General features: G+C 61.7%; 47 protein-coding genes, 1 tRNA gene and 1 pseudogene (1 of these 49 only partly in view). 26 read left to right on the forward strand and 23 right to left on the reverse strand.

Features of this window, described 5'->3' with window-relative positions; genetic code table 11:
• The first annotated feature begins 82 nt into the window (after positions 1 to 82).
• From AB8B31_RS17210 to AB8B31_RS17265, 12 genes are all read left to right on the forward strand, one after another.
• Positions 83 to 289 carry a hypothetical protein gene (locus AB8B31_RS17210; RefSeq protein ID WP_018445865.1) on the forward strand — a complete coding sequence of 69 codons (207 nt, stop codon included), beginning with the start codon at positions 83 to 85 and terminating at the stop codon, positions 287 to 289.
• Between the two features lie 158 nt (positions 290 to 447).
• Entirely contained in the window at positions 448 to 1,254 is an 807-nt protein-coding gene (locus AB8B31_RS17215) for a pseudouridine synthase (RefSeq protein ID WP_018445866.1), read from the forward strand.
• A 14-nt stretch (positions 1,255 to 1,268) separates the two neighbouring features.
• Positions 1,269 to 1,955, forward strand: a complete 687-nt coding sequence (locus AB8B31_RS17220) for a phosphoribosyltransferase (protein ID WP_028733459.1) — start codon at positions 1,269 to 1,271, stop codon at positions 1,953 to 1,955.
• A 102-nt stretch (positions 1,956 to 2,057) separates the two neighbouring features.
• Positions 2,058 to 3,797: an SLC13 family permease gene (locus tag AB8B31_RS17225; RefSeq protein WP_028733460.1), complete on the forward strand. Its 1,740-nt coding sequence runs from the start codon at positions 2,058 to 2,060 to the stop codon at positions 3,795 to 3,797.
• Positions 3,798 to 3,880: 83 nt separating this feature from the next.
• The gene (locus AB8B31_RS17230; protein WP_018445869.1) at positions 3,881 to 4,825 is read left to right on the forward strand and encodes a phosphoribosylaminoimidazolesuccinocarboxamide synthase; all 945 of its coding nucleotides are present in this window, start codon (positions 3,881 to 3,883) and stop codon (positions 4,823 to 4,825) included.
• A gap of 211 nt (positions 4,826 to 5,036) precedes the next feature.
• The gene (locus AB8B31_RS17235) at positions 5,037 to 5,639 is read left to right on the forward strand and encodes a TetR family transcriptional regulator (protein ID WP_028733461.1); all 603 of its coding nucleotides are present in this window, start codon (positions 5,037 to 5,039) and stop codon (positions 5,637 to 5,639) included.
• Between the two features lie 169 nt (positions 5,640 to 5,808).
• The gene (locus tag AB8B31_RS17240) at positions 5,809 to 7,020 is read left to right on the forward strand and encodes an efflux RND transporter periplasmic adaptor subunit (RefSeq protein WP_018445871.1); all 1,212 of its coding nucleotides are present in this window, start codon (positions 5,809 to 5,811) and stop codon (positions 7,018 to 7,020) included.
• A 47-nt stretch (positions 7,021 to 7,067) separates the two neighbouring features.
• Positions 7,068 to 10,178, forward strand: a complete 3,111-nt coding sequence (locus AB8B31_RS17245) for an efflux RND transporter permease subunit (protein WP_028733462.1) — start codon at positions 7,068 to 7,070, stop codon at positions 10,176 to 10,178.
• A 150-nt stretch (positions 10,179 to 10,328) separates the two neighbouring features.
• Positions 10,329 to 11,753, forward strand: a complete 1,425-nt coding sequence (locus AB8B31_RS17250; RefSeq protein ID WP_018517646.1) for an efflux transporter outer membrane subunit — start codon at positions 10,329 to 10,331, stop codon at positions 11,751 to 11,753.
• A 171-nt stretch (positions 11,754 to 11,924) separates the two neighbouring features.
• Positions 11,925 to 12,968: a LacI family DNA-binding transcriptional regulator gene (locus AB8B31_RS17255; RefSeq protein ID WP_028733463.1), complete on the forward strand. Its 1,044-nt coding sequence runs from the start codon at positions 11,925 to 11,927 to the stop codon at positions 12,966 to 12,968.
• A gap of 107 nt (positions 12,969 to 13,075) precedes the next feature.
• Positions 13,076 to 13,996 (forward strand): nucleoside hydrolase, encoded by a 921-nt coding sequence (locus tag AB8B31_RS17260; protein WP_026188514.1) that lies wholly within the window; start codon positions 13,076 to 13,078, stop codon positions 13,994 to 13,996.
• Entirely contained in the window at positions 13,993 to 15,780 is a 1,788-nt protein-coding gene (locus AB8B31_RS17265) for an adenine deaminase (RefSeq protein WP_018243403.1), read from the forward strand. The genes AB8B31_RS17260 and AB8B31_RS17265 overlap by 4 nt, the downstream gene beginning before the upstream one ends.
• Positions 15,781 to 15,837: 57 nt before the next feature.
• Here the strand turns inward: AB8B31_RS17265 and AB8B31_RS17270 are convergent, their stop codons facing one another.
• The 6 genes from AB8B31_RS17270 to AB8B31_RS17295 form a co-directional block, all read right to left on the reverse strand.
• The gene (locus tag AB8B31_RS17270; protein WP_018243404.1) at positions 15,838 to 17,007 is read right to left on the reverse strand and encodes a M20 aminoacylase family protein; all 1,170 of its coding nucleotides are present in this window, start codon (positions 17,005 to 17,007) and stop codon (positions 15,838 to 15,840) included.
• Between the two features lie 215 nt (positions 17,008 to 17,222).
• Positions 17,223 to 18,728, reverse strand: a complete 1,506-nt coding sequence (locus AB8B31_RS17275; protein WP_018243405.1) for a tripartite tricarboxylate transporter permease — start codon at positions 18,726 to 18,728, stop codon at positions 17,223 to 17,225.
• A 9-nt stretch (positions 18,729 to 18,737) separates the two neighbouring features.
• Positions 18,738 to 19,199: a tripartite tricarboxylate transporter TctB family protein gene (locus AB8B31_RS17280; protein WP_439007471.1), complete on the reverse strand. Its 462-nt coding sequence runs from the start codon at positions 19,197 to 19,199 to the stop codon at positions 18,738 to 18,740.
• A gap of 214 nt (positions 19,200 to 19,413) precedes the next feature.
• Positions 19,414 to 20,397, reverse strand: a complete 984-nt coding sequence (locus AB8B31_RS17285; protein ID WP_028733468.1) for a tripartite tricarboxylate transporter substrate-binding protein — start codon at positions 20,395 to 20,397, stop codon at positions 19,414 to 19,416.
• Between the two features lie 328 nt (positions 20,398 to 20,725).
• Positions 20,726 to 22,060: a sigma-54-dependent transcriptional regulator gene (locus AB8B31_RS17290; RefSeq protein WP_011653327.1), complete on the reverse strand. Its 1,335-nt coding sequence runs from the start codon at positions 22,058 to 22,060 to the stop codon at positions 20,726 to 20,728.
• On the reverse strand, positions 22,057 to 23,853 hold the full coding sequence (locus AB8B31_RS17295; protein ID WP_315859558.1) for a sensor histidine kinase: 1,797 nt from the start codon (positions 23,851 to 23,853) through the stop codon (positions 22,057 to 22,059). Before AB8B31_RS17295 ends, AB8B31_RS17290 begins: the two co-directional genes overlap by 4 nt.
• Positions 23,854 to 24,145: 292 nt before the next feature.
• Here AB8B31_RS17295 and AB8B31_RS17300 point away from each other — a divergent pair, with 292 nt between their 5' ends.
• A complete protein-coding gene (locus tag AB8B31_RS17300; RefSeq protein ID WP_028733470.1) occupies positions 24,146 to 24,808 on the forward strand; it encodes a sulfite oxidase-like oxidoreductase in 663 nt (220 codons plus the stop codon).
• Here AB8B31_RS17300 and AB8B31_RS17305 read toward each other — a convergent pair.
• From AB8B31_RS17305 to AB8B31_RS17315, 3 genes are all read right to left on the reverse strand, one after another.
• Positions 24,793 to 25,425, reverse strand: a complete 633-nt coding sequence (locus tag AB8B31_RS17305) for a hypothetical protein (protein ID WP_028733471.1) — start codon at positions 25,423 to 25,425, stop codon at positions 24,793 to 24,795. The genes AB8B31_RS17300 and AB8B31_RS17305 overlap by 16 nt on opposite strands.
• A gap of 69 nt (positions 25,426 to 25,494) precedes the next feature.
• Complete coding sequence (locus AB8B31_RS17310; RefSeq protein WP_028733472.1) at positions 25,495 to 26,241, reverse strand: CbtA family protein; 747 nt, start codon at positions 26,239 to 26,241, stop codon at positions 25,495 to 25,497.
• Positions 26,242 to 26,358: 117 nt separating this feature from the next.
• Positions 26,359 to 26,568, reverse strand: a complete 210-nt coding sequence (locus tag AB8B31_RS17315) for a CbtB domain-containing protein (RefSeq protein WP_003542661.1) — start codon at positions 26,566 to 26,568, stop codon at positions 26,359 to 26,361.
• A 337-nt stretch (positions 26,569 to 26,905) separates the two neighbouring features.
• On the opposite strand from AB8B31_RS17315, the gene AB8B31_RS17320 reads away from it, so the two are divergent.
• The 5 genes and pseudogenes from AB8B31_RS17320 to AB8B31_RS17340 all read left to right on the forward strand — a co-directional run bounded on the left by AB8B31_RS17320 (position 26,906) and on the right by AB8B31_RS17340 (position 31,725).
• Complete coding sequence (locus tag AB8B31_RS17320; protein WP_028733473.1) at positions 26,906 to 27,460, forward strand: histidine phosphatase family protein; 555 nt, start codon at positions 26,906 to 26,908, stop codon at positions 27,458 to 27,460.
• 447 nt (positions 27,461 to 27,907) lie between these two features.
• The gene (locus AB8B31_RS17325; RefSeq protein ID WP_018243414.1) at positions 27,908 to 29,479 is read left to right on the forward strand and encodes a putative bifunctional diguanylate cyclase/phosphodiesterase; all 1,572 of its coding nucleotides are present in this window, start codon (positions 27,908 to 27,910) and stop codon (positions 29,477 to 29,479) included.
• A gap of 284 nt (positions 29,480 to 29,763) precedes the next feature.
• Complete coding sequence (locus AB8B31_RS17330; protein ID WP_028733474.1) at positions 29,764 to 30,942, forward strand: acetate/propionate family kinase; 1,179 nt, start codon at positions 29,764 to 29,766, stop codon at positions 30,940 to 30,942.
• Positions 30,943 to 31,013: 71 nt separating this feature from the next.
• A pseudogene (locus tag AB8B31_RS17335) lies at positions 31,014 to 31,337 on the forward strand (phosphoketolase); the annotation flags it as partial.
• 202 nt (positions 31,338 to 31,539) lie between these two features.
• Entirely contained in the window at positions 31,540 to 31,725 is a 186-nt protein-coding gene (locus tag AB8B31_RS17340) for a hypothetical protein (RefSeq protein ID WP_028733477.1), read from the forward strand.
• Positions 31,726 to 31,781: 56 nt separating this feature from the next.
• Here the strand turns inward: AB8B31_RS17340 and AB8B31_RS17345 are convergent, their stop codons facing one another.
• Positions 31,782 to 32,672, reverse strand: coding sequence for a helix-turn-helix domain-containing protein (locus AB8B31_RS17345; protein ID WP_028733478.1), 891 nt, complete (start codon positions 32,670 to 32,672; stop codon positions 31,782 to 31,784).
• Between the two features lie 117 nt (positions 32,673 to 32,789).
• Between AB8B31_RS17345 and pobA the strand changes: the two genes are divergently transcribed.
• The 7 genes from pobA to AB8B31_RS17380 all read left to right on the forward strand — a co-directional run bounded on the left by pobA (position 32,790) and on the right by AB8B31_RS17380 (position 39,976).
• Entirely contained in the window at positions 32,790 to 33,962 is a 1,173-nt protein-coding gene (gene pobA, locus AB8B31_RS17350; RefSeq protein WP_439007472.1) for a 4-hydroxybenzoate 3-monooxygenase, read from the forward strand.
• 162 nt (positions 33,963 to 34,124) lie between these two features.
• Positions 34,125 to 35,297: an ABC transporter substrate-binding protein gene (locus AB8B31_RS17355; RefSeq protein ID WP_028733480.1), complete on the forward strand. Its 1,173-nt coding sequence runs from the start codon at positions 34,125 to 34,127 to the stop codon at positions 35,295 to 35,297.
• Positions 35,298 to 35,407: 110 nt separating this feature from the next.
• Positions 35,408 to 36,271: a branched-chain amino acid ABC transporter permease gene (locus tag AB8B31_RS17360; RefSeq protein ID WP_026230593.1), complete on the forward strand. Its 864-nt coding sequence runs from the start codon at positions 35,408 to 35,410 to the stop codon at positions 36,269 to 36,271.
• Between the two features lies 1 nt (position 36,272).
• Positions 36,273 to 37,277 carry a branched-chain amino acid ABC transporter permease gene (locus tag AB8B31_RS17365; RefSeq protein WP_028733481.1) on the forward strand — a complete coding sequence of 335 codons (1,005 nt, stop codon included), beginning with the start codon at positions 36,273 to 36,275 and terminating at the stop codon, positions 37,275 to 37,277.
• Positions 37,274 to 38,038: an ABC transporter ATP-binding protein gene (locus AB8B31_RS17370; protein ID WP_018445894.1), complete on the forward strand. Its 765-nt coding sequence runs from the start codon at positions 37,274 to 37,276 to the stop codon at positions 38,036 to 38,038. Before AB8B31_RS17365 ends, AB8B31_RS17370 begins: the two co-directional genes overlap by 4 nt.
• Entirely contained in the window at positions 38,019 to 38,735 is a 717-nt protein-coding gene (locus tag AB8B31_RS17375) for an ABC transporter ATP-binding protein (RefSeq protein ID WP_028733482.1), read from the forward strand. The genes AB8B31_RS17370 and AB8B31_RS17375 overlap by 20 nt, the downstream gene beginning before the upstream one ends.
• 407 nt (positions 38,736 to 39,142) lie before the next feature.
• Positions 39,143 to 39,976 (forward strand): VCBS domain-containing protein, encoded by an 834-nt coding sequence (locus AB8B31_RS17380; RefSeq protein ID WP_028733483.1) that lies wholly within the window; start codon positions 39,143 to 39,145, stop codon positions 39,974 to 39,976.
• A gap of 445 nt (positions 39,977 to 40,421) precedes the next feature.
• Here the strand turns inward: AB8B31_RS17380 and AB8B31_RS17385 are convergent.
• From AB8B31_RS17385 to AB8B31_RS17395, 3 genes are all read right to left on the reverse strand, one after another.
• A tRNA-Met gene (locus tag AB8B31_RS17385) sits at positions 40,422 to 40,498 on the reverse strand.
• Positions 40,499 to 40,633: 135 nt separating this feature from the next.
• Positions 40,634 to 41,833: a tRNA 2-thiouridine(34) synthase MnmA gene (mnmA, locus tag AB8B31_RS17390; RefSeq protein WP_018243427.1), complete on the reverse strand. Its 1,200-nt coding sequence runs from the start codon at positions 41,831 to 41,833 to the stop codon at positions 40,634 to 40,636.
• Positions 41,834 to 42,282: 449 nt separating this feature from the next.
• The gene (locus AB8B31_RS17395) at positions 42,283 to 44,436 is read right to left on the reverse strand and encodes a putative bifunctional diguanylate cyclase/phosphodiesterase (RefSeq protein WP_028733485.1); all 2,154 of its coding nucleotides are present in this window, start codon (positions 44,434 to 44,436) and stop codon (positions 42,283 to 42,285) included.
• Between the two features lie 163 nt (positions 44,437 to 44,599).
• Here AB8B31_RS17395 and AB8B31_RS17400 point away from each other — a divergent pair, with 163 nt between their 5' ends.
• Complete coding sequence (locus AB8B31_RS17400) at positions 44,600 to 44,863, forward strand: hypothetical protein (protein WP_018068984.1); 264 nt, start codon at positions 44,600 to 44,602, stop codon at positions 44,861 to 44,863.
• 157 nt (positions 44,864 to 45,020) lie between these two features.
• Here the strand turns inward: AB8B31_RS17400 and serA are convergent, their stop codons facing one another.
• The 10 genes from serA to tolB all read right to left on the reverse strand — a co-directional run.
• Positions 45,021 to 46,616, reverse strand: a complete 1,596-nt coding sequence (gene serA / locus AB8B31_RS17405) for a phosphoglycerate dehydrogenase (RefSeq protein WP_003542699.1) — start codon at positions 46,614 to 46,616, stop codon at positions 45,021 to 45,023.
• Positions 46,617 to 46,699: 83 nt separating this feature from the next.
• Complete coding sequence (locus AB8B31_RS17410; RefSeq protein ID WP_018445905.1) at positions 46,700 to 47,878, reverse strand: phosphoserine transaminase; 1,179 nt, start codon at positions 47,876 to 47,878, stop codon at positions 46,700 to 46,702.
• Positions 47,879 to 48,068: 190 nt separating this feature from the next.
• A complete protein-coding gene (locus AB8B31_RS17415) occupies positions 48,069 to 48,905 on the reverse strand; it encodes an outer membrane protein (protein ID WP_032980655.1) in 837 nt (278 codons plus the stop codon).
• A 300-nt stretch (positions 48,906 to 49,205) separates the two neighbouring features.
• The gene (locus AB8B31_RS17420) at positions 49,206 to 49,445 is read right to left on the reverse strand and encodes a hypothetical protein (RefSeq protein ID WP_018243432.1); all 240 of its coding nucleotides are present in this window, start codon (positions 49,443 to 49,445) and stop codon (positions 49,206 to 49,208) included.
• Positions 49,446 to 49,752: 307 nt separating this feature from the next.
• A complete protein-coding gene (glmM, locus tag AB8B31_RS17425) occupies positions 49,753 to 51,105 on the reverse strand; it encodes a phosphoglucosamine mutase (protein ID WP_018068990.1) in 1,353 nt (450 codons plus the stop codon).
• 241 nt (positions 51,106 to 51,346) lie between these two features.
• Positions 51,347 to 53,278 (reverse strand): ATP-dependent zinc metalloprotease FtsH, encoded by a 1,932-nt coding sequence (gene ftsH / locus AB8B31_RS17430; protein ID WP_017989342.1) that lies wholly within the window; start codon positions 53,276 to 53,278, stop codon positions 51,347 to 51,349.
• A 96-nt stretch (positions 53,279 to 53,374) separates the two neighbouring features.
• Entirely contained in the window at positions 53,375 to 54,778 is a 1,404-nt protein-coding gene (gene tilS / locus AB8B31_RS17435) for a tRNA lysidine(34) synthetase TilS (protein WP_439007474.1), read from the reverse strand.
• A gap of 11 nt (positions 54,779 to 54,789) precedes the next feature.
• Positions 54,790 to 55,779: a tol-pal system protein YbgF gene (ybgF, locus tag AB8B31_RS17440; RefSeq protein WP_018243434.1), complete on the reverse strand. Its 990-nt coding sequence runs from the start codon at positions 55,777 to 55,779 to the stop codon at positions 54,790 to 54,792.
• Between the two features lie 163 nt (positions 55,780 to 55,942).
• Entirely contained in the window at positions 55,943 to 56,476 is a 534-nt protein-coding gene (gene pal / locus AB8B31_RS17445) for a peptidoglycan-associated lipoprotein Pal (RefSeq protein ID WP_018243435.1), read from the reverse strand.
• A gap of 153 nt (positions 56,477 to 56,629) precedes the next feature.
• Positions 56,630 to 57,671, reverse strand: the 3' portion of a protein-coding gene (gene tolB / locus AB8B31_RS17450) for a Tol-Pal system beta propeller repeat protein TolB (RefSeq protein WP_026188517.1). 269 nt of this gene lie beyond the right edge of the window; the window shows 1,042 of its 1,311 coding nt (coding positions 270-1,311); the start codon falls outside the window, past its right edge — the gene reads right to left on this strand; its stop codon occupies positions 56,630 to 56,632.

The following is a 57,671-nucleotide window of genomic DNA, read 5'->3' on the forward strand; positions in this document are numbered from 1 at the left end:
AGGGTGCGTAAATGCTTATGTCTTACAAAAACCAATTTTTAATGTGAGCTATGGGAACATAAAAAACGAAGGGAGGACTACCATGGAAAACAAGCGAGCCAACTGCATTATCGAAGTCAGCGTCGACAGCGACAATGGCCGCTATGCGGTCGGCATCATGAATATGCGCCAGGCACTCGATTTGCCGGAAATGCCTAGTCTGTCCTATACACATCCAGACCCGGTCAAGGCCGCCGCCGGTATCGTCGTCAGCCGTAAGGAACTGGCCGGCTTCATGGCCTGCCGCTGAGGCAGCGCCACCCTATCAAGCCGTGACGGCGCTTTTCCCCAAAGCGCTGAGCCTCTTTTGCGGCGCCTGTTATTCCCCTCGTTTCTAAATTGCCTTGCTGGCATCCTTGCGCCGTTCATGCCAAGAAAGCGGCACCAAAAGCAGGACAAGGATGGCAGATGAGGGAGCGGCGCCCACCGCACAAGACGCGTGAGCGGACAAAGCCCGCCGATAACGCCGCGGCTAAGCGGGTTACCCTTCCCCGCGCCCTGTCCAAGCTCGGTTATTGCTCCCGCACGCAGGCCGAACGTCTGATTGCCGAAAATCGCGTTGCGGTCGACGGCCGCACCGTCAGCGATACCTCCGCATGGGTCGATCTTGCCACGGCAAGGATCAGTATCGATGGCCTCGCCATCGCTGCCGAAGCGAAAATCTATCTGATGCTCAACAAGCCCCGCGGTCTCGTCACCACCCGCCACGATCCAGAAGGCAGGCCGACGGTCTATGATTGCCTCAGGGATTTCGACATCCCGCATCTCTCTCCCGTCGGCCGGCTCGACAAAGCGAGCGAGGGCCTGCTGCTTTTCACCAACGACACCGAATTCGCCCAGATCCTGCTCGATCCGGTCACGCATGTGACGAAGACCTATCATGTCCAGATCGACCGCATCATGGACGACGAGGACATTGCCGCCATGACATCGGGCATCCGCCACGACGGCGAGTTGCTGACGGCGACCGCCGCGCGGCGCCTGCGCCAGGGCGACAGGAATTCATGGATCGAGGTCGAGCTCGACGAAGGCCGCAACCGCCAGATCCGCCGCATGCTTGAGGCGCTGGGAACCGAATGCCTGCGCCTCGTGCGCGTCGCAATTGGCGGGCTTGAACTCGGCGAACTGCCGAAAGGCGCCGTGCGTGCGCTGACCGAACCGGAATTGCAGGCGCTGCGCCGGAGAACCGGCTTGGAAAGGACGAGACGCAATTGACTGCTGTGACGGAGATGGCGCCGCACGATTTCTGGCAGGAGATCCACCCGCCCGGCACCTTTGCCGGCGATGGCGAATTCACCTCTTTCTATGTCGCCGCGCTCGAAGATGGCCGTCAGCTTCGCCTGCCGATCCGTGAGCTGGCGGATGGCAATCACGCCCTCGCCTCGCTGATCGTCAACCAGGCGAGCTTCCTCGTCCTCGATACGCTCGCCGAAAGCCTCGCCGAAAAGATCAGGTCCATGCGCATCGATGTCGTCGCCGGCCTGCCGACGCTCGGCCTGACGCTGGCCGCCGCCGTGGCGCAGAAGCTCGGCCATGACCGCTATGTTCCGCTCGGCACCTCACGCAAATTCTGGTATCGCGACGAACTCTCCGTTGCCCTGTCTTCGATCACCACGCCGACACAGCAGAAACGCCTTTATATCGATCCACGCATGCTGCCGCTGCTTCAGGGACGGCGCGTCGCACTCATCGATGACGTCATTTCCAGCGGTGCCTCGATCGTTGCCGGCCTGCATCTGCTGATGGCCTGTGGTATCGAACCCGTCGCCATCGGTGCGGCCATGCTGCAATCGGAGCGGTGGCGCGACAGCCTCGCAGCCGTCGGGCCACAATGGATCGCGCGTACCGTCAGCGTCTTCGCAACGCCCATTCTGGAGCGGACTGCCGCCGGCCGGTGGCAGGCACCACCAGCCTGACGCGAGATGTGAGGATTGTTCAATCCTGACCTGAAGGCGCCTCTGTACAGCGCATGAGGAACGATTACAGTCCGCCTGATCGATGAAACAACGGACCCGCCCATGTTCGAGCAAGCATCCCTGCTGATCCTTCTGCTGGCGATGCTCACTCTCTTCTCGCTCGATCGCATCCGCATCGAGGTGGTCTCGATCGCCGGCCTGCTTGCCGGCTATGCGCTCGGCCTTTATCCCGCCGACCAGATCTTCACGGGCTTCGCCAGTCCCGTCGTCATCACCGTCGTCGAGATCCTGCTGATCGTCCAGGTGCTGGCGCGCGCCAGGCTCTTCGACAGTCTCGCCGCCCGTTTCGCGGCCGCAAGACCCTCCGACTTCACCGTCATCGCTGGCACTTCTACGCTCGCCGGCTTCATGTCCATCTTCATGAACAATATCGGCGCCTTTGCGATCACCTTGCCGGTGGCGCTACGCCTCGGCGCGGCCCTGAAAATCCCCCGCCGTCAGCTCGCCATGCCGGTCTCGTTCGCAGCCCTGCTCGGCGGTCTCGTTTCGCTGATCGGCACCCCGGCCAACCTGCTCGTCAGCGATGGGCTCGCCAAGGCGACCGGAACCGGCTTTCGCTTCTTCGATTTCGCCTATGACGGCCTGCCGGTCGCCATCGCCGGAATTCTGCTCATCGCCTTTCGCGTGCAGCGCCTGTTTCCGGAACCCGACGAAACACCGGTGACGACCTCCCCGGCCGCGCGCCGCGTCGTCGTCGAGCGTTACATCCCTGATATCTCGCCACTGATCGGCGTGCGGCTTTCCGATTGCCCGGTGCGTTTCGGCATCAAGCCGCACGCGCTGATCCGCGGCGATAATTTCGTCTTCGGTCCGCTCGACCAGTCGGTGATCGAACCGGGCGACGTGCTGCTTGCCGAGGGCGCCGATGCGGTCTTTGCCGACCTTGCCGCCACGCAGGCGCTGATGGCCGATGCCCATCCGCATGGCCTGCAGCCGGATTTCACCCATGTCGAAGCCGTCGTCATGCCGGAAAGCACGTTGGTCGGTTCGCGCGTCCGCTCGCTCGAAATCTTCCACCGTCGCGGCATCGCGGTCACCGCCCTTTCCATGCGCGCGCCACGCATCGAGGGCCGCTTCCTCGACCTGCAATTGTCGATCGGCGATATATTGACACTGGAGGGGCCGCGCCCGGCGATTTCAGAAGCGTTGGAGGAAAGCGAGTGCCTGCCGCTCGCCTCGACAGCACCGGCCGAACCGGCGCTCCTTTCCTGGCGGCCCTTCGCGCTCTTTGCCTGTGGCGTCGCCGCCTCCGCGGCCGGCCTGCGTCCCGACGTCGCTTTTGCCGGCGTCGTACTCGTGCTCGCTCTGCTCAATCATCTGAACATCCGTCGGGCGATGGCCGATCTCAATTGGCCGATCATCATCATGCTCGCGGCGATGATCCCGATCGGCCAGGCGGTGGCGAGCACCGGAGCGGCCGAAACCATCGCCAGCTGGCTCAGCCTCGTCGTGCCGATCACCCATCCGCTCATCGGCATCGCCCTCATCCTCTTCCTCGCCATGGCATTGACGCCTTTTGTCAACAACGCGACGGTCGCGATCGTCCTGACCCCGATCGCTCTGGAATTCGCAAGAGCCGGCCGGCATGCGCCGGACGCCTATCTGATCGCGGTCGCCGCCGGCGCCTCCCTCGATTTCCTGACGCCCTTCGGCCATCACAACAACACACTGGCAATGGGCATCGGCGGCTACCGCTTCGGCGATTTCCTGCGCGCCGGCTGGCCGCTTGCCGTCACAAGTTACGGCCTCGCCCTGCTTCTTACCGCTCTGTTCTGGCTGTGATGCATTACCCGATCGGCTTGACTTCCCCAGCAATGAAACTAGAGCAGAAGTCTTCACCCAATAATTAAGGACAGTCGAGCGCCGTGCGAATTCTCTCCGAAGCCCATTTCCCGGAATTGCCGAACTATTATCGCGGCAAGGTGCGCGAGAATTACGATCTTCCGGACGGACGCCGCATCATTATCAGCACCGACCGGCTGAGCGCTTTCGACCGCATTCTCACCTGCATCCCCTATAAAGGCGAGGTACTGACGCAGACGGCGCGCTACTGGTTCGAGGCGACGAAGGACATCTGCCCGAACCACGTTCTCGACTATCCCGATCCGAATGTGGTCATCGGCAAGCGGCTCGACATCCTGCCGGTCGAGATCGTCGTGCGCGGTTATCTCGCCGGCACCACCGGCACCTCGATCCTGACGCTTTATAAAAAGGGCGAGCGCGAGATGTACGGCATGCGTCTGCCCGATGGCATGCGCGACAACCAGATCCTGCCCGAACCTGTCATCACGCCGACCAGCAAGGAATTCGACGGCGGCCACGATGAACCGCTGACGCCGGCCGAAATCGTCACGCGTGGCCTTCTGACGAAAGAGCAATGGCAGACGCTGTCGACATATGCGCTCGCCCTCTTTGCTCGGGGCCAGGAGATGGCGGCGAAAAACGGGCTGATCCTGGTCGATACCAAATACGAGTTCGGCACCGACGGTGACGGCAACATTATCCTCGCCGACGAGATCCATACGCCGGACAGCAGTCGCTACTGGCTTGCCGAAAGCTATCCGGCAAGCTTTGCCGCTGGAAAACGCCCGGAAAGTTTCGACAAGGATTTCGTCCGCGCCTGGGTGGCGGAGCGTTGCGATCCCTATAAGGACGAGATCCCGGAAATCCCCGCCGAACTGATCGAGCAGACCTCGGCCGTCTACATCAAAGCCTACGAGGCGATAACCGGTGAGCGCTTCGTTCCCGACAATAGCGGCGAGACGCCGCTTGCCCGTGTCCGAACCAACCTCGCCCGCTATTTCCCTTGAAATCGCGGCACACGAAAGCCGCCGGGCCGATCATCGGCTTGCAGCATTTCGTCCAATAGCGCTAGAGCGCCGCGCGCCCGAAAGGACGCGCTAAGGACGCTCTATCACTTTGAATCGGCGCATAATCCTTTCCGAAAATCGATTCCGATTTTCGGGCTTATGCGCTAGCATTGGCAAAAAGGGGTATCGGGCTCGGCCCGGCGGGGAACAGATGACAAGAAGGCCAAGACGCAAGGCCGAGGAAACGCGAGAGGACATTCTCTCCATGGCGGAGATGCTGTTTCGCGAGCGCGGCTTCGTTGCTGTGTCGATCGCCGATATCGCCGGCGCGCTCCACATGTCGCCCGCCAATGTCTTCAAGCATTTCCGTTCCAAGGTCGCGCTCGTCGATGCGATCGCCGGACGCCATCTCGACGATGCTGCCGAGCGCTTCGCAGCCTTTGATGGGAACCTGCCGCCGAGGGAACAACTGCTCCGCTTCATCCTGCGCCTGCTGGAGAGCCACCTGCAGGACATCCAGAAGAACCCTTATATCTTCGAAATGGTACTCTCGACGATTGAAGCCAAACTCGAGGCCGGTAATCGCTATCGCGCCCGCATCGAAGCGAAGCTCGGCGAGATCATCCACGAAGGCATGGCGGAGGGACGTTATCATTGCCGCGATGCCGGGAGTGCGGCACATACCGTCGCAGACGTCCTGGCCGGCGTGCTGCACCCTGTCCTGATCGCCCGCGACGACAAGGAGACGCTCGTGCGCCGCGCCGAAAAAATCGTGTGTTTCGTCGATGCCGCACTGCAAAATAGCGCTTGCTAAGTGATGATTGCTGAATTACGTCACTTCGTAAAGCTTTTCTTAAATTCGGATAACGGCATTTGGAGCGAACTCAATCCTGACGCTTATATAAGCCTGCGCTTGGTCAAGCCGAGCCCGCAGGCCCGAGCTCGTAGATTGAACGGCGATTGCCACCGCACAGGAATTCAGCATGATACGGCGTGCCCTCCTCATCTCCTCGGCCCTGGCATTCGCAGCCCTTCTCGCCGCCTGCAGCGACAATGGCTCCAAGCCGGCCGGCAATGCGGGCGCAGGCGCGGCACAGCAGGCTGCCCCCGTCGGCGTGATTGCGCTGACGAAGGGCACGTTCCCAATCACCACGATCCTGCCAGGCCGCGCCGAGACATTTCAGACAGCCGATATCCGGCCGCAGGTCAGCGGCCTCATCCGTGAGATCGCCTTTAAGGAAGGCGGCGAAATCAAGAAGGGCGACCTTCTCTACCAGATCGAGGATGCACCCTATATCGCCATCGTCGAGCAGGCCAAGGCGGCTATCTCCAAGGCGCAAGCCAGCGTGCCGAGCGCTGAAAGCAATCTCGACCGTTATCAGCGCCTCGTCGGCAGCGGCGCCACCCAGATCGAATTCGAAACAGCCAAGACGACGCTGCTCCAGGCCAAGGCCGAAGTCGAGTCGGCGAAGGCCGCGCTTTCCGCGGCACAGATCGACCTCGACCACACCAGGATCGTCGCCCCTTTCGATGGCATCATCGACCAGACGGCCGTTAACGTCGGCAACGTCGTCTCTGCCAACCAGACGACGGCGCTGACGACGATCCGCCAGCTCGATCCGATCTACATCTCGCTGACGGAATCGAGCACCAACCTGCTGAAGCTGCGTGATGCGATGACCGCCGGGGACATCAAGGGCGAAGCCAATGTCGTCTTCCACCTGATCCTGGAAAACGGCAAGGAATACAACCAGCAGGGCAAGCTGGACATGTCGAAGCAGGTGGTCAGCGAGACCACAGGTACCTTCATCATCCGCGTGCTCTTTCCCAATCCCGACCGTATTGTCCTGCCCGGCATGTATGTCCGCGCAACCGTCGAGCTTGGCGCCGAGGCCGGTTATGCGCTCCCGCAGCTGGCGACAAGCCGTGACGCCAACGGCCGGCTGACGGCACAGTTCGTTTCCGCCGACGGCAAGGTCGAAACCCGCGCCTTCGAGAACAGCTCGCCCTCCAACAATTCCTGGCTCGTGACCGAAGGCATCAAGGACGGCGATCAGTTGATCGTCAGCGGCCTGCAATCGATCACCTCCGGCATGCCGGTGAAGCCGGTCCCGATGAAGATCAATGACAACGGCGTGGTCGTGCCTGCCGAGCAGCCCGCGGCCGGTGACGCACAGAAGCCTGCAGCGAAGTAATCGCTGAAGCCCCGCATCGTCACCGTCTCGTCGCACAGGAACAACCGATGGCCAAGTTTTTCATCCGACGTCCGATTTTCGCCTGGGTCATTGCGATCACCATCATGCTCGCCGGCCTGCTGGCGATCTTCACGCTGTCGATCTCGCAATATCCCGACATCGCCCCGACGACGGTTCGCATCAACGCCACCTATCGCGGCGCCAGCGCCGAGACTGTCGAGAAATCGGTGACGACGATCATCGAGGATGGCATGACCGGCCTCGACGATCTCACTTATATGACCTCGACCTCATCGACGGGTTCGGCCAGCATCCAGCTCACCTTCGGGACGAGCGCCGACCCCGATATCGCCCAGGTGCAGGTGCAGAACAAGCTGCAGCTGGTTCAGTCGCAGCTCCCAAGCGACGTCATCGATGCCGGCATCAGCGTCACCCGCTCGACCTCGAGCATCCTTCTCGTCGGCTCGCTTGTTTCGACCGACGGCAAACGCAACTCCGTCGACCTCGGCAACATCATGTCGACCTCGATCGAGGATCAGATCCAACGCCTGGAAGGCGTCGGCAGCATCAATGTCTTCGGTTCGGGATACGCCATGCGCGTCTGGCTCGATCCGTTCAAGCTGCTGAAATACCAATTGACGCCGAGCGACGTGACGTCAGCCATCCAGGCGCAGAACACCCAGGTCTCCGTTGGCTCGCTCGGTGCCCAGCCGACGATCCCCGGCCAGCAGATCAACGTCACCATCACCGCTCAAAGCCAGCTGACCACCGTCGCCGATTTCGAGCACATCATCCTGAAGGTCGAAAAGGACGGCGCGACGGTGCGCCTGAGCGACGTCTCGCGCATCGAGATCGGTCAGGAAAGCTACGGCGGTAGTTCGCGGTACAACGGCCAGCCATCGACCGGTTTTGCCGTCAACCTTGCGATCGGCGCCAACGCAATCGATACCGCTGCCCGTGTGCGCTCCGCCCTGGAGGTCATCGGCCGCGGCCTGCCGGCAGGTGTGGAGATCACCTATCCCTACGACACCACGCCCTTCGTGGAACTGTCGATCGAGAAGGTCGTGCACACGCTGATCGAGGCGATCGTGCTCGTCTTCGTGGTGCTGCTCGTCTTCCTGCAGAATCTCCGTGCGACGCTGATCCCGACGATTGCCGTTCCCGTGGTGCTGCTCGGCACCTTCGGGGTGCTGGCGGTCACCGGTTACTCGATCAATACCTTGACGATGTTCGCCATGGTGCTGGCGATCGGTCTTCTCGTCGACGACGCCATCGTCGTCGTCGAAAACGTCGAACGCATCATGTCCGAAGAAAAGCTCTCGCCGCTCGAGGCAACGGAAAAATCGATGGGCGAGATCACCGGCGCCATTGTCGGCATTGCGCTCGTCCTGACTGCCGTCTTCATTCCGATGGCCTTCTTCGGTGGTTCGACCGGCATCATCTATCGCCAGTTCTCGATCACCATCGTCTCGGCCATGCTGCTGTCGGCGCTCGTCGCCCTCGTGCTGACGCCCGCACTTTGCGCCACGATGCTGAAGCCGGTCGGCGAACACAGGAAGCACCGTGTCGGCGACTGGTTCAACCGCAACTTCACGCGCTCGACCAACGGCTATATCAGCGCCATCGGCTATCTGCTGAAGCGGCCGATCCGTGTCATGCTGGTCTTCCTTCTGGTCGGCGCCGGCTGCGCTTATCTCTTCACCCGCCTGCCGAGCTCCTTCCTGCCGCAGGAAGACCAGGGCGTGCTGCTGACCATCGTCACCACGCCGCCGGGTTCGACCACGCAGCAGACCCAGGCGGTCGTCGAGAAGGTCGAGAAATATTATCGTGAAAACGAGAAGGACGCCGTCGATTCCGTCTTCGGTGCGCTCGGCTTCGGCTTCAGCGGTTCCGGCCAGAACAGCGCCATCGTCTTCACCAAACTGAAGGATTTCGCACAGCGCACCGATCCGACGCTGAGCGCCCAATCGGTCGTCAACCGTGCGCTGCGCAGCTTCTTTGCGATCCGCGAGGCGCAGGTCTTCGCGCTGCTCCCGCCGGCGATCCAGGGGCTTGGCGTGTCGAGCGGCTTCTCGATGTATCTCGTCGATACCGGCGGCCACGGCAACGACGCCCTGACGGCAGCCTCCAAGCGGCTGATCCAGATGGGCAACACGTCGGGCAAGATCGTGGCGCTGCGCAGCAGCAACAAGGAAGTCGAGCCGCAGATGCGCATCGTGCTGGATCAGGAGAAGATCGGCGCCATGGGCGTCGACATCGCCTCGGTCAACTCGATGTTGTCGATCATCTTCACCGGCCGCGACGTCAACGACTTCACGCTGAATGGCGAGATCAAGCCGGTCTACGTCGAGGGCGATGCGCCCTTCCGCATGCAGCCGAGCGACCTCAACCACTGGTACGCCCGCAACAATGACGGCGAAATGGTGCCCTTCTCCGCCTTTACCCGCTCGGAGTGGGTGAAGGGCGCGCCCTCGCTTGCCCGCTTCAATGCCGTCAGCGCCATTCCGCTCGACGGCGCGTCCGCTCCCGGAGTTTCCTCCGGCGATGCGATGAATGAAATGGAAGCCCTGACCAATGAGCTCGGCGGCGGTTATACGGTCGCCTGGCAGGGCATATCCTATCAGGAGCGCCTTTCCGGTTCGCAGGCACCGATGCTCTATGCGATCTCGGTTCTCGTCGTTTTCCTCTGCCTGGCGGCGCTTTACGAAAGCTGGTCGATCCCCTTCTCGGTGATCATGGCGGTGCCCGTCGGTATTCTCGGGGCGCTGACGGCGGCAACCCTCTTCGGCCAGGCGAACGACGTCTATTTCAAGGTCGGCCTGCTCACCACTATCGGGCTGGCGGCGAAGAACGCGATCCTGATCGTCGAATTCGCCAAGGATCGTATGGAAAGCGGCATGGGGCTCTACGAGGCGACATTGGAAGCCGCGAGATTACGCCTGCGGCCGATCATCATGACCTCGCTTGCCTTTATTCTGGGCGTCGTGCCGCTGGCGATCGCGACAGGCGCGGGCTCGGCGGCGCAAAACGCCATCGGCATTGGCGTTCTCGGCGGCATGCTGGCGGCGACGATGCTCGGAATTTTCTTCGTGCCGTCGTTTTTCGTCGTCATTCGACGCATCTTTGCCACACGCGGCAAAAATGCGGCAGGACTGTGATATAAATGCACTGTGATAATGCAGTTGCCGTTGCTACATTGCGCCCGACTGCTTCGGAATGGTGTTTTTGGTAGAACGAGGCGCGGCGGCCGATAGTGAAGCATGAAGCTTTGGACAAGAATTGACTTGCTCGAGTACAGGATGAAATGAATGGTATCTCTTCGTTTTGCCACACCGGCATTATTGTTATTATTGTCGGGCTGCGTTGTGGGCCCGGATCATGTTCCTCCTGAGATGCCGCTGCCCGCCAAATTCGGAGAGGGTGGGACCAAGAGTGATGGCGATGTTGCTACTGCAGCATGGTGGACCGCCTTCAAGGATTCAAGACTGAACGGCTACGTCAAGGCCGGCCTCGATCAGAACCTGACAGTTCAGCAGGCGATCGAAAGAATCAATGCAGCTTCCGCAAACGTCACCACCGCCGGCGCCGGCGGCCTGCCGAGCCTGACGGTCGGCGCCTCGCAAACGGTCAGCGGCCAGAAGGGCGAGCTGCGCACGCAGCTCGACACGCGCAACACCAGTGCCGGCGACGTCCAGCTGAGCTGGCTGCTCGATCTATTCGGGCTTTACAAGCGCAATACGGAGAGCGCGCTTGCCTCGCTCGATTCCGCTTACGCATCGGCTGACGTTGCCAGGCTGACCCTCATTCAGGACCTTGTCTCGAGCTATATCGACGTTCGCTTCTATCAGCAGCGCCTGGCGCTTTCTAAGGCCAACTTGAAGTCTCGCCAGGAAACCTACGAACTTACCAAGTTCCAGCTTGAAGCCGGCGCCGCGTCGCGTCTTGATGTCGTTCAGGCCGAAGGTCTCGTCCAGTCGACGCTCGCCGAAATTCCGGGCCTTGAAACCAACATCCGCATATCAGCCCATCACATCGCCACGCTGCTCGGCCTGCCGGCTTCGGCTCTTGTCGATGAATTGCTGAAGGGCTCCGGTCAGCCGGTATTCCGCGGCGGCATCACCTCCGGCATCCCGGCCGACCTGATCCGCAATCGCCCGGACATCCGCGTCGCGGAACGTGATCTTGCCGCCGCAACAGCCAATATCGGCGTTGCCCAGGCGCAGCTTTATCCGAGCATCTCGCTTAGCGGCTCGATCTCGCCGTCCTACATCAATCAGCGTGGCATCCATGGCGGCCTGACGCCCTGGTCCTTCGGCCCGACGCTCAACCTGCCGATCTTCGATGGTGGCCGCCTTCGCGCCAACGTCAAGTCGGCACAGTCCGATGCCGCGACCGCCTATCTCAACTGGAAGTCGACGGTGTTGACCGCGGTCGAGCAGGTCGAAAACGCACTTTCGGCCGTCCGGCGTGACGCTCAAACGGTCGCGGCACTTCAGGCCCAGGTGAAGACCACGCAGGAAACGCTCGAACTTTCCACAGCGTCCTACAAGGACGGCGCCTCCTCGCTGCTCGACGTTCTTGACGCGCAGCGCCAGGTTTCGCTCGCCCAGGCAAGCCTTGCCGCATCCGTCCAGCAGATGGCCAAAGACTATGTCTCGCTGAACATCGCGATCGGCGGCGGTTTCGCCCCCGGCGGCAAAACCACCGCGCCAGTGAAGCCCGCCAAGAGCTGACCGGCGTTTGACCTTTCTGGAAATACTGAGCCCCGCGATCGTCTCGCGGGGCTTTTTCGTAGCCGCTGAATTCCGCCGCCAGATAATTGCGCAGAGGATGAATTTAGAATCGACAAGCAGAAAGAGCTGATGTATGGCCTTGATTAATCGTTTAATCAGAACGCCCCAAATATGCCTCCATCGCGCCCGGGACCGAACCTCAGCAGGATTGCGACGTCGCTCGGCGTCTCCGTCGCGACGGTCTCCAACGCGCTTTCCGGCAAGGGCCGGGTCTCCGGCCAACTGGTCGAACGAATCCGCGAGCACGCAGCCGAATTGGGTTACGTCCCGAGCCAGGCCGGCCGGGCGTTGCGGACCGGCCGCAGCGGCGTTCTCGGCCTGGTGCTGCCCGATATCGCTAACCCGCTATTCCCGAAGATCGCGCAGGCGATCGAATTCGCCGCCTCCGCCGCGGGATACGGCGTGCTGATCGCCGACTCCCGCGGCGATGTCGCCACCCAGACCGAGGCGATCAACCGGCTGGTCGAGCGCGGCGTCGACGGCATGGTCATCATTCCCCGTCGCGCCACCCGCATTTCAGCCGCTGCCTGTCCGGTCGCCATCATTGACACTCCCTCGACACCTGGAAACACCGTTGCTGCCGACCACTGGCAGGGCGGGCTCGAAATCGCCGGCCATCTCGCGGGCCTCGGCCATCGCCGTGTCCTCATCATCGGCAACAATCAGGAATCCAACGTCCAGAATGACCGCACCGGCGGCATCCGCTCCGGCATGCGCCCGGGCATGCATTCGGAAACCCTGTGGATCGACCGACTGGAGCAGGAGAACGGCAGTGGCTGCCCGCTCGGCCTCGCCGAAAAAGTCAGGCGGGGTTTCACCGCCTTTGCCGCCCTCTCCGACCTGCAGGCGTTGCGGGCACTGACGGAGTTGCAGCAGGCTGGCATCAACATTCCCGCCGATGTCAGTGTCACCGGCTTCGATGACCTCATCTGGTCGCCTGTTGTTACGCCGTCGCTGACGACGGTCCGGATGGACATGGATAGGATTGCCGAAATTGCCGTGTCGGCGCTGGTGGATACGATAAAAACAAGCGGCATCCGGGAGGGCGTGCTCGTTACCGCGAAGATTGAACGCGTCGCCATGCAGCTGATCGTCCGCCAATCATCCGGGCCTGCGAAACCGGCACAAAAGACTTCAGAGATGGAGAATATGTAAGATGAAAAAAGCTTTCATTGCCTCGGCAGCACTCCTCCTCGATACCGCGCTCGCCTTCGATCTGCCGGTTGCCGGCGCGGCAACCCTCAAACGGTCCGGGTGAAATCATGGGCGTCTGGATCGACACAGACATGGGTTTCGACGATATCGCCGCCATTCTGGTGGTCGTGCAGTCTGAATTCGAGATCGACGGCGTATCACTGGTCTTCGGCAATACGCCGTTGCCGCAGGTGAGAATGAATGCCGCAGGTGCAGCCAGTGCCTTCGGCTGGAAATTCCCCATCCACACGGGTCGCGCCATGCCTGTTCTCGGCAAGCTCGAAACCGCTCAGGCGATCCTTGGCGAAACCGGCATCCCGACATCAGGCAAGAGCCTGCCGCAGGCGGCTGCCCTTGCCGAAAGCGATGCCTTCGCAGCACTCTGCCGCTGGCTGGAGCGCAAAGGCCAGCACCGCATCCTGGCGCTCGGCCCGCTCACCAACATCGCTGCCGTGGCGCTTGCCCGACCCGATCTTGCCGCCCGTATCACCGAACTCGTCTGGATGGGCGGCGGCGTCACATCAGGCAACCATACGGCCTCCGCCGAATTCAATGCGCTCGCCGATCCCGAAGCCCTGTCGATCGTCATCGCCCACGGCTTGCCGCTGCGCATGGTCGATCTCGACCTCTGCCGCAAGGTGCTGGCAAGACCCGAGGATGCCGAGCCGGTGCGCCATGCCGGCGGTGTCAATGCCGAACTCATCGCCGATATGTTTTCGGGTTATATCCGCATCGGCACCAGCCGCGGCCGCCCAGCCATGGCGATCTACGACCCTTCCGCCGCGGTCGCCTTCGTCACTCCAGATATCGTCAGCTTCCGCCCCGCGCGTATTGACGTCGAGCTGCAGGGTGCCCTCACCCGTGGCCGCACCGTCGTCGAGACCCGCGCCACGCATGCGACCTTCAATGCCCAATTCGCCGCCGACATCGATGCCGACATGGCGCGTGTCATCATTCTCGCCGCTTTGGTCAACGAGGCCCGCAAATGACCGCCATCCCTCGTCAAGAACCCGCCGATCTCAATGATCCCGCCTTGCGCGCCCGCGCCGTCGCTGCTGCGCGCGGCGACGCCCCTTTCGACATGCTGATCACCGGTGGCCGGTTGCTCGATGCGGTGACAGGCCTAATCCGGGAAGCCGATGTCGGCCTCGTCGGCGCGCTGATATCAAGCGTCCATGCCCCGGCAAGCCGCACGGATGCCGTCGAGATCATCAATGCCTCGGGCAGCATCATGACGCCCGGCCTGATCGACACGCACATGCATGTCGAAAGTTCGATGGTGACACCGGCCGAATATGCAAGCGCCGTCCTGCCGCGCGGCGTCACCACGATCGTCTGGGATCCGCATGAATTCGGCAACGTCCACGGGCTCGACGGCGTGCGCTGGGCGATCGAGGCGGCGCGCTGCCTGCCGCTGCGCATGATCCTGCTCGCGCCCTCCTGCGTGCCCTCCGCACCGGGCCTGGAACTTGCCGGCGCCGATTTCGATGCCTCCGTCGTCGCCGAGATGCTGCGCTCCTCCGCCGTCGACGGCATCGCCGAAGTGATGAACATGCGCGGCGTCATCGACGGCGATCCGCGCATGGCGGCCATCGTCAATGCCGGCCTCGCCGCCGGCAAGCTCGTCTGCGGCCATGCCCGCGGCCTCGAAGGCGCCGATCTCAACGCCTTCATGGCATCGGGCATCACCTCCGACCACGAACTTACCTCCGGTGCCGATCTCCTCGCCAAGCTTACCGCCGGCCTGACGATCGAGCTGCGCGGCTCGCACGACCATCTGCTGAAGGAGTTCGTCGATGTGCTGAACGGTCTCGGTCACCTGCCTCCGACCGTCACGCTCTGCACTGACGACGTCTTTCCCGACGAACTCCAGGAAGATGGTGGCCTCGACGACGTCATCAGGCGCTTGGTGCGCTACGGCATGAAGCCGGAATGGGCCATCCGTGCCGCGACTTTCAATGCCGCACAACGTCTGAAGCGCACCGATCTCGGCCTCGTCGCCGCCGGCCGCCGCGCCGACATTGTGCTCTTCGACGACCTCATGGAATTCCGGGCACGGCTGGTCATATCAGGTGGCCGCATCGCTGCCCGCAACGGCAGCATGCAGGCTGCCGTCCAGCAGATTGATACGGCGCCGCTTGTCAATTCGGTGAAGCTGCCGCCGCTGACTGAGAATGATTTCCGCATTCCGGCGAAGGGCGAGCGCGTCCGCGTCGCCACCATCGACCGCCCGCGCTTCACGCAATGGGGCGAGGCCGAAACCGAGGTCAGGGACGGTTTCGTCGTTCCGCCGGCCGGCAGCGCCATGATCGCCGTCGCCCATCGCCACGGCAAAGCCGATGGTACCCCGCGTATCGGCTTCCTCACCGGCTGGGGTGAATGGCGCGGCGCCTTCTGTACCACTGTTTCGCATGACAGCCACAACCTCACCGTCTTTGGCGGCAACGCGCGCGACATGACGCTCGCCGCCAACGCCGTCATATCAGCCGGCGGCGGCATGGCGGTCGCCACGGACGGCCGAATCGAGGCGATCCTGCGGCTGCCGCTCTCCGGCCTGGTGACGGATGCATCGCTGAAGGAGACCGCCTTGGCCTTCGTCGGCATCCGCAAGGCCATGGAAAAGATTGTCGACTGGAAACCACCCTATCGGGTCTTCAAGGCCTGCTTCGGCGCAACGCTCGCCTGCAATGCCGGCCCGCACCAGACGGATCGGGGAATTGCCGATGTGGTGACGGGGAAAGTGCTTGAGAGTCCGGTGCTGGAGGTTATGTAAGCCGAGACGCACAGACCCTATACAAAGGGGCGTGCGTCCCGCCACCTCAAACTCCAGCTAGACCTTCAATTCCCGCTCGACCAACGCCACCCAGTAAGCCGCCCCATAACCAAGCGCTTCATCGTTGAAATCATAAGCCGTGTTGTGATGCAGCGCGCCGTCCACCGCCGGGCCGTTGCCGAGCCAGACGTAACAGCCCGGCGCATTCTGGGCGAAAAAGGCGAAATCGTCGCCCGCCGTCGACGGCGGAAAACTTGTCTGCACCTTCCCGCCAAACACCGAGCCGGCCGCCGCGAGCGCCCGCATGGTCGCATCCGCGTCATTGATGACAGGCGGAATCCGCCGTTCGAATGCATAGTCCACGGTGATGTCGTACATAGCTGCACTACCCTGCGCCAGTCGTCCGATCTCGGTCTCCAGCTGATTACGCACATCAGACGAATAGGCCCGCGCCGTCCCGCCGATCTCGACGATATCAGGAATGACGTTCAGCGCCTTCGGGTCGCCCGCCCGCAGGAAACAGGCGCTGACGACGGCCGGCTGCAGCGGATCGACCACCCGTCCGACGATCGTCTGCAGCGATGACAGGAATGTGCCGGCGGCCGTGATCGGATCGCGGCCGAGATGTGGCTTGGCGCCATGTGTGCCGGTCCCGCGGAAGGTCATGCGCCAGCTGTCGGAGGAGGCAAGCTGCGGTCCCTCGACCACGGCGATCTCATCGACCGCAAGCCCAGGCATGTTATGCAGCCCGTAGACGGCATCGCAGGGAAAAAGCTTAAACAGCCCCTCCTCGACCATGCGCCTTGCTCCGCCTCGCCCTTCTTCGGCCGGCTGGAAGATGAAATGCACCGTGCCGGAAAAATTCCGCGTCGCAGCAAGATGCCGCGCAGCGCCGAGGAGCATCGCCGTATGGCCGTCATGGCCGCAGGCATGCATCTTGCCGGGCGCGGTCGATTTATAAGGCCGCTCTGCCATTTCAGGCATGGCAAGCGCATCCATATCGGCACGCAGCCCGATCCTGCGCGAGCCGTTGCCGAGCTGTAGCGTGCCGACCACGCCGGTGCCGCCGAGGCCGGGATGCACCGTGATACCAGCTTCTTCGAGAAGCCTCGCGACGATGCCGGCGGTACGCTCCTCCTCGAAACCGAGTTCGGGATGCGCGTGCAGGTCGCGGCGCAGGGAGGTCAGAAACGGCAGATCGTCCTTGATCCGGGCGGGAATGCTCATCGGGCAATGGTCCTGGGGCCTGGATATCCTGTCATGCGAAACGGGCGCCCAACCGGCGCCCGCATCAGATCATTCTTTGTTTATCAAACGGCCCACAAGTTCAACCCCAGAACAGGATGATTTTAGGCCGGGCCAAAAATCTGAATCCTGTTCTCAATTAAAGAGTTAGAGCATGATGTCGTCCGAAAACCGCTCACACTTTTCGGCATCATGCTCTACGCCTCCTCGACGAACACCTCCTCGCGCTTCTTCTTGACGCTCGGCAGGAAGACGACGATCAGCACGGCAACCGCAATGGCCAGAAGAATGGCACTGATCGGCCGCGTGACGAAGGTCGTCGGATCACCACGCGACAGGATCATGGCGCGCCGGAGGTTCTCTTCGAGTAGCGGCCCAAGCACGAAGCCGAGCAAGAGCGGCGCCGGTTCGCAACGAAGCTTTGCCAACACATAGCCGATGAGCCCGAAGAAGGCGACGGCATAGAGATCGTAGACGTTGGCGTTGACGCTGTAGACCCCGATCGAGCAGAAAGCCATGATGACGGGGAAGAGCACGTAGTAAGGCACGGTCAAGAGCTTCACCCAGAGCCCGATCAGCGGCAGGTTGAGGATGACCAGCATCAGGTTGCCGATCCACATCGAGGCGATGATGCCCCAGAACAGCGCCGGCTGCTCGGTGGCGACGTTCGGACCGGGCACGATGCCCTGGATGATCATTGCGCCGATCATCAGCGCCATGACGGGATTGGCCGGAATGCCGAGCGTCAGGAGCGGAATGAACGAGGTTTGCGCACCGGCATTGTTTGCCGATTCCGGCCCTGCGACGCCGGCAACCGCACCCTTGCCGAACTCCTCCGGCGTCTTCGACATCCGCTTTTCCACCGTATAGGAGGCGAAGGAGGCAAGGATGGCGCCACCGCCCGGCAGGATGCCGAGCGCCGAACCGATCGCCGTACCGCGAATGACCGGCGCGATCATCTCCTTGAATTCCTGGCGGGACGGCAAAAGGCCGGACACCTTGGCCATCAGCACCGTGCGTGTCGACTCGCCCTCGAGATTGCGCAGGATTTCCGCCACCCCGAAGACACCGACGGCGAGCGCCACGAAGTTCAGCCCATCGGCATATTCGCGGATGCCGAGCGTGAAGCGCGGCGTGCCGGTATAGATGTCGGTGCCGACGAGGCCGAGCAGCAGCCCGAGCGCCACCATCGCCAGCGCCTTGACGACAGAACCATGCGCAAGAGCGATCGAGGAAACGAGACCGACGATCATCAGCGAGAAATATTCCGCTGAACCGAATTGCAGCGCGATTGCGGTGAGCGGTGGCGCGAAGATCGCGACGAGAAAGGTCGACACGGTGCCGGCGAAGAACGAGCCGAGCGCCGCGATCGCAAGCGCTGCCCCCGCCCTGCCCTTGCGGGCCATCTGGTAACCGTCGATCGCGGTGACGGCCGAAGAGGATTCGCCCGGCATGTTGATCAGGATCGCCGTCGTGGAACCACCATACTGCGCGCCGTAATAGATGCCGGCGAGCATGATGAGCGAGGAGACCGGCTCGAGCTGGAAGGTGATTGGCAAGAGCATGGCGATCGTCGCCGTGGCGCCGATGCCGGGCAGCACGCCGATCAGCGTGCCGAGCAGCACGCCGATCAGGCAGAAGAACAGGTTTTCCGGAGTTCCGGCCGTCGCAAAGCCGAGCGCGAGATTGCTGAAAAGATCCATCATCGTCTCCTAGAACCGGACCCAGGGGCCGAAGCGCTCGAACGGCAAGCCGAGCCCGTAGCTGAAGACCGCCACCGAAAAGATCGTCAGCAGCAGCGAGAGGATGATCGCGAAGAACAGGTTCATCTTTTGCGATGCGAAGCAGGCGATGAAGGCGGTGAAGAACAGTGACGGCGCAAAACCCAGCCCCCGCACCGTCAAGCCGAAGAACACCGGTGCCGGCAGAATGAAGAGCATGCCGCGCCAGGCAAACGGGTCGATCGGCTCGCCCTCGACGCGGAGTGCCTGAATGAAGATGATCGCGCCGAGAAGCACGAGCACACAGGCAAGCACGAGGGGAAAATAACCGGGCCCCATGCGCACTGCCGTGCCGAGGTCGAGCCCCAGCGACTGGATGGCGAAGAATGCACCGGTCGCGACGAAAAGCGCGCCGCAGATCGCATTGGTGGTATCGAAACTGATGGATTTCATGGTGTCTCCTGGGGTTGGAGATGGTTCGTGACGCGCTGCTGCTGTGGTTGCCCTCATCCGCCTGCCGGCTTCTCCCCGCATGCGGGGAGAAGGGAATATGCTGCAAACCCTTCGCCTCTTGCCGCCGTTGAGTGACGCAAGTCCCCTCTCCCCGTTCACGGGGAGAGGGTTAGGGTGAGGGGCTCATCCGGCATGTCCTGGATGAGGATAATCTTCAGTCGGCATATTCGCCGGCAGCCTCGATCACGGTTTTCCAGCGGACGATCTCGCTCTCTAGCTTGGCTTTCAGCGCAGCCGGCGTCGCGTCAGCGTCGGAGGATGGCGTCGTGCCGAGCTCGGCGAAGCGGGCGCCGACATTCGGATCCTTCAGCGCCACCTGCAGCGACTTCGACAGACGTTCGTTGATCTCAGCCGGCGTGCCCTTCGGCGTATAGATGCCGTGCCAGATACCGACTTCGAAACCCGGCAGGCCGGCTTCGACGGCGGTCGGAACGTCCTTCATCACGTCGAGGCGTTTGGGCGAGGTCACGGCATAGGCCTTGATCGTGCCGCCCTGGATCTGCTTCGTCGTGTTGGTCGTCTGGTCGCACATGACGTCGACCTGGCCGCCGAGCAGATCGGTCATGGCAGGGCCGGTGCCCTTGTAGGGAACGGTCGTCAGCGGCGTCTGGATGGCGCTCATGAACATCATGCCGCAGAGATGCGAGGCCGCACCGATGCCGGCGTTGGCGACCGTTACCTTGTCCTTATTGGCCTTGATGTAATCGATCAGCCCCTTGAGGTCGGCCGGCTCCATGTCCTTGCGGGCAACGATCGTCATCGGCACCTCGGTGACGAGGCCGACATAGTCGAAGGCGCCGAGCGTGTCATAGGCAAGCTTGCGGTAGAGCGTGGCGCTGGTCGCCATGCCGATATGGTGCAGCAGGATGGTATAACCGTCGGGATCGGCATTCGCCACGCGGCCGGCGCCGAGCGTGCCGCCCGCGCCACCGACATTTTCGACGACGATCTGCTGGCCGAGATCCTTCGACATGGATTCGGCGACCAGGCGCGCGACGGTATCGGTGGGGCCGCCGGCCGCAAAGGGCACGACCATGGTGATGGTGCGCTCGGGATAGGTCTGCGCAGAAGCGACGCTGGCGAGAACAGAGACCGCGGCAGCCGCGGTCAGGCCGAGCATGGCCTTCAGAATTTTCATCGTTTCCTCCCTGATGAAATAAGCAAGCCCGCCGACACATCCTCCGCGCCGGTTCGGATCACCTATTTGCCGCCGGGAAAAATCGACCCGCAATCATTCCAGCCGCTTTCGAAAGACGATTTTGCGACAGTGCGATGCAGCATGGGTCGATTCGGAAACAAACAGGCAGTGCGATGGGTGGAAATCCACCCATCGCACTGTAGCCACACCCTTACTTTTCTGAGGCAGTACCACTTCGCCGGGCTCGATCAGCGCCTTGAGGTTGGAGAGAATGCGCGGCCAGCCGCCGAAATCGTCACTTCGAAAAGCATGCTCCTTCCGAAAATGGCTAACTTTCGGTGGTCAGCATCCGCTTGTCGAGACCATATTTCTGCATCTTTTCGTAGAGCGTCTTCCGGGAAATGCCGAGCGACTCATAGACCGGCCTGAGGCTGCCTCCATGGGCCACCAGCGCGCTGGCAATGACCCCTCGTTCGAATTCGGCGACACGCTCAGCAAGCCCGGTCGCCTCCTCGGCTTGGCGCCCGCCATTGTCGAGACCGAGGACCAGACGGTCTGCGGCGTTCCTCAATTCACGCACATTGCCGGGCCAGTCGCGCTGAGCGATATCGGAGATCACGTCCGGCGGCACGGCCATCTCGTCGCGGCCATAGCGGGCCGCCGCTTCCCGCACCAGCTGCAGGAAAAGCAGCGGAACATCCGCCCGCCGCTGCGACAGCGACGGCACGTGCAGCGTCGCGACATTCAGCCGATAGAAGAGGTCGGCGCGAAAACGCCCCGCCGCCACCTCCGCCTCCAGATCGACCTTGCTCGTCGCGATGAAGCGCACGTCGAGCGCCACCACTTCGTTCGATCCGAGCCGTGAGATTACCCGTTCCTGCAGCACCCGCAGAAACTTCGCCTGCAGGTCGAAGGGCATTGAGCCGATCTCATCGAGCAGGATCGTGCCGCCGCGCCCATGTTCGAATTTTCCGTAACGCGGCCTCACCGCACCCGGAAAGGCCCCCACCTCATGGCCGAAAAGCTCGCTCTCGATCAGGTTTGCCGGCAGTGCGGCGCAATTGATCGCGATAAACGGCCGGCTCGCCCGAGCGCTGATGTCGTGGAGCGCACGCGCCACAACCTCCTTGCCGGCACCCGTTTCTCCGACGATAAGCGTATCGGCATCGCTCGCCCCGATCGCCCGGATGCGGTAGCGCAAATCCACCATCACCTGCGTGCGACCCGGCAGCCGCGCCTCGATATCGTCGCGCTTGCCGGCGACCGCTTTCAACAGCCGGTTTTCGAGCACGAGGCCGCGCCGCTCCATCGCCCGGCGGATGACGCCGGCGAGCATCTCGGGCGTGAACGGCTTCTCGATGAAATCATAGGCGCCTTCGCGCATCGCCTTCACCGCAAGCTGCACATCGCCGTGCCCGGTGACGAGAATGACCGGCACCTCCGGGTCGAGCTCGCGGATCTTCTGCATCAGCGTCATGCCGTCGATGCCCGGCATGCGGATGTCACTGACGACCACGCCGGGGAAGCTGTAGCCGATCAGCTCCAGCACATGATCGCCGTTCGAATAGGTCTCGACGCTGAAGCCGGAGAGCTCCAGCGCCTGCGCCGTCGAGCGGCGCAGTTCCTCCTCGTCGTCGACCAGCAGGATCTTCGCATCGTTCATTCCGCCGCCTCCGGCATCAGCCCTGCCGCCGATTGCAGCTCGATGCGGAACACCGCCCCCCCTTCGGGATGATTGGCAGCAGCAAGGCTGCCGCCGAAATCCTTGATGATGTTGTAGGAGATCGAAAGCCCGAGGCCGAGCCCCTTGCCGACACCCTTTGTCGTGAAGAAGGGATCGAAGATACGCTCGGCGATCGCCGCCGGCACGCCGGGCCCATGGTCCCGCACTGTCAGCACCACCTTGCCGGCCTCCTCGAAGGCCGAAACCTCGATGCGTCTGTCATCCAGCCCTTCCACCGCATCGGCCGCGTTGGAAATCACATTCACCAGCACCTGCTGCAGACGCACCGAACCGGCGCGCACAACCGGCGGACGCGGCCCGAGATCCAGCAGGAGTTCGGCGTCCGCCGCCTTCAGCCGCCAGGCAATGATCTCGAGCGTATCATGCATCGCCTCGTCGAGAGACACCGACCCGAGCTTCTCGTTCGGCTTGCGGGCGAAGTTGCGCAGGTGCCGGCTGATCGCAGCCATGCGGTCGATCAGCCCACCGATCCGCCGGATATTATCCCGCGCCTCCTCCGTCCGCCCACGGTCGATGAGGACGGAGGCACTGTCCGTATAGGTCTTGGCGGCGGCGAGCGGCTGGTTGAACTCGTGCGAAAGGGCAGCCGACATCTGCCCGAGGCCGGCAAGCTTGCCCGCCTGGATGAGGTCGGCTTGTGTCTGGCGGAGCTGCTGTTCGGTCAGCCGCCGTTCGGCGATCTCCTCCTCGATGCGGCTGTTGACGCGCGCAAGATCGGCCGTGCGCTCCTCGACGCGCTGTTCCAGTTCGTTGCGGGCCTCCGCTTGCAACTGCATGCGCTCGGCAAGCCGCGCCCGCCGCTGGCGAAGGACGGCCACCGTAAGCCCTGCAATGCAGAGAATAAGAAACACGGCGGCAAGCGCCGTGCGCGCCTGGGCGCGGATGGAACTCGTCTCCATCAGCACGTTCACCGTCCAGTCCTCGGCCGGCATATAATGCGAGAGCACCAGATATTCGCTCGAGTCGCGCTCGCCGGCCAGCGTCATCAGCTCATGCTGCTCGAAGTGATGTCGCGTCACTGGCAGCGCCGCCAGCCTGGCATTGGCATAGCGCCGCGAGGCCTCCGTGCGTGCGATGCGGTCCGCCGTCAGCGGCAGGATCGCGCCGTAAAGCCATTCCGGGCTGCCGGACATGAAGATGATGCCCTCGGGATCGGAGACGAAGATCTTGTATTCGCCGCCGCCCCAGGAGGATTCGATCATATCAATATCGACCTTGAAGACGATGACGCCGCGAATATCCGCACCGGTCCGGATCGGCGCAGCGAAATAATAGCCGCGTTTCAACGAGGTGGTGCCGAGCGCGTAGAAGCGCGCCTGCCGGCCTTCGATCGCATCCTGGAAATAGGGCCTGTAGCTGAAATTCTGTCCAACGAAGCTTCCGGGCCCATCGTAATTGCTGGCAGCGATCGTCTCTCCATCCGGCTTGACCACATAGATGTCAGAGGATTTCAGCAGCCAGTTGATCTCCTTGAGATAGAGATTAGCCGCATCGCGCAGCGCCGCATCCTCGGGCGCGCTCACCAATTCCTTGATGTCGTCGTGATCGGCGATCAGCGCCGGCAGCGCCTCGTAGCGGTTGAGATGGCCGCTGAGTGCCGAAACGGCAAGCCGCAGCGCCGTTCCTGCCTGTGCCGAAGCCTCCTCCATATAGGCGCGCGTCGCAATCGCGCTCCCATAAGTGAAGAAGGCGAAGATGATCAGCGGCACCACCAGCAAAGCCGCTATCGCACGATATCTCGAAGACAGATCCGGCTCCTCCCCTTTCTGCCTCCACTCCCCAGCGAGGCATACCCGACGGCTCAAGTTAACGCATAACCCCGAAAATCGGAATCGATTTTCGGAAAGGATTATGCGCCAATTCAAAGTGATAGAGCGTCCTTAGCGCTCCCTGCCGGACGCGCGGCGCTCTATGGGGGTGGACAGGGATTTCCAAGGGCCTGCCGAAACTTGACACCCGGCAGGGGCGGATGTGCTATTGCTGCACCGCAAGGAGGCCCCGCCCATGAGCGACGACCAGACGCCCGCCGACAGCAAGCTCACCACATCCAAGCGCCGTTGGGCGGCCGAGGGCAAGTTCCTGACCGGCCGCATCAGCCGTCCCGAAGCCGAGCGCCTGCCGCCTGGCCAGCACCTTGTCAAGAACTGGCCGGTGCTCGATCTCGGCCAGCAGCCTGTCATCTCCACAGATTCCTGGCGGCTCGAGATGCGCGGCCTCGTCGAAACGCCGCTTACCCTCACCTGGACTGCCTTCCAGGCGATCGAGCAGAGCACTGGGGTCAGCGATATCCACTGCGTCACCACCTGGTCGCGCTACGACAACAAATGGAAGGGCGTTTCGACGCGCGATCTGCTTGATCTCGCCATGCCCAAGCCGGAAGCAGCTTACGTCATGCTGACAAGTTATGACGGCTATACCACCAACCTGCCGCTTTCCGATTTCGCCGCCGAAGACGCGATCCTTGCCACCGCCTGGGAAGGCCTGCCGCTGACGCCGGAGCACGGCGGCCCGATGCGCCTCGTCGTGCCGCATCTCTATTTCTGGAAAAGCGCCAAATGGCTGCGCCGCATCGAGCTGATGCCCGCCGACCAGGCCGGCTTCTGGGAAAAGAACGGCTATCACATCTATGGCGATCCCTGGCGCGAGCAGCGCTATTCCGACGATTGAGCTTTCGGCCGCGAGAAACGGCGAAGCGCAAACACGCCAAGGCCGAACAAGGAGGCAAGCCCCGTCATCGACGCCATGCTGGCGGCATGGAATGGTATCCCGCTCCAGCGTGGCTTGATGATGTCAGCGGTGTTGAAGGCCTCGCCGCTGAACCGACAGGTGATGAGCGCAAGACCGCGCCGCACCATATCGGCATCGACCGCGGAAATGATTTCATCCGCCGCAGCTCTCTCCCGCGGCATCTCACGCATCGAAAGCAAGACCGCCTTGGCCGCCGGGAGATAGGCATGGGCGCATTCGTTGAACGGGCTTTGCTCATCGGTCACACTGCCCGGCATCCGGCCCCATAGGCAGTAGGAATACTGGATTTCGGCATAGTTCAGAACGCGCCGGAACGGCTCGTTCGTATCGACTGCGCGGGATGCAAGGTCGATAATCCCACTGCGATAGTCAAACATGACAGCCATCTCGCCATGGGAAATCTCCGGGATATTGAGGCCTGCATGGCTGCCGCCATCGCTGCGGCTATGAGCAGAAGCGCTTCCGGCAACCACACACAAAAAGGCGGCCGTGATTAACGCCGCCGACAGGAGTGGTGTGGTTCTGCTGCTTTTCATACTCGCTCGAAAAAGTCGGGCTAGCTCCCAAAGTTCAGGGCGCCGGCAAAGCGGCGCCCTTCGATGCTTTCAGTGAAATGCCGTTGCCGGCCGACCTCGTTGCCCGCCCTTAACTGCAAGCCGCTTTTCGGCAAGCGCTCCGAAGGCCAGCCCCAAGGCTGCCCAGAGGATCACATGCATGCCAAGCGAGGTCGTGCGGAACCGCCAGAGCACCATCGCCGAGAAGTTCTCCGGCACCTCGTTGATCGGCGGCAGCAGATAGAGCACGACGCCGATGAAGACGAGATAGACAATGCCGGCGATGATCGCGCCATTCCAGAGACCGAAGCGCTCGGAAAGGCGGCGAGACAGCGCCACCGCGGCAATCAGGGCTGCGAGCGAGACGACGATCATCAGGAAGAACAACTCGGTCCTGACGCCGATCGTGTCGGGATTGCCGACCGCCGGCGGGTTGGCCGGATACTTGATACTGGGAACGATGACGATCGCCACGAAGGCGGCAATGGCGATGACGGCTGAGGTGCCACGCGCCGAAAGGCTGCTGAAACGGCCGTGTACGAAAGCGAAGGCAAGTGCGAAGAGCCCGCCGACAGCGACGCTGTAGGCCATGACGCCGGTGAAAAGGCCGAGACCGGCCTGCGTGGCGCGACTGACGATTTCAGGTTCGGCAGCTTCGCCGGCCGCCTGGGCGCTTGCCTCCTCGAAGGCGATCGCCGCATCGACCAGCGGCTCACCGAAAGTATGGGCGAAAGCGAAAACGAGGATGCCAGCAATCAGGCCCGCGAGCATGCCGCGAAGCAGAAGGTTTCCAACCATGTCAGGAACTCCCTTAAAGCATGTCGCGCAAAAGTGTGCAGCGGTTTTGCGATAACGACATGCGTAAAAACGAAAACCTAAAGCGCGACGAGCGAATCTGAAAGATCGCGACGCGCTTTAGTGGCAGGGAAAGCCGAGGAGATGACGGCCGTCATGCACGAATTCGTGCACATACATGCCGTTGAACAGCGCCATCGCGCCTTCCTCGGTGCCGACGAAATAGAGGACGATCAGCATCAGCAGGCCGCCAAAGATCGCCCAGGGCAGGATCTCGCCTACAGGGATCGGCGCCGGTACCGCAACGGGCGCGAATGTGGTGTCAGACATATATTCCTCCGGGAATGACGCGTTCAGTCGAAAGAGTGCTTGTGCAGTAGGGTCTGACTTCCAGCGCGAAGAACTTTCGACACGCTGGTCACAGTGGCGCGACCGCGCCGGGCTTACACCGGCTTCCAAACCCGCAACAGCACGGTTATATCTGCACGCCGAAGAGACTGTCAACGAAACTTCACAAGCCGGCAGAGAGGCGTCCTGCTGCATAATTCCTTAAATCGGAATTGATTCAGGGATAGATTATGGAGCCATTCAAACTGCTACAGCGTCCCTTGCGCCTCCCGAAAAGGCGCGCGGCGCCGGAGCCGCATTCCGGGAGATCAGAACGACCGTGAACACGCGCCTCACCTGGATCTGCCACGGCGCGACGACGGCGAACCGCAAGGCGCTGTTCCCGCTCGACGAACCGCTGGAAGGCAAGGCGGCGGAAGAAGCCGGCAAAATGGCCGCCCCGCCGCGCGCCGACCGCATTGCCATGAGCCCCGCTTTGCGTGCCCGCCAGACAGCGGAAGCGCTCCACCTCGAAGCCAGGATAGACCTCGCACTTCGTGACTGCGACCATGGCCGGTGGGCCGGCAGGTCGATCGCGGCGATAGAGGCCGAAGAGCCGGAGAACCTCATGGCCTGGATGAGCGATCCGGAAGCGGCCCCGCATGGCGGCGAGAGCTTTGTTGATCTGCGCACCCGCGTCGCCGGCTGGATGGACAGTGAATCCGCCCTCGGCGGCCATGTGATCGCCGTCAGCCACGCGGCCGTCATCCGGGCGGCGGTCACCCATGTGCTTCAGGCGCCGCTCTCCTCTTTCTGGCTGAGCGACGTCGAGCCGCTCGCCATCGTTCGCATGACCAGCAACGGACTGCGCTGGTCGCTGCGCTTCCAGCATTAGAAACTGCTGATTCTTATCCAGCCTTGCACAAGCAAATCGCGTCATCTCTGTTGAACCCGGTTTGGCGGGGACTACTTCCTTGTCCCAAGGAGATGGAAGAATGACATATGATTGGAGTGGCGAGCGCACGCGACGGCTGCGTTACATGCGTCTCGCCACAGTCACGGTTCTGGTTGGTCTCATCGTCAGCGTTCCGCTGCTGATCGCCACCGCCTGAAGCACGAGAAAGGGCGAGCGATGCATTAGCACGCTCGCCTTCGTTCTTTCCCGCGTCGACTGGTCTCCTGAACCGGGATCGCCCACGACGACGCCCAGATTCCCCCAAGCCCGTCGGTCTCTCAGCGGCACAGCAACAGGCTGCTGCCTCCGATAATTCGCCTTCTGGTTTCAACAAACATTCAGACTTTCGTGATATCTCCGCGAATGGTGGGAGATGGAGAAGGCATAATGCCGGTGTTTTTCCAAAGCAGGGCCGGAAGGCAATGCGTGTCGATCGTCGGATTTGGGGTAACCCTCTGGCTCCTCGGCACGCTGTTGCAGCTCGACGACAGCCTGGTCTCCTTCATGATCGGCTTCGGCGAGTACGGCGCCGACAAGCTCGTTCTGGCGCTCGGCATCGCCGGCGCCATGAGCTTCATCTATTCGGTCCTGCGCATCGCCGATCTGCGTAAGGAAATGGAACTGCGCGCCACCGCCCAGTCGAAGGCCGATTGGACCGCAACCCACGACCATCTGACCAAGCTGCCGAACCGCTACGCCTTCGAGCGCAAGATCCTCTCACGGCCGATCAAGGACGACGAGGCGGAGATCGAGGAGTGGGACCGCAACGTCACCATCTTCTCCGTCGACCTCGACGGCTTCAAGAAGGTCAATGACCTCGTCGGCCACAAGGGCGGCGACATCCTGTTGATCGAGGTTGCCAGACGCATCTGCGCGCTCGGCAATGCCGATTGCGTCTACCGCTTCGGCGGCGACGAATTCATCATCGTCGCCTTCGCCCTGACGGCGCAGCGCGAGGAGCGTTTTGCCAGGCTGCTGATCCAGGCCGTCACCCGGCCGATCCATATCGATGGTTTTGCCGTCGAAGTCGGCGCTAGCGTCGGCTATGACCGCTGGGTCGAGGAAGCCGAACCGCTGGAAGATGCCGCCCACCGTGCCGACCTCGCCATGTACGAGGCGAAATCACGCGGGCCCAACCATTATTTCGTCTTCGAACCTTCGATGCAGGACAAAGTTACGGAACGCGCCGCGTTGGAAACCAGGCTGCGCGCCGCAATCTCCAACAAGGCGATCAAGCCCTTCTATCAGCCGCTGATCGACCTGAAGACCGGCCAGCTCTGCGGCTTCGAGGCGCTGGCGCGCTGGATCGGCGACGACGGCGTCAACATCCCGCCGCCGGTCTTCATCGATATCGCCGAGGAAACCGGCATGATCACCGCATTGTTCGAGGATCTTCTTGCCCAGGCCTGCAGCGACGCCCTCACCTGGCCGGAGCATGTGACGTTGTCCTTCAACGTCTCGCCGGTGCAGATGGAAGACAGATTGCTGACGTCGCGCATTCTCAAGGTGCTTTCGGCAAGCCGGCTGCCACCGCAGCGCCTGGAAGTGGAGATCACCGAAAACGCGCTGATCCAGGATCCCGCCGTCGCCGCCCTCATACTCGACGAACTGCATGCCGCCGGCATCCAGATCGCACTCGACGATTTCGGCACGGGCTATTCGAGCCTCGCCCAGCTCGCCCGCTATCGATTCGACAAGATCAAGATCGACAAAAGCTTCATCGCCACCTATCGCGACGAAGAACGCCAGGAAAAGATCGTCCGCGCCATGCTCGGCCTCGGCAGGAGCCTCAATATCAAGACGACTGCGGAAGGCATCGAGGAGCACGGCCAGCTCGCCTTCCTGCTGCAGCTCGGCTGCGACATCGGCCAGGGCTATCTCTTCGGCAAGGCGATGCCCGCCGCCGAGGCGGGCATCTTCATCAGCGATCGCAATGCCAGCCTGGCCTCCACGGCCTGACGGGACGCCCTAAAAAACCTGACGCATGATCACGAAGAGCACGAAGGCGATCGCGATCGAGGCCGGCAGCGTCAGAACCGCCCGTAAGCACTGATGTCCGACGATATTGACGGTGATGCGCCTGGTACCCTCGCCTCCATAAAAGATGCCGCGTTATGATCCCAAGCGGCGGACGATGGTTGTCTATGCAGCAACAAAGCGCGCCCCGAGCGAATAAATCCTTCCCGCCTGGACATCCGACGCTAAGTTCGGTCATCTCACACCCGCGCGGAGTCTTAGAAGACATGTCATCGACCGGCCTGCTGCTGACCTTCAACACCGGCTCCTCGACCGTTAAGATCGGCATCTTCGCGATAGACGGCGGCAAGGCACGGCGCATCGGCAAGGGCGTGATCGATTTCCGCGCCGAACCGCTGTCGCTCGGCCTGACGAAAGGGCCGCAGACCTTCGAGATTCCGATGAAGGCCGAGGTGACAGAAGATCTGCACGGCGTCATCGATGAGACTTTCGCGCTTCTCGCCGATCATTTCGACATGACCGCCGCGCACGCTGCCGGCCACCGCGTCGTCCATGGCGGCGACCGCTTCACCAGGGCGATCGCCCTCGACGCCACCGCAATCGATGCCATCGATGCGCTGACCCCGCTTGCGCCCTTGCACCAACCGCAGGCGCTGCGTTTCATCCGCGCGCTCAAGCATCTGAAACCGCATCTTGCCCAGACCGCCTCCTTCGACACCGCCTTCCACTCCACGCAGGACGATCTCGTTCGCCGCTTCGCCATTCCCCGCGCGCTGCATGACGAGGGCATCAAGCGTTACGGCTTCCACGGCCTTTCCTATAAATTCATCGCCGGAGAGCTTCGCCGCAAGGCGCCGCGCGCGGCAAAGGTGGTCGTCGCCCATCTCGGCAGCGGCGCGAGCCTCTGTGCATTGGATGGCGGCATCAGCCGCGATTGCAGCATGGGCTTTTCGACGCTCGATGGCATCCCGATGGCGACGCGCCCCGGCTGGCTCGATCCCGGCGTCATCTTGCATCTGGCCGGTCAGAGGAAACAGTCCTTCGAGGAGATCGAAGACCTGCTCTATCACCGATCCGGCCTGCTTGGCGTCTCCGGCATCAGCGCCGATACACGCGAGCTGTTGAAGGACGGCCGGCCGCAGGCGCGCCAGGCGATCGACCTCTTCACACTGCGCATTGCCGGCGAAATCGGCCGCATGGCGGCAACGCTGAAGGGGCTTGACGCCATCGTCTTCACCGCCGGCATCGGCGAACATCAACCGGAGATCCGCGCCGGCGTGGCCAAGCGGCTGTCTTGGCTTGGCCTTGCAATCGACGAAAAGGCCAATGCCGCCAATGATTTTACGATCAGCACCAGGGAAAGCCGCATCGCCACCCATGTCATCGCCACCGATGAGGAACAGGTCATCGCTGACGAGGCGCTGTCTCTTCTTCGCGGCGGGTGATCCAGATCAACAGCTTGCCGGCATCCGCCGGTAGAATTGACGTTGAAGACATTTTCGAACGGGAGAAACCCATGGAAAAGCATGTCTCGACCGCCGCTCTTACCGATGCCGAACTCACTCTGATCGACCGCTATTGGCGCGCCGCCAATTATCTCTCCATCGGCCAGATCTATCTGCTGTCCAATCCGCTGCTGCGCGAGCCGCTGAAACCAGAGCACATCAAGCCCCGCCTGCTCGGCCATTGGGGCACGACACCCGGCCTCAACTTCATCTATGCGCATCTGAACCGCCTGATCCGCGCCCGCGACCTCGATATCATCTACATGTGCGGCCCCGGCCATGGCGGGCCGGGCATGGTCGCCAACACCTATCTCGAAGGCATCTACAGCGAGATTGTGCGGAACTGGACATGGCCGACGGCGTGAAGCCAAAACCAAACAGAGTCGCGCGGACCTGGTCGGAGAAGATTATCCGGCGGGAGCAATCGTCAAGCGACGGTCTAAAGTTGGTGAAAACGATCAGGGCGCTGTTCCAGAATGGCCATATCGTAGGCTATGTGTCTTGGGAAAGCTCTAAGCCACTGACCGAGGAAACGACATGAAGGGTTTCGCTGCCACGCTCACCGCCGCCCGGCTGGAAAAGGCGCTCGCTTTCTACATGACGCCCGAAGCCCGGCCGGATGGCTCAGCCGATACCGTCAAGCCAGCTGGGGAACGCGAGGCATACGAGACCCGCACCGACGAACGCCCCCGCAACACGGAAGACGGCGTCGAAGCCTGGTAAGGCGATCCCCACCGGGCGACCCTCCGCGAACGCGTCGCACCCGGAATGCCGAAACCCTATGCACGTTCGAGCCGGACTTTTTCCTTCATGCGCCAGACCCGCGGCGTTTCTCCCGTATACTTAAAAAAGAAGCGCGAGAAATAGGCGGGATCGGCAAAGCCGAGCCGAAACCCGATCTCCTGAACGCTGCCCAGCGTAAAAACGAGCTGGCGTTTCGCCTCTTCGACGAGCTTACCGGCGATCAGTTCGTGGGGAGTGTTGCCGGTCATCGACCGGACGATGCGGGTGAGATGCGTCGGCGAAACCCCAAGCTCTCTGGCATAGAAAGACGCGGGCTTGTGCGATCGAAAATGCTGCTGAATGAGCTCGCTCAGTATTTCCATCCGCCGCTCGTTCTCGTTGAGCGGAAGTTCATGCGTATTCCCCTCATGGGAAATCCTTGCCGTCAGCCGTAGCGCCAGGGCGACATAGGCGGCCAACGCCTCATTGCGGCCGCTGCGGCGGTTTTCGAATTCGTCGCCCAGCCGCTTCAACGTCTGCATGACATAGACGGCCTCGGCATGATCGGGATCGAGCGGCGTCAGATGCGGCGCCGCCAGCCATTCGCCGAGCTGGCTTCGGTCGCCGGGCGGATGGCTGAGATGGGATCTCAACAGGGTGATCACCAGGCCGTCGATATCGCGTGAAAAACGAAAGCCGTGATTAAGCCCGGGCGGCACGGTGATGATGGCGGGCGGACGGATAGCGTGGCTTATTTCGCCGAAGATCGCATCACCCGAACCGCTTTCGATGTACAATATCTGAAAGAAACTCTCGTGGCGGTGCGGACGGATCTCCCAGTGATGCAAACTGCTGCGGGAGCGAATTGTTTCGCAATGCACCCAAAAATCCGGTTCTCGCCCGGTCTTTTCGCCGTAGAGTTCGTAGGTAGGGATATGTCTGCTCATGGGGCTCCTCCCGCACCAATGTTCGATTAGTGCAATTTTTAGGTTGGGATGTCCATTGCTGCGGCAAGCGCGGCACGGCAGAATCTGGCAAAACGCAAAAATGCAGGGAGGCAGCATTTGCGAACTCAGGTCGCCATCATCGGTTCGGGGCCATCCGGCCTGCTGCTCGGCCAGCTTCTGACCGAAGCCGGCATCGACAATGTCATCCTCGATCGTGTGAACAAGGATTACATCCTCGGCCGGGTTCGTGCCGGCGTTCTGGAGGAAGGCACCGTCGGGCTGCTGGATCAGGCCAAATCAGGCGCGAGGCTGCATGCCGAGGGGCTGCCGCATGACGGTTTCTCGCTGGCCTTCGACGGACGCGACCATCGCATCGACCTTCACGAATTGACCGGCGGCAGGCGCGTCACCGTCTACGGACAGACCGAAGTGACGCGCGATCTCATGGAGCGGCGCGAAGTAAGCGGCTCCTTATCGATCTACGATGCCGTCGATGTCGCGCCGCACGACTTCGACGGCCCTTCTCCCTTCGTCACCTATGTGAAAGACGGTGTTGCCAAGCGCATCGATTGTGACTTCATCGCCGGCTGCGACGGGTTTCACGGCGCCAGCCGCAAGGCCGTCCCGGAACGCGCGATCAGGAGTTTCGAGAAGGTCTATCCCTTCGGCTGGCTGGGGGTCCTGGCCGACGTGGCGCCCGTCAGCCATGAGCTGATCTACGCCAACCATCCAAGGGGCTTTGCGCTCTGTTCGATGCGCTCGGCCACCCGCAGCCGCTACTACATCCAATGTACGCTCGACGAGAAGATCGAGGACTGGAGCGACGATCGCTTCTGGGACGAATTGAGACGGCGGCTGCCGACGCATCATGCCGAGGCATTGGCGACCGCGCCGTCCTTCGAGAAATCGATTGCGCCGCTGCGCTCCTTCGTTGCCGAACCGATGCGTTTCGGCCGGCTTTTCCTGGTCGGCGACGCTGCCCATATCGTCCCGCCGACCGGGGCCAAGGGATTGAACCTTGCCGCCAGCGACGTCCATTACCTTTTCTCCGGGCTGATCGAGCATTACCGCGAAGGCTCGAATAGTGGCATTGACGCTTACTCGCATAAGGCGCTCGCCCGTGTGTGGAAAGCCGTGCGGTTTTCCTGGTGGATGACGACGATGATGCATCGTTTTCCCGATACCGGTGATTTCGACCAGAAAATCCAGGAGGCGGAGCTCGACTATCTCACCCATTCCCGCGCCGCCTCGACGGCGCTCGCGGAGAATTATGTGGGATTACCATTCTGAGACGAGGATAATTCCGCATCTTCGATGCACAATCATAATCGCTAGGTCATGGATTACGGCATTTATTTCATTTTACATCACCATTTCGCATGACAAGCTAACGCTCAATTTTGGGCGGCTAGCGAATACGGCGCGGGAGTGCGCCAAAAAGGGAGAGAGAGAATGAAGAAGCTATTTCTGGCCGCCGTTGCGGCCGTCGTGCTCAGCGGCACGGCCTATGCAGACACCATCAAGGTCGGCGTCATCGGCCCGTTCTCCGGTCCGTTCGCGCTGCAGGGCAAGAACTTCAAGGCCGGCATCGACGCCTATATGGCGGTCAACGGCAACAAGGTCGGCAGCGACACGGTCGAGATCGTCTATCGCGACGTGCCGCAGGCCGATCCCGCCCAATCCAAGGCCCTGGCGCAGGAACTGATCGTCAAGGAGAAGGTCCAGTATCTGGCCGGCTTCTATTTCACCCCCGATGCGATGGCGGTGACGCCAATCCTGAAGCAGGGCAACGTGCCGATGGTCATCATGAACGCCGCCACCTCGGCGATCGTCACCAAGAGCCCGCTTGTCGTCCGCACCTCGTTTACCACCTGGCAGACCTCGACGCCGATCGCCAAGGTCGCCTTCGATGCCGGCGTCAAGAAGGTGATTTCGGTCGTCAGCGATTACGGCCCCGGCATCGACGCCGAGAATGCCTTCAAGGCCGGCTTCGAAAAGGCCGGAGGTCAGGTGGTCGAGGCAATCCGCATGCCGCTTGCGACCAACGATTTCAGCCCGATCATGCAGCGCATCAAGGATTCCGGCGCCGAGGGCGTCTTCGCCTTCCTGCCGTCAGGTCCGACGACACTCGGCTTCGTCAAGGCTTACAACGACAATGGCCTGAAGACGGCCGGCATCAAGTTCTTCGCGCCGGGCGATCTGACCCAGGAATCCGATCTGCCGGCGCTCGGCGATGCGGCACTCGGCATCCAGACGACCTTCCACTATGCCGTGTCGCACGATTCTCCGGAGAACAAGGCTTTCGTCGAGGCGGCGACCAAAGCGATCGGCAACAAGGCCGAACTCTCCTTCCCCGCGGTCAGCTCCTATGACGGCATGTATGTCATCTACAAGATGATCGAGGCGACGGGCGGCAAGCAGGATGCTGAAAAGGCCGTCGATGCGGTCAAGGGCCTTGCCTGGACCAGCCCGCGCGGGCCGGTTTCGATCGATCCCGAAAGCCGCCACATCACACAGAACATCTATCTGCGCGAAGTCACCAAGGCCGATGACGGGACCTACATCAACAAGGAGGTTCAGACCTTCGAGAAGCAGGGCGATCCGGGCCTGGCGGCCGTCAAGTAACATCGAGCATCACAACATGCGACGGGCTTGGGCAGTGCTTCGGGCAGACTTCCGATCTCTCCGGACTGCCCGAAGGCGTCGAGCCCGTCGCATCGAAGCAAGGTATGTCCATGCAGACAGTCTTCAGCATAGCCGTCGATGCCTTTGCCTATGGCATGGTGCTCTTCGTCATATCGATCGGCCTTTCGGTGACCATGGGGCTGATGCGTGTCGTTAACCTCGCTCACGGCGCTTTCGCGATGATCGGCGGCTATATCGCCTCCTATGTCGCCCGCGACCTCGGCCTTGGTTATGCCACGGCAGTCATCGCCGCCGTTGTCATCACCATCATCGTCGCCATTCCGATCGAGCGTTTTCTCTTCCGCCGGATCTATGGCGCGCCGGAACTGACCCAGGTGCTGATGACGATCGGCATCACCTTCTGCGTTATCGGCATCGCCAATTATATGATGGGGCCAACGCTGAAGACCATACCGCTTGCCGGTGCGCTGCAGGGATCGGCCGATCTCGGCTTCCGCACCATTCCCGTTCACCGGCTTTTCGTCATCCTCTGCGGCCTGGCTGTGGCGCTCGCCCTCTGGTTCGCGATCGACAGGACCAGCTTCGGCGTCAAGCTGCGCGCCTCCGTCGATGATGCGGCAATGGCTGCGGCACTCGGCGTGCGCACCGAGATCATCTATGCGGTGAGCTTTGCCGTTGCCGTCGGGCTTGCCGCCTTCGGTGGCGTGGTCGGCGCCGAACTCCTGCCCGTCGAACCCTATTATGCGCTGCGCTACATGGTCACCTTCCTGGTCGTCGTCTCCGTCGGCGGCGCGGGTTCCATTCCGGGCGCGCTGATTGCCTGTCTGCTGCTGGGCGCGATCGATACGACCGGGCGGTATCTGATGCCGGAATTCGGCGAATTCTTCTTCTATCTCGCCGTGATCGCAATCATCTGCGTCTTCCCACGCGGCCTTGCCGGAAGGGCGAAATAAGATGGCGCTTGTCATGAACGACGAAAACCAACGTCTCCAGCATCGGCGCGGATTCATCAGCCGCGATCTCGCCGGAATAGCGGTCATCATAGCCATTGCCGCGATCGGCTATTTTGCCTTCCCCGACAATCTCGCGCTTTTGACACGGATGATCACGATCGCGCTGCTCGTCCTGTCGCTCGATCTGGTGACCGGTTATTGCGGCGTGGCAACGCTCGGCCATGCCGCACTTTTCGGCTCCGGCGCCTATGCCGCCGGGATCCTGTCGGCGCATTACGGCATCAATGACCCGCTGCTGATGATGCTGGCCGGCATCACAGGCGGCGCGCTTGCCGGGCTGCTCTGCGGCGCCATCATCCTGCGTGCACATGGATTGCCGCAGCTGGTGCTGTCGATTGCGCTGATCAACCTCTTCCATGAATTCGCCAACAAGGCCTCGTCTTGGACAGGCGGCAGCGATGGACTTTCCGGCATCGCGCCGGACCCGGTCTTCGGCCTCTTCGAATTCGATCTCTACGGTCACACCGCCTTCTTCTTCGGAATGGCGCTGCTGCTGATCGTCTTTGTGCTGCTACGATTCCTGGTCCGCTCGCCCTTCGGCATGCTCTGCCACGCCATCAAGCAGGATCCGCTGCGCATCCGCGCCATGGGCGCTTCGCCGAAGGCCGCTCTGATCAGGATGTACGCGATCTCCGGCGCCGTTGCCGGTGTCGGCGGCGCCTTGAATGCGATTTCGACACAGGTCGTCGGCCTCGACAGCCTGTCTTTCACGCAGTCGGCCGAAGCGCTTGTTATGCTGGTGCTCGGCGGAACCGGTTCTCTCTTCGGGGCGCTCTCCGGCACTGTCATCTTCATGCTCTTCGAGGACTATGTCTCCGCCGCCAATCCCTTCCATTGGCTGACCATGGTCGGCGCGCTGCTGATCGCCGTCGTGCTCTTTGCGCCGAAAGGTCTCTATGGCACATCAGCAGCCTTCGTTAGCCGCCGCAGGGAGCAACGCTCATGAGCCCGGTCTTCGAAGTCGCCAATCTCAAGAAAGCCTTCGGCGGCCTTGCCGTCACCAATGATGTCTCGCTCACGATGTCCCCAGGCGATCGCATCGCGTTGATCGGCCCGAACGGCGCCGGCAAGACCACCTTCGTCAACCTCGTGACCGGTAATCTCTCTCCCGATTCCGGCGAGGTTCGCCTCGGCGGCGAGGTGGTGACGAAGGTCAACGCGATCGGCAGGGTCAGACGCGGCCTTGTCCGCTCCTTTCAGGTGACGCGGCTCTTCCAGGACATGACGCCGGCCGAACATGTGGGACTTGCCGTCCTTCAACGCGACGGGAAGACCGGGCGCATGTTCGGCAATTTCCTGCGTATGCCCGATGTCATGGCAGAGGTCGACGATCTCCTTGGAAAGCTCGGACTGGCTTTCCTGATGCATCGCAAGGTCAGCGAGATCGCCTATGGCCAGCAGCGGCTTCTCGAGATCGCCGTAGCGCTGGCGCTGAAGCCGAAGGTGCTGCTGCTCGACGAGCCGGCAGCCGGCGTGCCGCAAAGCGATACCGGCCGCATCGAGCAGGCGCTGGCCGATCTGCCTGCCGATCTCGCCGTGCTGATGATCGAACACGACATGGACCTCGTCTTCCGTTTTGCCAAACGCGTCATCGTGCTTGCATCAGGCGCGATCATCTTCGACGGCCTGCCTCAAGACGTCACCAAGGATGCGCGCGTGCGCGAGGCCTATCTCGGGAGCTATGCCAATGCCAGCCATATCGCTTGAGGTCGAAAATCTGTCGGCCGGATATGGGCCAACAAGAGTGCTCGAAGGCATTTCCTTCTCCGTGCCGGCAGGCGCCCGGCTTGCCGTGCTCGGCCGCAACGGCATGGGCAAGACCACGCTGCTCGCAACGCTTGCCGGCCAGACCAGGCGATACGAGGGCAGCATCCGCCTCGGCGATTCGGATGTCAGCGCAGCACCGAGCGCCACGCGCGCGCATAAGGGCCTCGGATATGTGCCGCAGGCACGCTGCATCTTCCCGACGCTGACAGTCGAAGAAAACCTTTTCGTTGGCTTGAAGGCGCGACCGAAGACGGCTCTGGAGGAAGCCTATGCGATGTTCCCACGCCTGAAGGAGCGCCGCCGCAATCTCGGCAGCCAGCTTTCCGGCGGCGAGCAGCAGATGCTCTCCACGGCCCGCACCATTCTCGGCCGCCCGTCCGTCCTGTTGCTCGACGAACCGCTGGAAGGCCTTGCGCCCGTTATCTGCGAGGAATTGATGGCTGCCTTCGCCGACCTCGCCAAGACAGGAGACATGACCATCGTGCTGGTCGAACAACGCATCCAGAGCGCGCTCGATTTCGCCGATCAGGTCGTCATTCTCGAACGAGGACGACTGGCCTGGACCGGAACGCCGGAAAATCTCACCAGGGATCACGAGGCTGTCGAGAGCCTGCTCGGGGTCGGCGGCCTGCATTGATGGGATGATCGGCAGAAGCGCGGGCTCTGCTGATTGCTCCCCTCTCGCCTTCAAGATTGCTCTTGGCGCGCCGAGCAATTCATGCAGTATATCGTCATGACGACGTCATGATTGACCTGTCATTATTATCCTGCCTGAAAGTTTTCCGCTGGCCGAATTGATGGATCGCCTGAAAAGGCGAGAAACACCATGATCGACGAAGCGGCAGCAACGTAAGATCAGACGTAAATCCTGGTTCATAATCAGGATCGACGTTTATGCCGCTCCCTCTACTTGTACAGTTGAGCCGTAATCGACCGGAATGTGTGGCGTTGACGGGCGGAATTGCTCTGATGCTCCCTCAATTTTGGTTGCCAGATACCCGATAGGGTTGCATAGTCGAGCAGAAAATCACACGGGAGGTAGAAATGGCAAACCACAAGCCGGTCGCAGGTGACGTATACCAGCCTATTTTCAACATCGACAACCCGATCGACGGCAACATCCTGGACAATACCAGTTCGGTGGATGCCGACGGAGATCAGGTGCGTCTCAACTTCGTCAATGGACAACGCATTCCGCAACCGGCCGATCCGAACGGGCCCGCCACGACCACCACAGTCGAGGGAAAATACGGCACGCTGACCGTCTATTCCAACGGCAACTACACGTATGAACTCGATCACTCCAACCCGGCGGTATCAGCGCTCGGCCCGGGAGACCAACTCGTCGACCAGTTCAATTTCAAGATCTCGGATGGCAAAGGCGCCACCGATTTCGGCTTGCTCAACATCGCGGTCGACTTGCCGGAACATGGCGACGTGTTCGTCAATTTCGAGGATGTCGGCAAATACGACTTCCCGACGGGCTACAAGGGCTTTGATTGGGGTGCTTGGCACGATGGTGACGACGCAACGGTACAGAAGGAAGCCGACGGCAACCATTATCTGTCAGGCGGCGTGTTCTGGACACCCATCCAAGCCGCCGATGGCGGTCACTTTCAGATCGAGCAATTCAGTGTCGCAAACGGCACATCGGACTATGACAACGTACTGACGATCGAAGGTAAGCTGAACGGCGATACCGTATTCTTGGTCACGGTCAACGTCACCGCCGACAGCATTCATGACCCGCAAGTGATCGATCTCAGCGCCTACGGCGACATCGACTATCTGGTGCTCGACACGGAGCCCGTCATCACAGAGACGAGCGGCCCGGATTATTATGGCGCGCGATACGACAACTTTCATTTCATCGTTTGACGGAGGGGGAAAGGGGCGTCGTATCGCCGAAATCTTTGCATCTTTGCCAAGTTCGCCCTGCTGTGGCTATCTGATACCAATATCTTGCGATAGCTGACCGGGTTGCGTCTTGCTAGCATGGGATCGTGCGAGGAGGCACGGTTATGCTGGGATGGAGGAAATGATGCAACCAGTCGGGATGAGGTTAGCGGCGGTCATGTTCTCGCTTGCCGTATGGGCTATTATTATCGCTGTCGCATCCCACCTTTGGGCGACGAAGATGCCTGTATTGCTTTTGACGCTCTACAGATAGGCCTGTCCTCGGCGTTGGCGGAAATGCTGCAGGAGGTCGAACTGCTTTTGTCCCCTCGCCGCGACGTTTGACGCTGCGATCAATGTGCTACCACGGCCTTCGGAACCGGCTCAAAATCGAGCCGAAAAAATCGCTAATTCTGCAATAAGGAAATGGTAGCGGAGGAGGGATTTGAACCCCCGACACAAGGATTATGATTCCTCTGCTCTGACCTACTGAGCTACTCCGCCACTGGTCAACGATACCCGCTCGCGAAGCGATGCCGGTTCGTGGGATGAGCGGCTTATAAGGTGCGCTTCGGCTTTGTGTCAAGCGCATGATCGAGAAAAACGGTGGGCTTTGCCGGCCGTCGTTACCTATCGGTTTCAGGCGGCGACCGGGCTGGCCAAGAGGGCCTTCAGGCAGGCTTCCGCCGAAGGTTCACGCTCGGAACGTTCGATGAAACCGCCGCCGAAGACGCGGGCGTTGTCGCCGGGGGCGGAATAAAGCGCGCAGGCCTGGCCGGGCGCGATGCCCGCCTCGCCGACCGTCAGATCGACATAGGTGCCTGTTGCATCGATATGCAGCACGGCGGGTGCCGGCGCCCGTGTCGAGCGGACCTTGGCGTAGCAGGCAAAGCCGTTGCCGGAGGCGGCTTCCGAAAGCGTCTCGTCGCCCAGCCAGTTGACGTCGCGCAGGTAGACGCGGTGCGTTTCCAGCGCCTCCTTCGGTCCGACGATGACGCGGCGCGAGCGGGCGTCGAGAAAGACGACGTAGAGCGGCTCGCCAGTGGCGATGCCGATGCCGCGGCGCTGGCCGATCGTGAAGTGCAGAATGCCCTCATGGGTGCCGAGCACGCGGCCGTCGAGATGGACGATCTCGCCGGCGAGCGCCGCATTCGGCTTCAGCTTGGTGATGACGTCCGAATATTTGCCCTGCGGCACGAAGCAGATGTCCTGGCTGTCGGCCTTCTTGGCAACGACGAGGCCCATCTCTTCGGCGAGCCTGCGGGTTTCGGCCTTCGGCAGGCCGCCCAGGGGAAAGCGGAGATAATCGATCTGTTCCTGCGTCGTGGCGAAGAGGAAATAGCTCTGGTCGCGGTCGGCATCGGCAGGGCGGAAAAGCGCGCGGCGGCCGGGATTTTCGGGCGAAGGGTTCGGTCCCGAGCGGATATAGTGGCCGGTCGCCAGTGCATCGGCACCGAGCTCCTTGGCGGTCGCCAGAAGATCGGCGAATTTGACGGTCTGGTTGCAGGAAACGCAAGGGATCGGCGTTTCGCCCGCCACATAGCTTTCGGCGAAGGGGTTGATCACGGTCTCGCGAAATCGCTTTTCATAATCGAGCACGTAATGCGGGATGCCGAGTGTTTCGCAAACGCGGCGCGCATCGTCGATATCCTGGCCGGCGCAGCAGGAGCCGGCGCGGTGAACAGCGGCGCCATGATCGTAAAGCTGCAGCGTAATGCCGAGCACGTCGTAACCCTGCTGTTTGAGAAGGCCAGCGACAACGGATGAATCGACGCCGCCCGACATGGCGACGACGACACGGGTCTCTTCCGGCTTCTTGTCAAAATCCAGTGTGTTCAACGATGGTGCCAATTCTGCGCGGTCACGATCCGCCCTTGCGCTGCAATTGCGGCGGATTGCTGATCTCCGGCGGGATCGGCCGCCGTCTCTCGATGAGGCACCGATATAGAAAGGATTGTCCTTGGGCGCAAGGGGCAGCCTTCGGGCACCGATATTTCGCATTCCCGCGTGAAGAGAAGGCGCAGCCAAAGCCGCGCCTTGGAAGCGGGGGGTGCGGCTCAGGTGCCGATCAGCTTGTTGCAGGCGAATGCAATGCCCGGATTGGCGATGATGGCGGTTACGAGCGCCAGTCCGATCATCGAGAATGAAAAGCGTTTCATAAACATCCTCCTTTCCAGCCCACGACAATTATGCGGCTTCGCCCACCTTTCTCAAAATGACGAATGCTTGATGGGATCCGGCGGCACGCATTTCCTCGGACGCCACTCCCAGCTGTCGCTTAAACGACTCTATCTGCGTGACGAAGCCGCCTTCAGAGCGCGGCCGTGGATCAGCGCCTCTGCCTCGTGCTGCGGCATCGGCCGGCCGAGCAGATAGCCCTGCACCTCACTGAAGCCTTCAGCGCGCAGCTTCTGCAACTGCTCTTCCGTCTCGATCCCTTCGGCCAGCGTCGTCGCGTTGAAGCCGGAGCCGATGCCGACGACGGCGCGCACGATGGCGAGATTGCCGGCATCCGTCTCAATGCCCGAAACGAAGCTACGGTCGAGCTTGATCTTGTCGAAGGGGAAGGATCTGAGATAGCTCAGCGACGAATAACCGGTGCCGAAATCGTCGATGGCGATGCGAACGCCGAGCTCCTTCAATGCGCGCAGCCGCGGCAAGCTTTGGTCGGCATCGGTCAGGAATACGGACTCGGTGATTTCGATTTCAAGCCGGTCAGCATTGAGACCCGTCTCGTCGAGCGCCGCGACCACGGTCGAAAGCAGGCTCGCATGCCGAAACTGGCTGACGGAGAGATTAACGGCGATCCTCAGATGCGCGGGCCAGCCGGCGGCCGCGCGGCAGGCTTCCCGGATCACCCAGTCGCCGATCGGCACGATGAGGCCGGTCTCCTCGGCGAGCGGAATGAATTCCATCGGCGCCACCAGCCCGCGCTTGGGATGGCGCCAGCGGATCAGCGCCTCGAAGCCGCCGATGCCGTCATTATCGAGCTGCACGATCGGCTGGTAGTGCAGTTCGAACTGGCGCTTCTCCAGCGCCTCCCACAGTTCGGCGGTCATCACGTGCCGGCGCTCGGCGGCAAGCCGCATCTCCGCCTCGTAGAAGCGATAGGTCGACCGCCCGCTCTCCTTGGCGGCATAGAGCGCCAGATCCGCATGCCGCATCAGCACGTCCGCGTCGCCGGCATGATCCGGCGCCAAGGCGATGCCGATGCTGCAGGTGACATGCTCCCGAGCGCCGTCGAGATCGAAGGCACGGCTGAGCGCCTTGAGCAGCCGTTGCGCAAAACGCCCGGCCCGCTCCGGCTCGTCGAGCTCCAGTACGACGGCGAATTCGTCGCCGCCGAGGCGGGCGACGAGATCGCCCTCCTCCGCCAGCTGCAGCAGCCGCTCCGATACTTGGCAAAGCAGCGCGTCGCCGGCGGCATGTCCCTTGCTGTCGTTGATATGCTTGAAGTGATCGACGTCGATATAAAGCAATGCGATCGGGCTGTCGGCGGTCGCCTCGACCGCCCGCCGGTTGATATGTTTGGAAAATGACGCCCGGTTCGGCAGGCTGGTGAGCGGATCATGCATGGCGAGATGGGCAAGCTTTGCCTCGACGGAGCGCTCCTCCGTCACGTCCTGCGAGATGCCGAGCAGATAACGCGGCGCTTGGCCCTCCGGCGTCGGCAGGGCGCGCTTGACGGTGCGCAGGAGGCGCGGCACACCATCGGCGCGCAGCATGCTCTCCTCGAAGCTGATCGCCGTATTGGCTTCGAAGGCCCGGCGATCCTGCTCGCGGAAGGCGTCTGTCTGACTGGGGGGAAACAGCGCCCGGTCGGTTCGGCCGACCACGTGCTCCGCCCTCATGCCCACAATGTCGCCGCAGGCCTCGTTAAAGAGAACGTAAAGCCCGTCCGCTTCCATGTCCTTGACGAAGACGCCGACCGGCAGGTTGTCGACGATGCTGTCGAGAAGCGAGCGCGTATCGCTGATCTGGCGTCTGGCGGCATTGACCTCGGTGCGGTCCTGCACGATCGCCAGGATTGCCGCTCGGCCCTCGAAACGCACTTCTCGGCCATAGGTCAGCACTTCGAAGGTCTCACCACTTGCCTTGAGGTGAACCCAACGCTCCGCCTTTTCCATGTCGGTACGGCCGCTGACGGCGTCGACCATCCGTTCCCGCTCATGCTCAGGGCGGATATCCAGAACCGTCATGCGCCGGTATTCGTCCGCGCCGTAGCCGTAAAGTGCTGCCGCCGCCTCGTTGACGATAAGAAAGCGCAGCGATGCCGGATCATAGACCCACATCGGCGACGGATGCGTTGCAAACAATGACCGGAAGTCGTCGTTTAATGCTTCGGTCTGCTCGGTCTTCTGCAAGGGGGCCATGGGAATTCGCGTGCGGTTGATGCCGATGCCAGGGATATACCGAGAAAAGTTAAATAAAATCAGAATCATACTTAGGGTTAAACTTTAGGCTTCCGCCTTCAGAATGTGCAAAGCGGCGGCCTGCTGTCACGATCTCGGCTCTCGATAAAATAATTTTGGCGTCCTGGAACAATTCCGTCGATCGTGCGTTGCGGGTGATCGATGTCGCATTCGAATTGCTGAGGAGGGTTTCATGGGCAGGTTCGGCACGACGACGGATTACAGCAGAATCAGACATTGGATCGAGGCGCGCGGAGGCCATCCCGCCCGAATCAAGAACGCACCGGACAGCGAAACCGTCCGCGTCGATTTTTCCTCGGAACCGGAAGAGATTTCCTGGGACGAATTCTTTCAGGGCCTCGACGGCAGCAGGCTCGCCTTCCTTCACCGCACGAAGGCTGAAGACGATGTCGCCCGTTTCGGCAAAATCCTCCGCCGGAAACGCCGGCACCACTAATGCATGTCGCCCAAACGTGTGCATCGGTTTTGGGACCACGACATGGATCAAAAAAAGATTTAAAGCGCGACGCGCATTAAGATTCATCGGTTCCTGACACGAAAAAACCCGGCGCCGTTTCCAGCGCCGGGTTTTTCATTTCCTCGGGAGGAAAAACTCAGTCGATATTGAAGGTCAGCGGCTTTGCCTGGCGAACCGCCTGGTGGGCGGTCAACTCAGCAAGCACGGCGTCATCAACCTTGCCGTCGACATAGAGCAGCGCGATGGCGTCGCCGCCCTGCTTGTCACGGCCGAGCTGGAAGTTGGCGATGTTGACGCCGGCAGCACCAAGCGTCGTGCCGATGAAGCCGATCATGCCGGGAACGTCGGTATTGGTGATGTAAATCATGTGCGAGCCGACATCGGCATCGAGGTTGATACCCTTGATCTGGATGAAGCGCGGCTTGCCGTCCGAAAACACCGTGCCCGCGACCGAGCGCGTCATGCTTTCGGTGGTCACCGTCAACTTGATGTAGCCGTCGAAGACGCCGGTTTTGTCGCGCTTGACCTCGGAAAGCACGATGCCCTTTTCCTTGATCATTATCGGCGCCGAAACCATGTTGACGTCGGCGACCTGCGGACGGATGAGGCCGGCGAGCACAGCACTCGTCAGCGCCCGCGTGTTCATGTTGGCGGTGATGCCGTCATAGAGGATTTCGATTTCCTTGATCGGCTCTTCGGTGACCTGGCCGACGAAGGCGCCGAGAACATCGGCAAGGCGGATGAAGGGCTTCAGGATCGGCGCTTCCTCCGCCGTGATCGACGGCATGTTGATAGCGTTGGAGACCGCACCATTGACGAGGTAATCCGCCATCTGTTCAGCCACCTGCAAAGCGACGTTCTCCTGCGCCTCGGTCGTCGAGGCGCCAAGATGCGGCGTGCAGACGACGTTCGGCAGGCCGAAGAGCGGGCTTTCCTTGGCGGGCTCGACCTCGAACACGTCGAAGGCGGCACCCGCGACATGGCCCGACTTGATTGCTTCGGCAAGCGCTGCCTCATCGACCAGGCCACCGCGGGCGCAGTTGATGATGCGCACGCCGGGCTTGGTCTTTGCCAGCGCTTCCTTGTTGAGGATGCCGCGCGTCTTGTCGGTCATCGGCACATGCAGCGTGATGAAATCGGCCCTGGCGAAAAGCTCTTCAAGTTCGACTTTGGTGACGCCCATCTCCTCGGCGCGCTCCTTGGACAGGAACGGATCGTAAGCGACGACGTGCATCTTGAGGCCGATGGCGCGGGCACAGACGATCGAGCCGATATTGCCGGCGCCGATGACGCCGAGCGTCTTGCCGGTGATCTCGACGCCCATGAACTTCGACTTCTCCCACTTGCCGGCCTGCGTCGAGGTATCGGCTGCCGGAAGCTGGCGGGCGACGGCGAACATCAGCGCGATCGCGTGTTCGGCTGTCGTGATCGAGTTGCCGAAGGGCGTGTTCATGACGATGATCCCGCGGCGCGAGGCGGCCGGGATATCGACATTGTCGACGCCGATGCCGGCACGGCCGACGACCTTGAGGTTCGTAGCCCCCTCGATGATCTTTTCCGTCACCTTGGTGGCAGAGCGGATGGCCAGGCCATCATACTTGCCGATGACTTCGAGCAGACGGTCTTTGTCCTTGCCGAGCTGCGGTTCGAAATCGACTTCGACGCCGCGGTCGCGGAAGATCTGGACGGCGGTTTCCGACAATTCGTCGGATACGAGAACGCGAGGTGCCATGAGGGCCTCCTTCAAAAGTGTTCAGCGATGAATGAATCAGGAATGCTGGGCTCCGCCCTATGGCGGAGCCGGATGCGATCACCTCAGGCGGCAGCCTGATTAAGCTGCGCCTTCTGCGTCTCGAAGGCCCAGGAAAGCCAGGGCATCAGCTTCTGCATGTCGGATGCCTCGATCGTGGCGCCGGCCCAGATGCGCAGGCCGGACGGCGCGTCGCGGTAATGGCCGACGTCATAGGCGACACCTTCCTTTTCCAGGAGGCCGACCAGACCCTTGGCGAAATTCGCCTGGCCGTCGTCATCGAGGGCTGCGATGTCCTTGTCGACGATCTTCAGGCAAACGGAGGTGTTGGAGGCCGTTTCCGCCTTGACGGCGAGATTGGCGATCCAGTCGTTTGCCGCAACGAAATCGTTGATGACCTTGGCATTGGCATCGGCACGCGCGATCAGCCCCTTGAGGCCGCCGAGTTGCTTGGCCCAGACAAGCGCATCGATATAGTCCTCGACGCAGAGCATCGACGGCGTGTTGATCGTCTCGCCCTGGAAGATGCCTTCCGTCAGCTTGCCGCCCGAGGTCATGCGGAAGATTTTCGGCAGCGGCCAGGCCGGCGTGTAGGTGACCAGACGCTCGACGGCGCGCGGCGAAAGAATGATGACGCCGTGCGCACCCTCGCCGCCCAGAACCTTCTGCCAGGAGAAGGTGACGACATCGAGCTTGGCGAAATCGAGTTCCTGTGCGAAAGCCGCCGAAGTGGCGTCGCAGATCGTCAGGCCCTTGCGGTCGGCCGGGATGAAATCGGCATTCGGAACGCGCACGCCCGAGGTTGTGCCGTTCCAGGTGAAGACGACGTCGCGGTCGAAATCGACGGCGGAGAGATCGGGAAGCTCGCCGTAACCGGCTTCGAGCTTGCGCACATCCTTGAGCTTCAGCTGCTTGACGACATCGGTGACCCAGCCGGCGCCGAAGCTTTCCCAGGCGAGCATGTCGACGCCACGTTCGCCGAGCAGCGACCAGAGCGCCATTTCGACGGCCCCGGTGTCGGACGCCGGAACGATGCCGATGCGGTAATCCGCCGGCACTTCAAGAATTTCACGGGTAAGGTCGATGGCCTGCTTGAGCTTGGCCTTACCGACCTTCGCGCGGTGCGAACGGCCAAGGGCCGCGTCGGAAAGGGCTTCGAGCGACCAACCGGGGCGCTTCGAGCAAGGGCCAGAAGAGAAATGGGTATTGTGCGGACGGATGTCCGGCTTTGCGGTCTTCGCCATGATGCTATCCTCTCAGATAGAAAGCCCTTCGTTGGGGAAGGGTGTCCCGCCGCCGTGTGTATGGATCCGACACGTCATAGTCAAGATCGAAGTGTCGCGGGCGGAACATATTTTGACGCAGGGCGGTAGGGCGGCCACAATGCAAAAAGCCGCCCGGTTGGGGGCGGCTTCTGGTGTCAGGCGATCAAATTTACTTGTAGACAGGCTGCTGCAGCGGGATTTCCGGCGGTGGTTCATAGCTCGCCTGGGCGCAGCCGCCGAAGAGATAACGGGCGCCGACGCGAGCTTCGTGGGCGCTGAGACCCTTGTCGCGGCCCGGGCCGCCATTTTCGGCATAGCCGAACATGTTGCCGCCATCGATATGCAGGTAACGGTAGCCGACATCGGCCTTGATGTTGCAGGTCACGTCGATCGAAGCGCCGGCCATGAGGGCGTAGGTGAAGCGCCAGTTGCCCTTGCCGCCGTGGGTGACCTGGTCGTCGCAGAAGCTGCCGTCATCGGCGCAGGCGACGTTGCGCAGGTTCTTCCATTTCACATAGGAACCACCGATACCGGCGCCGACATAAGGCGTGACGTAGCCGTAGGTGCCGAGATCGACATAGGCGTTGGCGAGCAGCGTATAGGCTGTCAGCGAGGAGCGGTCGCTCGAGGTGCAGTCCACCAGAGGAAAGCCGCACTGCCCGACTGTCGAGCCCTTGAAATCCGCCTGGGTGAGATAGTCGAAGGTCAGATCGGTGCGCAGATAGCTGTTGATCTGATAACCGACACCGCCGCCGATGGTCCATGCATCATCCAGATCGGCGTCGTCGAAATCGACTTCCGTTGCGTTGCTGCCCTGGAAATAGCGGGCGCCGCGCAGATCGGTGAAGGCATAGCCGACATCGCCGCGCAGGTACCAGCCGGTCGCTTCGGTGACCGTCACCTCAGGCGGCTGCTCCGGGATAGGCTCGGCAGGGGCGAGGTCCGCGGAATAGGCGTTTGTCGCGATCAACAATGCGGCGAAGATGCCGGACAAGCTTCTTTTCATGGATCCCACTCCAAAATCCGTTGCGTCGGCAGGCTCAGTCGCTGCCAATCTGGTACGCTTCGTATGGATAATGAATGGGAAACGTTAAAAGCTGCTTAACTATAAATAGGAAGAAACGTTAAGAGAAAGATTGGCAGCAAGTTCCTCGACATGGTGATGAAGGTCGGCCGAAGGCTGGCAGCCGCCGCACTTGCCGGAGACCGCCAGCTGCAACGCCATGAAGTCCGCTGCTGTCAAATGGTTAAGTCGGTTTCCTTCGCCGTCAGATGGATCGGCTGCTCCACTCGGCGAATCCTGCTGTTACTTCCATTGCGTCGCGTTTTCGGCGGCGCAGCCGTACGGTGGCAAGGAGGTGCCAAAGGTCGTTTTCAGCTGAGCACAGCCCCAGGCATTGATCGGGCCTGGCATGGCATTGTTGAGCGTGATGCCGATTTCATCGTAAGGGCTGTCGGTGTTGCTGATGTAGCGATACCACCGGAAACCAGTGAAGACGACGAATGCGAGAGCGATCGTCAGCAGCAGGCGCACCAGTTTTTTCATGATTTTTCCTTTGAATGCAAACGCCGCCGTGTAGCATCCGCGTGTGGCGGTTGACAGCGCTGTCGCCAAAGATATCGGCAGATTTCCGCGGACGCCGCCTCAGTGCTCACCGCGCCCGACATGGTGCAGTTGCCGACGCTTGCTCCCTACCGGAAGCCAAGCTGGCAATTCATTGACATGTTGTCTTCGGAAGGGCGGAAACGGTTTCGGCGGGAAGTCCATCCGGAGTGGATCTTCGAACCGAAGGCGCCAACAGCGAAAAAGCCGGCACCTACGTACCGGCTTTTGAAATTTCGTCCCTAAAAAATCAGGCGGCGGTCCGGACGTTCGAGATCGTGCCGATCAGCTCGTTGACGATGCGCTCGATCTGGGCGCGGTCGTCGCCCTCGGCCATGACGCGGATCAGCGGCTCGGTGCCCGAAGGGCGGATGACGAGGCGGCCGTTCCTGGCCAGTTCGGCTTCGGCATCGGCGATCGCCTTCTGCACCTGGATATCCTCCAGCGGCTTGCCGCCACTGATGCGGACATTGCGCAGGAGCTGCGGCACCGGCTCGAAGCGACGGCAGACCTCACTGACGGTCCGGCCGGTGCGCTTGACCGCGGCCAGGATCTGCAGCGCCGCGACGAGACCGTCGCCGGTCGTGCCGTAATCCGAAAGCACGATATGGCCGGACTGCTCGCCGCCGACATTGTAATTGTGCTGGCGCATATGCTCGACGACGTAGCGGTCGCCGACCCGCGTGCGGGCAAGCGCCATGCCGCGCTCGTCGAGGAAGCGCTCGAGGCCGAGATTGGACATGACGGTGGCGACGATACCGTTGCCGCGCAGTTGCTGGCTCTCGGCCCAGCTCTCGGCGATAACGGCCATCAGCTGGTCTCCGTCGACGATCGAGCCGTTTTCATCGACGATGATGACGCGGTCGGCATCGCCATCGAGCGCGATGCCGATATCGGCGCGCACCTCGTCGACCTTCTTCTGCAGCGCGACGGGGCTGGTGGAGCCGCAATTGAGATTGATGTTGGTGCCGTTCGGCTCGTTGCCGATGGTGACGACCTCGGCGCCGAGCTCCCAGAGCACGGCCGGTGCCACCTTGTAGGCAGCACCATTGGCGCAATCGATCGCGATCCTCAGACCCTGCAGCGTCACGTCGCGCGGCAGCGTGCGCTTGGCATGTTCGATATAGCGGTCATGCACCCCGTCGACGCGCTTGGCGCGGCCGATGTCGTCGGATTTGGCAAGCTGGGCATTCAGATCCTTTTCGAGCAGATCCTCGATCTCGGCCTCGATGTCGTCTGACAGCTTGTAACCGTCAGGGCCGAAGAGCTTGATGCCGTTATCCTCGTAAGGATTGTGCGAAGCCGAGATCATCACGCCGAGATCGGCGCGCAGCGAGCGCGTTAGCATGGCAACAGCTGGTGTCGGGATCGGGCCGAGGATGAAGGCATCGAGACCAGCGGCCGTGAAGCCCGCGACCATGGCGTTCTCAAGCATATAGCCGGAAAGGCGCGTATCCTTGCCGATGACGACGCGGTGGCGATGGTTGCCGCGGCGGAAGATCGTACCGGCGGCAATGCCGACCCGCATGGCGAGATCCGGCGTCATCGGGAAGACATTGGATTGGCCGCGAATGCCGTCCGTACCGAAATAGCGTCTTTTCATCTGCACTCCTGCGCTTTCCGCGCGCCATTCAAGGCAGCGCACCGTTCCAAGCGAATCCGGCTTCAGTGGAATGTCGTCAATCCACGAGCGTGATTCATACTTGCCTCAATTCAGCGGAATGCCACAAAATGCGGCGATCAGCACGTAAATTAGCAAGAAAAATGATTATATCCCGTTACCAATAGAAAAGGCCGGATCTCCCACTTCGGAAATCCGGCCTTGTTCGGATTGGTGCCGCTGTTCAATGCGGCTGCGGTTCGAGGCCGCCTTCGGGCTCGTCACCCTTGGTGGCTGGCCGTGCGCCGGCCTTCGGAACGGCGGAGCCGCGGCTCGGCGGCGAATCATCGCCGAGATCGCGAGAAGGCTTTTCACCGCGGATCAGCGCCTTGATCTCTTCGCCGGTCAGCGTCTCGTATTCGAGCAGACCTTCGGCAAGAGCGACGAATTCGTCGTGCTTTTCCGTCAGGATCGTGCGGGCCTGGGTATAGGCCTCGTCGATCAGCCGGCGCACTTCATTGTCGATCTTCTGCGCGGTTGCTTCCGAAACATTCTTCGACTGCGAAACCGAGTGGCCGAGGAAGACTTCCTGCTGGTTCTCGCCATAGGCGACCTGACCGAGCTGGTCGGAGAAGCCCCACTGCGTGACCATGGCGCGGGCAAGCTTGGTGGCCTGCTCGATGTCGGAAGAGGCACCCGAAGTGATGTTCTCCTTGCCGAAGGTGAGCTCCTCGGCGACGCGGCCGCCCATCATGATGCAGAGGCGCGAAACCATCCACTTGTAGCTCATCGAGTAGCGGTCGCCCTCGGGAAGCTGCATGACCATGCCGAGCGCACGGCCGCGCGGAATGATCGTCGCCTTGTGCAGTGGATCGGCGACGGCGACATTGAGCGCGGTGATGGCGTGACCGGCCTCATGGTAAGCGGTGAGCTTCTTTTCCGCCTCGGTCATCGCCGAAGAACGGCGCTCGGCGCCCATCATGATCTTGTCTTTGGCGTCTTCGAATTCCTGCATGGTGACGACGCGCTTATTACGGCGGGCGGCCATCAGGGCGGCTTCGTTGACAAGGTTCATCAGGTCGGCGCCGGAGAAACCGGGTGTGCCGCGGGCGAGAATCTTGAGATCGACATTCGGCGCCAGCGGAACGTTGCGCGCATGCACCTTGAGGATACGCTCGCGGCCGACGATGTCGGGGTTCGGCACGACGACCTGACGGTCGAAACGGCCGGGACGCAGCAGCGCAGGATCGAGCACGTCGGGGCGGTTGGTGGCGGCGATCAGGATCACGCCTTCATTCGCCTCGAAGCCGTCCATTTCGACCAGCAGCTGGTTCAGCGTCTGCTCGCGTTCGTCATTGCCTCCGCCGAGACCGGCGCCGCGATGGCGGCCGACGGCATCGATTTCGTCGATAAAGATGATGCAGGGCGCATTCTTCTTCGCCTGCTCGAACATATCGCGCACGCGGCTTGCGCCGACGCCGACGAACATTTCGACGAAGTCGGAGCCCGAAATGGTGAAGAAGGGCACATTGGCTTCGCCGGCGACCGAGCGGGCGAGCAGCGTCTTGCCGGTGCCCGGAGGGCCGACGAGCAGCACGCCGCGCGGGATCTTGCCGCCAAGACGCTGGAACTTCTGCGGATCACGCAGGAATTCGACGATTTCCTCGAGATCCTGCTTGGCCTCGTCGACACCGGCGACGTCTTCGAAAGTCACGCGGCCATGCGCTTCAGTCAAAAGCTTGGCCTTGGACTTGCCGAAGCCCATCGCGCCGCGTGAGCCGCCTTGCATCTGCCGCATGAAGAACAGCCAGACGCCGAGAATCAGAAGCATCGGCAAAAGCGTGCCGAGATAGCTGAGGAAACCCGAAGAGCCGTCCGTTTCAGGACGGGCGGAAACCAGGACATTCTTCGACTGCAGGCGATCGAGCAGACTGTCGTCGATCACAGGTGAATAGGTCTGGAAGGTGGTGCCATTTTCAACATAGCTTCCGGAGAGACGGTTGCCCGTCACCACGACATCCTTCACGCGGCCCGCATCGACCTCACGCAGAAACTGCGAATAAGGGATTTCGCGGGAGCCCGTCTGTGCCGGCGCCGTCTGAAACATACTGAAAAGGGCGATCAGCAGAAGCGCTATGATCGCCCACAAGGCGAAATTACGTAAGTTAGGGTTCATTGAACTCCCCAGCATGGAACAGCCGCCTCATGGCGACCGTCTTATTCGTTTCTAACATAGGGTTGCGCCGTGCCGTTGCCAAGGCGATCCCCCAAGTCAGATGGTTTTTCCGTCAATACTTCTTAAAGGCAGCCTCGCATAGGGCGCCGTCGCGAAAACCGCCGAAAGCCTATTGGCAAAGATGAAGTCAAATCGTGTCAAAAAGCGGTCGAAGGGTGCGAAATAGGGTGCTAGTTCGACCATGCGGGCGGATTCCTCAGATAAAAGGCTCTCTTCGGCGGATAACACCGGCGCCGAAGCGATAGCGCGCTTCCATGCGCTCTTGGGAAGGCGCTGCATATACTCCCACATTCCTGTGCTCGTCACCGGAATCCAGGCACCGCGCGTCTGCGCGGTGATTGACTCGATAAAGCGTGAAGTGTCTTGCGCGTGTGCAGCAGCGGCCTGGATTTCAATTGATGCGACCGACCCATTGCGCGCATAAAACCTGCCATCCCAAACCCCCGCCTCGCCCGGCCGCAATACCAGAGGCGATATCCCCCGGTTCTCGCGCGCCAGATAAAGCCCGTCATGCCGCAGATCGAACACTACCCTGCCGGCGGTCATGCGTCCCGGCTTGCTGCCGGTGGCAAATGCAAGGATACGCTCCATATGCCCCCTCCCCGGCGCAAACGGCTGCCCACCGAAAACGGCTGCCAGACGGGCGAGTGCATAGTCGAGGACTGCGCGATCCTGCCGCAACCCGTCAGGCATCACCTGCCCGAGCAGGCAGCCGTGAAGCCGGAAATGACGATCCAGCCATTCGGCTCCTCTGGACGACAGCGCCAGCCGCTCCTCCCAAGCCGCGCTGATATCCTTCGTCATGCCTGCATCGGCCGAAAGCTGCCGGCGCATCCGCACGCGCTCGTACTTCGTGTCCTCGTTGCTGGGATCGTCGATCCACGGCACGCCCCGCTCTTTCAGGAAAGCGCGGATATCCGCCCGGGTGGAAAAAAGAAGCGGACGTAAAATCCAGAAACGCCGGTCAAAGAGCACTGCATCTGCAATACCGGTCGAAACCTGCTCTGTTCGCATCCCACGCATCTGTAGTGTTTCGCGCTGGTCGTCGAGTGTATGCCCCGTGACGATGAGATCGGCTTTGAAGTCTGTGGCGGCGGTCGCAAGCAAGCCATAACGTGCCTCTCGGGCCGCAGCCATGATGCCGGTTGTCGGCTTGTCGCCCTGCCAGATCATGATGGTGTGGGGAATGCCGAGCGATGCGCAGAGGGCTGCGACTTCACGCGCCTCGTCTGCGGAGCCGGCGCGCAACGCATGATCGACGGTTGCAGCGCAAAGGGAAAGCCTGAGATGGGGCGCGGCCTTCACGGCTTGATCGAGAAGAAGGAGCAGGCCGGTGGAATCGCTGCCGCCTGATATCGCGACGAGAATGCGCGCGGGGCTTTGAAGCGACGTGACAAACTCGTGGATCGCCAGTTGAGGCGATGCGGCTTCCGGAGACATTCCGGAAGACCTTAGCAGGAGAGGCGCTTCTGTTCGCTCGCAACCTTGCTTATGACGGCACGCGACGCCTTCGGATAACGCTTCGAGACTTCGCGCAGCGTCGCACAGGCCGTCTCGGTATTGTCGAGGGCGGCAAGCGACATGCCGAGCTTCAGCAGCATTTCCGGTGCCTTTTCCGATGTACCGTATTTCTGGTGCGCATTGAGGAAGGTCTTGGCCGCCTCATTGTACTTACCCTGCGAATAAAGAGCTTCGCCGAGCCAGAAATTGGCGTCTGCCGACCGCGCGCTGCTCGGGTAGCGGGTGATATACTGCGTGAATTCCTGTTCCGCCGTGCTGTAATCGCCGGACAGCACGTGGCCATAGGCGGCCTTGTATTGGTCGGCTTCGCTGCCGAGCGAGGCGGTCTGCTGCGGCGTTTTGGTGTTGGCATCGGGAATCGGCCCGGAACCAATTGTCGCATTTTCGTCGACGCTTCCGCCGATCGGATTACCGCTCTGATCGAAATCGATCGAGCCGAGCTCCTTCGGCGGCTGGCCGAGACCGCTATTCTCCGGCACGCTGGTGGAGGGAGCCGTTTCGGCTCCCTGCGGTGCTTGAATTACCTTGGCGATGTCGTCGCCACCGGAGGCGGCCGGAGCGGCATCGGTCTCGCTCTTCTTGACAGGAGCCTTGGTGGCACCTCCGGCGCCGCCCGTCTTTTCGAGCTGCTGGAAGCGGAATTCATTGTCTTCCTGCTGTTTGCGGATCGTCTCCTGCATCTGCAGAAGCTGAAAGCTCATCTCTTCGATCCGGCCGTTCAACTGCCGCAGCTGCTCTTCGAGCTGCTGCACACGGACCTCCGCGTCGCCGCTCTGCACCTTGACAACAGGCGGCGCCGCCTGGTTTTCCGCGGATCGGCCGCCGAGATGTAGCCCGAAGAACGAGGCGGAATAGGCCGCTCGTTCGCTTCCGGTCACAGCCGCGAGGCACAGCATGCCTGCCACGACAAGTTTCTTCATATGTATCGTCCTGTCCCAGTGATTCTTCGCACCTCGATGGCACGAACAGGAGATTTTTCCAATTGCTTTCAAAAAGCAACGGAGTCTGGCCAAAGTGTGGTCAAAAAGAAAAGGCGGCCCCAGATGGGACCGCCTGTCGAAAAAGCGAATTGTTGCTCGGCAATTACATGCCGGCGCCGCCAAGCACGGTAACCGCGCGGCGGTTCTGCGACCAGCAGGAAATATCGTCGCAGACGGCGACCGGACGTTCCTTGCCGTAGGAGATCGTCTTCAGGCGCTGCGCCGGGACGCCGCGCGAAGCGAGATAGTCCTTGGCGGCAGCCGCACGGCGGGCGCCGAGCGCGAGGTTGTATTCGCGCGTGCCGCGTTCGTCGGCATGGCCTTCGACGGTGATCTGGTAGTTCGGGTAGCGGGCGAGCCACTGGGCCTGACGGTCGAGCGTCTGCGAAGCATCGGCGCGGATCGACGAGGAGTCGGTATCGAAGAAGATGCGGTCGCCGACATTGACCGTGAAGTCCTGGGCAGAGCCCGGCGTTGCAGCCCCACCAGCACCGGTGCCGAGGCCGAGGTCGCCGGCGCTGTTCGGCGGCTTCTTGGCGCAGCTTGCGAGCGCGAGACCGGCGATAAGCGCGATCATGACGGGGTTGCGGGCGAAATTCTGCATGCGGCTCATTGCCGGGGTATGAATTCGGCTCATGGCCGGTCTCCTTGCGATTTCATCAGGGTTTCCGGACAGTAACCGCACTCGGTTAACCGCCCCTCAAAGATTATGGTTAACGATTTACTGATTTGTCCCGTAGCCGCCCGGTTTCCATGACTTTGGGGCGACATGAAGGCGGCAGTGCATCGCCTACTCCAGAAGCGGTGACCAGGCCGGGTCGGAACCGTAGGTCGGCGTCTTCACAAGCTGCTCGTTGTAACCGCTGAGGTCGATCGAATAGAGCTGCGGACCGCCCGACCCTGCCGCCTGGCGGAAGAACATCAGGACGCGGCCGTTTGGCGCCCAGGTTGGGCCCTCATTGTGGAAGCCGGTCGTCAGGATGCGCTCGCCGGACCCGTCCGGCTTCATCACGCCGATCGAGAACTTGCCGCCGGCCTGTTTGGTGAAGGCGATGAGATCGCCGCGCGGCGACCAGACCGGCGTCGAATAGGAGCCGTCGCCGAAGGAAATACGGGTCTGGCCCGAGCCATCGGCATTCATCACATAGATCTGCGGCTTTCCGCCGCGGTCGCTTTCGAAGCTGACGCGCGCACCATCCGGCGAATAGGAGGGCGAGGTGTCGATCGCAGCCGTCGAGGTCAACCGCGTCGTCGTGCGCGAGCGCAGGTCCATCGTATAGATGTTGGAATTGCCTTCCTGCTGCAGGCTCATGATCACCTTCTGCCCGTCCGGCGAAAAGCGCGGCGAGAAGGTCATGCCGGGGAAGTTGCCGACGACCTCGCGCTGCCCCGTTTCAAGCTGCAGCAGGTAGACGCGCGGCTGCTGGTTGGCAAAGGACATGTAGGTGACTTCCTGCCGGCTCGGCGAGAAGCGCGGTGTCAGAACGAGATCGCTGCCATCGGTCAGCATGCGGATGTTGAAGCCGTCCTGGTCCATGATCGCAAGCTGGCGCTTGCGCTGCTGCTTGGTGCCGGATTCGGAGACAAAGACGACACGAGTGTCGAAATAGCCTTCTTCGCCGGTGATCTGCTTGTAGATCGCATCGGCAATGATGTGAGCGACACGCCGCCAGTTCTCAGGCTGCGTATAAAACTGCTGACCAGTCATTTGCTGTCCGGCAAAGGTATCCCAGAGGCGGAACTCGGCGCGAAGGCGGCCGTCCGCTTCCTGGGTAACCCGTCCGGTGACCAGCGCCTGAGCGTTGATGACCTTCCAGTCCTCGAAACGTGGC

Source organism: Rhizobium sp. 62_C5_N11_2 (assembly GCF_051811185.1).
GTDB classification, from domain to species: Bacteria; Pseudomonadota; Alphaproteobacteria; order Rhizobiales; family Rhizobiaceae; genus Rhizobium; species Rhizobium leguminosarum.

Excerpts from the sequence above, each read along its gene's own strand:
- AB8B31_RS17210 (WP_018445865.1), top strand. The coding sequence starts at position 83 with ATGGAAAACAAGCGAGCCAACTGCATTATCGAAGTCAGCGTCGACAGC.
- AB8B31_RS17215 (WP_018445866.1), top strand. The coding sequence starts at position 448 with ATGAGGGAGCGGCGCCCACCGCACAAGACGCGTGAGCGGACAAAGCCC.
- AB8B31_RS17220 (WP_028733459.1), top strand. The coding sequence starts at position 1,269 with ATGGCGCCGCACGATTTCTGGCAGGAGATCCACCCGCCCGGCACCTTT.
- AB8B31_RS17225 (WP_028733460.1), top strand. The coding sequence starts at position 2,058 with ATGTTCGAGCAAGCATCCCTGCTGATCCTTCTGCTGGCGATGCTCACT.
- AB8B31_RS17235 (WP_028733461.1), top strand. The coding sequence starts at position 5,037 with ATGACAAGAAGGCCAAGACGCAAGGCCGAGGAAACGCGAGAGGACATT.
- AB8B31_RS17240 (WP_018445871.1), top strand. The coding sequence starts at position 5,809 with ATGATACGGCGTGCCCTCCTCATCTCCTCGGCCCTGGCATTCGCAGCC.
- AB8B31_RS17245 (WP_028733462.1), top strand. The coding sequence starts at position 7,068 with ATGGCCAAGTTTTTCATCCGACGTCCGATTTTCGCCTGGGTCATTGCG.
- AB8B31_RS17250 (WP_018517646.1), top strand. The coding sequence starts at position 10,329 with ATGGTATCTCTTCGTTTTGCCACACCGGCATTATTGTTATTATTGTCG.
- AB8B31_RS17255 (WP_028733463.1), top strand. The coding sequence starts at position 11,925 with ATGCCTCCATCGCGCCCGGGACCGAACCTCAGCAGGATTGCGACGTCG.
- AB8B31_RS17260 (WP_026188514.1), top strand. The coding sequence starts at position 13,076 with ATGGGCGTCTGGATCGACACAGACATGGGTTTCGACGATATCGCCGCC.
- AB8B31_RS17265 (WP_018243403.1), top strand. The coding sequence starts at position 13,993 with ATGACCGCCATCCCTCGTCAAGAACCCGCCGATCTCAATGATCCCGCC.
- AB8B31_RS17270 (WP_018243404.1), bottom strand. The coding sequence starts at position 17,007 with ATGAGCATTCCCGCCCGGATCAAGGACGATCTGCCGTTTCTGACCTCC.
- AB8B31_RS17275 (WP_018243405.1), bottom strand. The coding sequence starts at position 18,728 with ATGGATCTTTTCAGCAATCTCGCGCTCGGCTTTGCGACGGCCGGAACT.
- AB8B31_RS17280 (WP_439007471.1), bottom strand. The coding sequence starts at position 19,199 with ATGAAATCCATCAGTTTCGATACCACCAATGCGATCTGCGGCGCGCTT.
- AB8B31_RS17285 (WP_028733468.1), bottom strand. The coding sequence starts at position 20,397 with ATGAAAATTCTGAAGGCCATGCTCGGCCTGACCGCGGCTGCCGCGGTC.
- AB8B31_RS17290 (WP_011653327.1), bottom strand. The coding sequence starts at position 22,060 with ATGAACGATGCGAAGATCCTGCTGGTCGACGACGAGGAGGAACTGCGC.
- AB8B31_RS17300 (WP_028733470.1), top strand. The coding sequence starts at position 24,146 with ATGAGCGACGACCAGACGCCCGCCGACAGCAAGCTCACCACATCCAAG.
- AB8B31_RS17305 (WP_028733471.1), bottom strand. The coding sequence starts at position 25,425 with ATGAAAAGCAGCAGAACCACACCACTCCTGTCGGCGGCGTTAATCACG.
- AB8B31_RS17310 (WP_028733472.1), bottom strand. The coding sequence starts at position 26,241 with ATGGTTGGAAACCTTCTGCTTCGCGGCATGCTCGCGGGCCTGATTGCT.
- AB8B31_RS17315 (WP_003542661.1), bottom strand. The coding sequence starts at position 26,568 with ATGTCTGACACCACATTCGCGCCCGTTGCGGTACCGGCGCCGATCCCT.
- AB8B31_RS17325 (WP_018243414.1), top strand. The coding sequence starts at position 27,908 with ATGCCGGTGTTTTTCCAAAGCAGGGCCGGAAGGCAATGCGTGTCGATC.
- AB8B31_RS17330 (WP_028733474.1), top strand. The coding sequence starts at position 29,764 with ATGTCATCGACCGGCCTGCTGCTGACCTTCAACACCGGCTCCTCGACC.
- AB8B31_RS17340 (WP_028733477.1), top strand. The coding sequence starts at position 31,540 with ATGAAGGGTTTCGCTGCCACGCTCACCGCCGCCCGGCTGGAAAAGGCG.
- AB8B31_RS17345 (WP_028733478.1), bottom strand. The coding sequence starts at position 32,672 with ATGAGCAGACATATCCCTACCTACGAACTCTACGGCGAAAAGACCGGG.
- AB8B31_RS17355 (WP_028733480.1), top strand. The coding sequence starts at position 34,125 with ATGAAGAAGCTATTTCTGGCCGCCGTTGCGGCCGTCGTGCTCAGCGGC.
- AB8B31_RS17360 (WP_026230593.1), top strand. The coding sequence starts at position 35,408 with ATGCAGACAGTCTTCAGCATAGCCGTCGATGCCTTTGCCTATGGCATG.
- AB8B31_RS17365 (WP_028733481.1), top strand. The coding sequence starts at position 36,273 with ATGGCGCTTGTCATGAACGACGAAAACCAACGTCTCCAGCATCGGCGC.
- AB8B31_RS17370 (WP_018445894.1), top strand. The coding sequence starts at position 37,274 with ATGAGCCCGGTCTTCGAAGTCGCCAATCTCAAGAAAGCCTTCGGCGGC.
- AB8B31_RS17375 (WP_028733482.1), top strand. The coding sequence starts at position 38,019 with ATGCCAGCCATATCGCTTGAGGTCGAAAATCTGTCGGCCGGATATGGG.
- AB8B31_RS17380 (WP_028733483.1), top strand. The coding sequence starts at position 39,143 with ATGGCAAACCACAAGCCGGTCGCAGGTGACGTATACCAGCCTATTTTC.
- AB8B31_RS17395 (WP_028733485.1), bottom strand. The coding sequence starts at position 44,436 with ATGATTCTGATTTTATTTAACTTTTCTCGGTATATCCCTGGCATCGGC.
- AB8B31_RS17400 (WP_018068984.1), top strand. The coding sequence starts at position 44,600 with ATGGGCAGGTTCGGCACGACGACGGATTACAGCAGAATCAGACATTGG.
- serA (WP_003542699.1), bottom strand. The coding sequence starts at position 46,616 with ATGGCACCTCGCGTTCTCGTATCCGACGAATTGTCGGAAACCGCCGTC.
- AB8B31_RS17410 (WP_018445905.1), bottom strand. The coding sequence starts at position 47,878 with ATGGCGAAGACCGCAAAGCCGGACATCCGTCCGCACAATACCCATTTC.
- AB8B31_RS17415 (WP_032980655.1), bottom strand. The coding sequence starts at position 48,905 with ATGAAAAGAAGCTTGTCCGGCATCTTCGCCGCATTGTTGATCGCGACA.
- AB8B31_RS17420 (WP_018243432.1), bottom strand. The coding sequence starts at position 49,445 with ATGAAAAAACTGGTGCGCCTGCTGCTGACGATCGCTCTCGCATTCGTC.
- glmM (WP_018068990.1), bottom strand. The coding sequence starts at position 51,105 with ATGAAAAGACGCTATTTCGGTACGGACGGCATTCGCGGCCAATCCAAT.
- ftsH (WP_017989342.1), bottom strand. The coding sequence starts at position 53,278 with ATGAACCCTAACTTACGTAATTTCGCCTTGTGGGCGATCATAGCGCTT.
- tilS (WP_439007474.1), bottom strand. The coding sequence starts at position 54,778 with ATGTCTCCGGAAGCCGCATCGCCTCAACTGGCGATCCACGAGTTTGTC.
- ybgF (WP_018243434.1), bottom strand. The coding sequence starts at position 55,779 with ATGAAGAAACTTGTCGTGGCAGGCATGCTGTGCCTCGCGGCTGTGACC.
- pal (WP_018243435.1), bottom strand. The coding sequence starts at position 56,476 with ATGAGCCGAATTCATACCCCGGCAATGAGCCGCATGCAGAATTTCGCC.